The sequence below is a fragment of the Psychrobacter sp. genome (genome assembly GCF_030454045.1).
Taxonomy (GTDB): domain Bacteria; phylum Pseudomonadota; class Gammaproteobacteria; order Pseudomonadales; family Moraxellaceae; genus Psychrobacter.
In genome coordinates this window covers 1-55,659 of sequence record NZ_JAKDJE010000007.1, presented here as the reverse complement: position 1 = coordinate 55,659, position 55,659 = coordinate 1, and the positions used below count along the sequence as shown (strand labels likewise).

Genomic DNA, 55,659 nt, shown 5'->3' with positions numbered 1-55,659 from the left:
GGTTGGGTTCAAGTGTAAAGCCCAAAAATTTACAAGATTATTCTGCTAGCAGTTGATGCCATTCAATTGGCCCTTATTTCTGTTTATTGATCGTCTATTGCTGGCTTTACAGCACGTTACCTTTGATCGAGCTCTCAATGCTCATAGCAACATTTGCTACAGGCATTACACAGAGTAGTCGATGGTTACCCTTGAAAATGTAACAGAGTATGACCATTATGAGCGTTGTAACCATAATAAGAACGACAGATGCTGCTCTATCAGCATCGTATTAATAAAGAGGTATTTATGAGTTTTCTGCCAACGAATCAATCATCACTAAAAGATGGTTCTAATAACACGAACCGCAAACCGTCCAAGTTTTTGTCTGCACTGATCACAGGTGTCAGCATCTCTACCATTGGAGCTTTGAGTATGACCGCACCTACCCTTGCTAACGCCAAAACTGTTCAACCGTCAACGGCCAGTTATAGCTTTACTGTTGAAGACAAATATAAAGGTACGGCGACTCGCACGCTCAGCAAGTCTGGCAACACATGGAAATATAACGTCAAAGCTCGCGTCGCTGGCGTGGCTAGTGCCTCACAACACAGCACTTTTACGATCAGTGGCAACAATGTCGTCCCAACCCAAGCCAGTACCACGTACAAGCTATTAGGTATGGGCCGCACGCACAAGCTAGACTTTAACCCAAGTGCCAATAAAGTCACCAGTAACTATAAGGGCAAGAGTACGACCATGAATATGTCGCAGCAAGCCTTTGATGACTTGAGCCTTGAGGTGCAAATTCGCCAAGACCTATTAAATGGCAAATTCTCTGGTAATTACTACATGGCGAAGAAAGGCAAAATCGAAAAGACCCCATTTAAAAAATCTGGCAGCACCAAGATTACGGTACCAGCTGGGACATTTGATACCGTGCGTGTAGACCGAGTCCATGACGATAACAGTCGCTCTACCAGCTTTTGGTTGGCACCAAGCTTGGACTATCTGCCAATCAAAGTCAGTCAGATCAATGATGGCAAAAAAATGGATTTAGAATTGACCAAAGTCAACTAATCTAAGTATATGGACAGAAGCGTTGAAAGTAATATTGCAATAAAAAAGCGGCGTCCTATTTGGAGCGCCGCTTTTTTATGTTTGAAGTTTAAGAGTAGAAGCTATCGATATAAACCGTTTCTTTCATACTATAAAAATACTAGCGAGAACGTGGGGTTTTTACAACATTATTCATTGATGGCAGGCGTTTTAGCAAAATAAAGAGCCAGACATTAATGGCAAGTAGCCACACAAAGTCGATAAGGTATACGGCGATCTCAGCCCAGCTACTGCCATATATACGAGTAAATAGCACCACGCCACTTGCGCCCAGATATACCAGCGTAAACATACTACTGATTAAGAGAGCATAAGGTGAGCGTCCACGTAATATCCACGGTGTCAATATAAGTGCTGGCACCAACCATAACGCTTGCCAAACGATCCCGCCGATGATGTCTGGGCTACTTGGGTTAAAGATGCTAATAAAAATAGGCAGTCCAAGCAATCTATAAACGAGCCAAATCAGCCACGTGACCGCCAAGCGCTTGGCTATAGGCGCAACCGGCTTAATAGCTTTGGGGAATTTACTATCGGAGCGGTTTTTAGCCATTAGATATCTGTGTTTCCTAAATGATTAGCCTGACATTCAGCTATCAGCACGTCATTATCAATATGTAAGTGCAAAAGTGGTGAGGTATATCGTTCGAGCGATAGCATCCGTTATCTATGAATGGCTTAGCGGTCCCAGTTTGCTTGTGCTAAGGCTGTAGCAGTAATTGCCAGACGGCGTCCTTGTGCAATACCTAAGTCACGCTCGTCTGCCGATACTGGCTGATCATGCGCCGCACCACTGACATGACTGGCACCATAAGGCGTACCACCGCGGTGCGTACGATTCAATGCAGGCTCTGCGTAGGGCACACCCACGATGACCATACCGTGATGCATCAATGGCAACATCATGGTCAGCAAGGTAGTTTCTTGCCCGCCATGCATCGAGCCTGTCGCCGTAAATACCGAAGCTGGTTTGTTCTGTAAATTACCCGCCAGCCAAAGCGTCACGGTATTGTCCCAAAAATACTTCATGGGCGCAGACATATTGCCAAAATGCGTCGGACTACCGAGCGCCAGACCACTACAGTCTTTTAGGTCATCCATCGTACAGTACAAGTCGCCCTCATCAGGTATCGCAGGTTTGCTTGATGTCGTTTCAGGCGCAACGGTCGGCACGGTTCGGATACGTGCATTCATGCCCGCCTCTTCAATTCCTTGAGCGATAGCATATGCCAATGTCTTAGTCGTACCGTAGTTAGAATAATAGAGCACCAATACATAAGGGGCGGTCTGACTCATTAGCAAAGCTTCCTTATAAAATCGTTAATGTTATCTTTTATGGCAGACGCTATAGTCTAGTCTCATACTACCGAAATATAACCTATAACTGCATTGTAAAATATGTGCACATTATGCCCGAGTCATTCACTGACATGCAAATAACCGCGGTATATAACATAGTTTATATTATATCGGTTTTCACTCTACACTGCTGTGCGCTGTGCATTTTGACACAATTAAACCGCAGATGTGAGCAGCGCATGTTTGTTACACTATTGTCACTCTTACTTTTGCTAACTGGTCGACATGGAAAAATTCTCACAAAAACTGCCATTTCTACAACAACGCTGGTTTCAATTCTTGCGATTTTTGGTTCGACATTTTTTTGAAGACAACTGTCAGCAAAAAGCAGCATCGCTCACCTACACGACCATGTTGTCGATCGTGCCTGTGCTAACAGTATTATTGATGATTTTATCTTCGGTACCAGCGCTCGCCTCTGTAAGAGCACAGATATATGAGGTCATTTATAGCAACTTGTTACCCCAATCGAGTCTACAAGTAAGTGAGTATATCAATGACTTCGCCGAAAAATCCTCCAATCTAACCATTATCGGTGCCATCATTTTATTTTTGACGACCATCATGACACTGACAACCATTGAGCGCGCCTTCAACCAAATCTGGCGGGTAGAGAATCGTTCAGGTGGCCTTAAAAGCATGATGCGCTATTGGACGATTGTGACCTTGGGGCCATTGGTCTTAGGCACCGCTTTTATTGCCTCAAGTACGGTTCAAAGCTTGAGCTTTTTAAATCGACAAATTGCAGGTTATGGTATCGATTGGGGCTTTTGGGTACAGGCTGTATCGATTGGTATCACCATGGCCGGCTTTATAGGGATGTATTGGTTCATTCCTAAGGCGCGTGTACCGCTAAAAAACGCAGCCATCGCAGGCGTGTTTGTCGCTATCCTGTTTGAGCTGATGAAGCATCTGTTTGGTACCGTCATGGCCAACTTTACCAGTTACGAAGCGATCTACGGGGCTTTTGCCGCGCTTCCTATATTTTTGCTATGGATTTTCTTGTCATGGAACCTTATTCTACTGGGCGTTGAGATCAGCTATACCTTGACTATTTTTGAGACAGAAGAAGTCTACCCTCGTCATCCTTTGTTAAGTCTATTGGACATGCTCAACTTGATACATACCCATCACCTAAAGGGTGAAGCCGTCAGCGAGCAGGCACTTCGTAATGTATTGGGACGCAAGGAGTTGCCAAAATGGTATACCTATATTAATTACCTACAAGACAGCAATCTCATCACCATGACCGAAGACGATGACTATGTACTCAAAAAAGACTTGAGTAGAATGACGCTATGGGATTTTTATCGCACATTGCCTTATCCCTTGCCGATCAAAGATGAGCTTGATGAGATGAAGCTAGAAGATCAAAAACCTTGGCTCAGCTTATTGGTAGACCGTTTTGAACATACAGAAGCCTATGCGAAGCAACAATTAAACCTGCCATTGAGTGCTATATTCGCCAATAGTGAACCGCGCAAAAAATCGGCTTCTAATAGAAAAAATGGTCATGACAAGTTGTTCAGAAAAACGGCAGCGGCTGATGCGTCTTTGACAGGTCACGACCTAGATAATGGTCGCCATGAGATAAGCCATGCAGATATCGAGTCATCACCACATTTTGACCCTATCGCCTATGACAAAGACAGCCATATTGAGTACGATGATCATCATAATGAGGCCATTATTCCTCTCGGCTCTGGCGAGACGTCAACTGAGCGTGAGTCAAGCAGGCGTGATGATAAAAGCGCCATTATTACTGAGGCTGACAATCCAAAAGCGGGTGGCTGACACAGTAGCAAAAAGATCTTACCTAAAAAATGCTTCACTTAATAGTTTGTAAAGCATCAAGCTGTCGAGTAGCTTTACTATTATTTTGGATATCTTGAGTATATGACAACGCACAAAAACGATAAAACAAGCGTGTGGATCCGTACGGTTAATACTGCCCAGAGTAAGCTTAAGCAGTTTACTCAATTGTGGTCACTGCAAACGCTGACTGACTTACCTGATCGCCTAAGAGCTTTATGGCAGCAGCTTATTGGATCTTATTGGTTTATCCCAACGGCTTGCGTGATTGCTGGTATTTTACTTGCGCCTTTGCTGGTGACGGTTGATCAGCATTTTGATCGTAAAACGATACGCAATATCTCTTTTGCCTTTACTGGTGATGATGATGCAGCACGCGCGATTATGACCGCTATTGCTGGTGCCGTATTGGGTGTGGCAGGTACAACGTTTTCGATCACGATTGCCGTGCTCTCTATGGCATCGTCACAATTTGGTCCACGGTTATTGCGCAACTTTTTGACAGATACGCCCAATCAATTTGTACTTGGCGCTTTCATTGGTACCTTTAGTTATAGCCTACTCGTCTTAAAATCTATCCACAAATACGATGTGTCCTTTGGCGTACCGCAACTAGCCGTCACTTTCGCCATCATCATGGCCATTATTTGTGCCCTTTTATTGGTATATTTTGTACAGCATATGGTACATGCCATTCAAGCCTCTCATGTTATCCAGAATGCCAGTAATGATGCGATTAATAATATTTATTATTGGTACAGCGATCAGTGCGATATTCAGCATCAGCGAGATGCTGAGCATCATGACGTTGAGGTATTTCACCACTGGCCTGCCATGCCTATTTATTCACCAAACTCAGGCTATCTACAACAGATCTATTTTGAGTCATTGATTGCCCTGTCACAAGATTATGGTGGGGTGATAAAGCTACATGTCAATCTTGGTGGGTATATTACCGATAAAAACGTCATTGGATATTTTTATCAACGACCAGCAGAGCACCCAAACAATCGGCAAAAAACAGCGTCACCGCATCTTGCCATCATACCGCGGTCACCTGATGGCATGTTTTGGCAGCGCTTTACCGGCTGCGTGCGTATCGAACAACGATTGGCGCATTCTGATGACATTGCCTACAGCTTGGGACAAATGACCGAAATTGCGATACGAGCTCTGTCTCCTGGTATTAATGACCCAAAGACAGCCGTCAATTGCATACAGTCTTTGACAAGTTGCTTGAGTATTATGTTGCGGCGTCAACCGCCAAGCCCTTATCATTTTTATATACCAAAATCAGAAGAGACCAGCTCTGACGATGAGGTGGAGCAAAAACGACTGGCCATCTTAGCGTTGGTCACTCACACACCAAAAATATCTGATTTTATCAACCTATCACTTGGCGAGATACGTCGCTATGCAGCCGCTGATTTGATGGTACTAAAAGCCTTATGTTATGCCATGGTCAATTTAAATTATGCACGGGTCAACAGCGCACAGCAGCAAACACTGTTGCACGAGCTCAATCTAATCAAGCGCGCTGGAGAAGAAAACTTAAGCTACCAAGAGTTGATAGACGATCTAGTCGCCATGTGCGATCAAGCCAAGCAGTTTATTTTAGATGAGGATGCACAGCATCAGCACTTTACCTATGTTAGCGAATTTACCGCCAATATCCGTCAAGCCCTGCAATCGCAGTCGAGCTGATGACAGGTTAAGCCAATCACTCAGTATATTGGTAGCTTTGATACCGCTATCGTCAGTTTTTATAGTCAAAAAATATTTACGCAATCCTCATAAGTCTCAGGCTTAGGATTCATCTTATATTCATACGAGATCTGCTTTATGGCATCTGCAACCAGCCTAACCATACTTGAAATCAGCGCCATATTTTTATCGATTACCGCGTCTTTAACCTATGTCAATCACCGCTTTATAGGCTTACCCACCACCATTGGCGCCATGGTGATTTCTATATTGCTGTCTATTGGGGCCATCTTCTTAGGCTTTTTAGGGTTTGATCAACTGATTGATTACGAAGTCAGTCTGCTAGAGCAGCTTGATTTTACCGAAGTGCTCTTAGATGGCATGCTGTCGATGCTGCTATTTGCAGGGGCATTGCATGTCAATATTGGTGATTTGAGACGCTATAAACTGCCTATTGGCATCCTCGCTGGGCTTGGTACGATCGTATCCGCCATGCTCATTGCCACCGCTGTTTATTTTATGCTTCCCCTATTCGGCTTTGGTTTACCGTTTCTGTGGTGTCTGCTATTTGGCGCTCTGATCTCCCCCACTGATCCTATTGCCGTTATGGGCATTCTCTCCTCGGCAGGTGCGCCAAAGAGTATTGAGACCGTCATCGCTGGCGAGTCATTGTTCAATGATGGCATCGGAGTGGTGATTTTCGTGCTACTGCTGGGAATTTTATCCAGCGGTGATATTCCAACGATCAACTATGTGGCTCATACCTTGGCAGTCGAGGCGGGTGGCGGTGTGATATTTGGTTTAGTATTGGGTGCAATTTTGTACTATCTACTCAAGAGCATCGATAGTTATCAAGAGGAGGTACTATTGACACTAGCAGGCGTTATTGGTGGCTATGCGCTTGCCAGCCATTGGCATTTGTCAGGGCCGCTTGCGATGGTGATGATGGGACTGATGGTGGGTAATCGCGGACGCGAGCTTGCGATGAGCGATCAGACGCGTCATTATATTGATCTATTTTGGGAGTTGATTGATGAGATATTAAACGCCATTTTATTTGTACTCATCGGTCTAGAGGTGGTGATGATTGCGTATTCAGGCAATCTATTTATCGCAGGTGGCCTAACAATCGTGATTGCCTTAGTGGCTCGTTTCATCGTTGTTGGAATGACGACCAAAACCTTCCACCGTCAGCTTGATTTGCCCATTGGTGCTTGGAAAGTACTCACTTGGGGCGGGTTACGTGGCGGTATCTCAGTGGCATTGGTACTACAACTTCCAATCGGCACCGAGCGCGATATCTTGCTGGCGCTCACGTATGCAGTCGTAATATTTTCTATTTTGGTACAAGGCCTGAGTGTTGGTAAAGTGGCCAAGAGTATTCGCCCATCACATAAAAACAATTAGGTAGTTAATTGGGTCAGTAGACATCAAAAAACCGCCGTCAGCATCATGGTAAATAAATGCTAACGGCGGTTTTTTTGGTCCAATCTATATAGCGGTCAATGTCAATTATTCACTAAATCAACCCTTTGCGCTTCATATTGCGATAGACCACCACGACGATCAAAATATTTAAGATTAGAATACCAAGCTTAAACCAATCAAAAGGGCTGATGACTAGGTAATAAACCTCTATAGGAATAAAGACACCATAGCCCAAAACGCCGAACCAATATGCCCACGTTTTGTCGCGCCACAAACCATAAGCTTCTAAAAAACGTAAACTGGCATAAGCGAATATCAATAATAAAAATACTGACCAGTTTTTGCTGGCTTGTTGAGCAATCAGTACCGCACTATCGATCTGCGGCGCAAGCAGTTGCCCAAAGGTATGTTGCCAAGATTTTGTGGCAGTGGTTAACCAATGCTCAAGATTCGTGTGCCACCACCATAAGGCCACTGCTCCTAATAACGCACCGATGCCTTTAATAGCCTCATAAATAGCCACTGCCTTGATAGATTCACTGGCTGTGCTGTGCGTTTTTTCTAGAGGGTCAATCATTTTTACCCCTTTTATCCTTCGAGGATAGCGGCAAGCTATCGTCCTGTCGGGGCAAATTAGCCAAAGAATGTCTCTACAACACGCCCTTGCAGCTGCTGATTGAAAAACGGTGTATTTTTACCATTCGATAGCATAGACTGTGCAGTTACTTGCCATTCAAGATTGGGGTCAATCAATACAGCCCCACCAATGGCTTCATAATGCTCACTAATACCAGCAATCTTTGCAGGATTGAGACAGATCTTATCAACCAGTTGCGCGAGTGTTAATACCCCATCCCCAACCAACTGACACGCCAGCGCCATAAAGGTATCAAAGTTTGAAATACCGGGTGTGCTCTCCGCAAACGGTGCTTTCTTCGCTGTGCTGTTCAGTGGTTCATGATGACTACAGATGGCATCAATCGTCCCATCGGCAAGACCGCGACGCAGTGCTTGCTGATCGGTATTACTACGCAGCGGCGGTAATACGTAAGCCTGCGCGTTAAAACCTTCTAGATTATCATCGGTCAGATATAGCTGATGCATGGCCACATCACAGGTCACAGGCAGCCCTTTGTCTTTGGCCCAGCGCATCAGCTCAACCGATGATTTACAAGTGAGTTGGCTAAAGTGCGCCGCAACGCCTGTCTCTTCGACCATCAAAAGCTGGGTAGATAAGGCAACCGTTTCAGCGATCCAAGGGATGCCCTGCAAACCATGATAAGAGGCAATATAACCCTCATGCGCCACGCCATCTCCAGACAGACTTGGCTCATCAGGATAAAAGAATACTTTCATACCAAAAGTCGCCGCGTACTCTAGTGTTCTTAGCAATACTAAGTCATTGCGAAAAGGTCTACGCGCATTGGATACTGCGATACAGCCGCCCTTTTTAAGCCCTGCAATATTAGACGGTCGTTCGCCCTCTAACCCTGTGGTCAATGCGCCCAAAATATGCAAGTAAATACCGCCATCACTCAAGGCGCGCTCACGCAAGCCCTTTAAGAGTGAGCCATTTTCTAAAATAGGATTGGTGTCAGGTGGCGTGACTACATGCAAGAACCCGTTACCACGAGCTGCCCTACCTTCTGATTCCAGCGTACCGTGTTGCTGTTGGCCCGGCTCACGCAAGCGCGCGCATAGATCTACTAATGGTGGTAGTAACCATATTTCACGGCCAGAATCGAGTGTAGACAGTTTTTCTGTTACAGTTTGCGGCAATGCATCTTTAAATGCTTTTGGTAAATGGTCAAAGATGGGTGCATCCGTATTAAGCATGGTAGACATAACGTTATTACCGTATCAATAAAATGAAATAAATGAGAATAAGTCGCGCGGCAAGCTGTTACTTGCCAGCCGCTTGATGAGCACGTTGGCCTTCCATCGCAAGCGACAAGACCGCCATTCGTATGGCAATACCGTTATTTACCTGCTTTAAGATCACCGATTGCGCGCCATCAGCCACACTAGAAGCAATCTCAACACCACGGTTCATTGGCCCTGGATGCATAACTAGCGCATCGGGCTTGGCCAATGCCACTCGCTCTGGCGTGATCCCATAATGCTTATAGTATTCACTTGACGATGCCAATAGCGGCGAACCGATACGCTCATTTTGTATTCTTAATCCCATAATCACATCACAATCAGTGACACACTCATCCATATTTTCATATACTTTTACGCCAAAGCGCTCAATACCTTTCGGCAATAAAGTACGCGGCGCACACACACGGATATCTGTCACACCTAGGGTTTGCAAGGCGCTAATATCAGAACGGGCGACGCGTGAGTGCTTAATATCACCAACGATTGCGATAGACAGCTCTTCAAATGGGCGCGGTGCCTCACGGTAAATGGTCAACATGTCGAGCATTCCCTGAGTAGGATGCGCATGCCAGCCATCACCACCATTAATGATAGCAATATCAGGGGTCACTTCTGTCGCCATAAAATGCGCGGCACCTGATGCTGAATGTCGAACTACAAAAATATCTGCGGTCATTGCCTGTAGATTCCACAAGGTATCGCGTAGACTCTCGCCTTTTTTGGTACTAGAGCGTTCGATATCGATATTGAGTACATTAGCACCCAAGCGTTTTTCTGCTACTTCAAAAGTCGTCCGGGTACGAGTCGATGGTTCAAAGAACAAATTCATGACCGTATAGCCATCTAACTCAGGACGATTGATGAGCTGCCCGTTTTCATCAAAGAAAGTCTCTGCTTTTGCGATAATAGCTTTGAGCTGTGCTTTATTAAGACCTTCAACACCCAAGAAATGCCTGATACTGCCATCGGTGTTGAGCTGCGGACGACTCAGTGAGGTATTGAGTCTTTGATGAATTGTATTGGGATCAAATTTTGCATAATCAGTCGGTGAGACTGGTTGTGTAGCGCTACTATCGAGAGAATTTGACATAATGGCGAGTCTTTATTGTGGGTTTATATGAGTCTGTCGTAATCGCTTATTCATCTTTGTTCAATCATTTAGCACCGATAGGCACAGAGACGAGGACATTTTGACGCTTATTTGCTACAATTTACCGTAATCAAATTCGACCAAAAACCGCCTCAGCAGACAATCAGAAAGCGTAAATAGACATGCTATATTCTCATAGAGAATAATTCTGACAAATCTATAAATGAATAACAATAGATATAGTGTAGCCGATTTTGTGGTCAGGACAAAGATACCGTATAGGCTATTTAAAAATTCACCCATTTAAGGTGTGCCAAATGCCGCCTATGGCCTGACTCTAAGACCATCCATTTTTTACTTTCCATACCCTCTATTAGGAAGCTTTATGACGACCTTAGCAGATTATCTAAACCAACATGCCTCTAGTCCTGCACTCAACGACGTAATTACCACGGTCACTAATGTTGGTAAAACCATCTCACAACTACTTAGAAAAGGTGCTCTGGCAGATATTTTAGGCGAGGCTGGCAATCAAAACGTCCAAGGCGAAGATCAGAAAAAACTAGACGTACTGGCCAATGACTTACTGCTAGATGCATTGGCAAAGAATACCCATTGTGCCGGCGTTGCATCAGAAGAGCTTGATGATGCCACCCCTGCTAATGACGATGGCAGTCTATTGGTTTTGTTTGACCCACTAGATGGCTCATCAAATATTGATATCAATATGGCAGTAGGTACGATTTTTTCTGTTCTGCCGTACGAGCGTCAAGGTCAAACCAGTGAAAACAGCGACTATCTACAGGCAGGTAACAAACAGCTAGCAGCAGGGTACTTGTTATATGGCACCTCTACGGTACTGGCGTTGACCATCGCAGATAAGGTCGTGATGTTTAGCCTAGATCCAGAAACTGAAGACTATGTGCTGATAGAAGACAACGTGCAAATCGATGCCGATACGAGCGAATATGCGATCAATAGCTCAAATTATCGCTACTGGCGCGCACCGATGCAACAGTACATCGATGAGTTAATCGCTGGCGAGACAGGCGTACGTGGACGCGATTTCAATACGCGTTGGGTCGCCGCTATGGTTGGTGACGTCCATCGTATCTTATGCCGCGGTGGTCTCTTCACTTATCCGTTTGATACCAAATACGCTCATAAAGCAGGTAAACTACGCTTGATGTATGAAGCCAATCCAATGAGCTTATTGATTGAACGCGCGGGTGGCGGTGCGACAGACGCTGTCAATCGTATCTTAGATATCGAGCCCACTGACATTCATCAGCGTGTTCCTGTGGTGCTCGGTAGCAAAAACGAAGTCAATTATGTGAAAGACTTACACGTCAATTATTCTGAGCAGTAATTGATATAAGTACTTTCTAAAAATAACCAGCTTACAGCGAGATTATAAGCTTGATGCTGGTTATTCACCCTCCTACTCTTCTCTAAGCGATCCACTATGGTATTAAATCCCACCGAGCTGATTACCTCAGATAAGAACACCACCGTCAAGCTTGTAAAAGCCCTATTGGTACAAGCACGCCAGCGTAAAAAGAACGGCCAAACAGTCATAGAAGGCGTCCATCTGATAGATGCTGCACTTCGTAGTGACTATCCATTTGTTCAAATACTACTGTCCGAATCAGCACGTAGTCATCCTGAAGTTCAGCAAATACTCACTCGTCTGCCGACTTATACGCCTATTCTTATTTTATCCACTTCACTGTACGAGAGTATTCGCAGCTTAGGTACTGGTATCGATATCATGGCGATTATCAACGTACCAGCGCCTAGCTTGCCAGTGATTGATGAAGATTGCTTGATCTTAAATGATGTACAGGACAGCGGGAATGTCGGCACACTCCTGCGTACAGCAGCAGCCGTTGGTATTCGCAATATCCTATGTACTAGCGCAACTGCTCAGGCTTGGTCTCCAAAGACGTTACGAGCCGGTATGGGTGCACAGTTTGCGCTGACTATTTATGAAGGCTTGAGTACGCAAGATATTTTAGATCACGTAAAAGTGCCGCTTCTGGCGACTAGCTCACATACCGATACTTTGATTTATGATCACAATCTATCGGCACCTGTCGCTTGGATTATGGGTCATGAAGGTCAAGGCGTCAGCGATGATTTGATGCAATGTGCCACCCCTATCGCTTTACCGCAGCCAAATGGTCAAGAGAGCTTAAATGTAGCGATTGCAGGCTCTTTATGTCTGTATGAGACCTTACGTCAAAGACAATACTCTTAGCCTCCATTCATAACTACTATCAAAACTCAATCTATCAAGCATAAAAAAACCCACTACCAATTGATAGTGGGGTTTTATTATCTGTCTACTACTAATATAGTCAAAGAAGTCTAAAACGAATACAAGGCAGCCGACTGCAGATTGTACAAGTAGTACATCTAATGAGAATAACGCCGTAGCCGTTTAGTAACTCTGTGACTATCCATTAAACCTTGCTAGTAAGCTCAGGAAGCGCTTCAAACAAATCTGCTTCTAAGAAGTAATCAGCAACGCTAGCGATTGGCGCTTCTGGGTCATTATTGATCGCTACGATGACTTTAGAGTCTTTCATACCGGCCAAATGCTGAATTGCACCTGAGATACCAGCTGCGATATATAGCTGCGGCGCAACGATCTTACCGGTTTGACCGACCTGCATATCGTTTGGTACATAGCCTGCATCCACAGCGGCACGTGATGCGCCAACCGCAGCGCCTAGCTTGTCAGCTAATGGCTCGATGTACTTGGTGAAGTTTTCACCGTTTGCCAATGCACGACCACCAGAGACAACGATACCAGCTGATGTCAATTCTGGACGGTCAGATTGCGCCATCTCTTCATTGACAAAGCTTGCTTTCCCCGTCTCTTGCACACTGTCAATAGTCTCAACCGTCGCCGAGCCACCTTCGCTTGCTACTGGATCAAACGCGGTCGTACGTACGGTTAGCACAACTTTATCTTCAGACGTTTTAACGGTTGCCGTTGCATTGCCTGCATAAATTGGACGCTCAAACGTTTGCGCATCTACTACGCCTGAGATCTCTGACAGCATACTGACGTCAAGTAATGCGGCAACGCGTGGCATAAAGTTTTTACCAGTCGTAGTCGCAGCTGCTAGGATATGGCTATAATCACCAGCGACATCAGCAACCAATAGTGCAACGTTGCCTGCCAATTGATGCTCATAGGCCGCGTTATCAGCCAAGAGTACTTTTGTCACGCCTTCTACTTTTGCTGCTTCATCAGCAACGGCCTGCGCGCCACTACCAGCAACCAATACATGGATGTCATCACCGATTTGCTTAGCAGCAGCGATGGTGTTCAAAGTTGCCTTTTTTAGACTGGCATTGTCATGTTCTGCATATACCAAAATTGCCATGGTTTTAATCCTTTATTTATTCGTATTATCAATTCATGCGATCGTGTGTGTACAAAGCTATTCGAGCGAGTTTTTTTCAAAATATTAAACTATCTACTGCTAGAGCTTTATACAAGATATGCCGTAACGAAGCGTCAAATAATTAAATGACTTTTGCTTCATTTTTTAGCTTATCGACCAACTCATCAACTGAGGCTACTGTAATACCAGCTTTGCGCTCAGCAGGTGGCATGACTTTAATAATTTCTTGCTTAGAGGTCATGTCAACACCAAAATCGGCTGGCGTTTTCTCATCAAGTGGTTTTTTCCTCGCTTTCATAATGTTAGGCAATTTTGCATAACGTGGCTCATTCAAACGTAGGTCAGTTGTAATAACAGCTGGCAAGTCAAGCGCAACGGTTTGCAGACCGCCATCGATTTCACGCGTGACGTTGACTTTATCGCCTTCAACCTTCACTTCTGATGCAAACGTACCCTGACCGATACCCATCAATGCCGCTAACATCTGACCCGTTTGGTTATTGTCATCATCAATCGCCTGTTTACCCAGCAAGATAATATCAGTGCTTTCAGTTTCAGCGATATTTTTTAGAATTTTGGCAACTTGCAATGGATATGGTTTTTCATCGCTGACAACCAAAAGACCGCGATCAGCACCCAGTGCTAGGGCTGCACGAATTTGCTCTTGTGACTCTTTTGGACCAATTGATGCCACAATAATCTCATCAATCACACCAGCTTCTTTTAGACGAACCGCTTCTTCTACTGCAATCTCATCAAAAGGGTTGATTGACATTTTAGTGTTTGATAGATCAACGCCAGAGTTATCAGCTTTTACACGAACTTTCACGTTATAATCAATGACACGCTTGACCGCTACTAATGCTTTCATACGTTCCTCGTTTATTAATGTTATGAGTTAAAAAATATCAGTTAAGAACCAAATTTTCTTTGTGGTTCAAATTGTCGTTCAAAATACTGCTCAAGGTTATTACTATATCAACAGATGTATGATTAATTAAGAAAAATAAGCAAATACTCAAAATAGTATTGCCGCGTCCTAATGACTAATAAAATCTGCTAAAGCTAAGCCAACCGTTATTATCAGACCTATGTATCTTGCGTCAGCATGCTAATAAGGTCAAGACAACGCCGTGAATAATGCGTCATAAATTTGTCACTATTCTATAATAAATAGTTTATAAACACGTGATCTGGTGATTTTCCTTTGATAATAGCCTTAAGAGCCCTCCTCTTTATAGCACTCTCAATGGTATGTTTATTTAATATTTTGTTATTATTTATTTCCTAGGGTTCAACTGATAGTAGTCGCGAAGAACCCAACAGCTATATGTCGCTGTCTTTGCTAGAGCTCATTAACAACTCACTGTCACGTATGTCATCAAACAACGCCCAGTCAGGAGTTACATCATTGTTTTTGATGACACTCATATCTCCTGTGGTCTCCATAATGACCGCAAATATTTCAGTTTTGGCTTTGATGCCATTTTTGCGCAGCACTTCTTGAACATCGCTGGTCGTAAGATTCGCTTCTTTTAAGTTGTCTGAGAAGTATTCGCCATGTGCCATGAGTATGATGGCACGATTGTCTATCAGCGCTTTTAGAGGTTTAATCTTGCGCCTCAATATTGAGATAGCACCTTGAATCAAAAACAATACCGCAACCGCAAACAGTCCTTGGAGTAACGATGGTTTATCCGCCAATACAGTCGATGCCAATATACTACCAATACCAACTGTCATGGCAAAATCATGACTTGATAGTTTGGAAAAGCTGCGCAGACCCATCAGTCGGGTAAAAAGCATCAAACCTATATAGAAACCCACCGCAGACAATGAAATGCCTAACAGCTGTTGCCAGTCAATTGAAAACCAAGTATCCCATTTCATAATTGAACCTTATTTATTGTTGTTTTAGCATAAAGTGATGAGTATAAAAGATAGGAAGAAGCATTTGATCGTAGATACCGGAACATAAAAAAAGCAACCTGATAAGAGGTTGCCTTTTTTTAAAGTCGATACAATATTTTTATTGTTCTAACAAACAAAGTAGTCGATGCTTATTTGTATTCTCTTTATCAAGCCAGCTGATAGTCAACCAACTCAATAATAGATGAAATTAAAGAGCTTCGATTTGCTCAGCTTGTGGGCCTTTCTTGCCCTCACCTAAGATGAAAGACACTTTTTGGCCTTCGGCTAGCGTTTTGAAACCGTTACCTTGGATAGCGCTGTAGTGAGCGAATACGTCTTGTCCGCCGTTGTCTTGAGCGATAAAACCAAAACCTTTAGCTTCATTAAACCACTTTACAGTGCCTTCAACTTTATCTGACATAAATTTTCCTGACTCTTTAACTGTTGGCGAGACTTTCGTCATCACCGATTAATTGATATATACCCATGCATTTTTAGACAAATGCCGCAGCGAAACTCCAAAATAATCTAATAGAAAATTCGAATTTTTCGCCTCAAACTCTCTGAGTACATCTTGATTATAACAGTTTTCTATGCAGGTAACAGTCTTAATTGATGATTTTTGTAAATAAATTCAAATTATTATTGCATATCAAAATGATCACTGAAAAATATCATATCCTATTGATATTAAATAAATTCCATACGTTTCAACAATCATCTTGATGAGATGCAAAACTGTTAGATTAAGAAAAATTATAACGATAAAAGAAAATATTTGTCATCGCCTATTGCAATATTGGCAACCATGATGAACTCAGTACAAGCAGGCATAATCCAAAAAATATCAGTGAAAACGATTGGCTATAAGCAATATATTTGGCTGGTATGACCAAGTCTTTTGGAGAATCAGGAACGCCTCGACGCTTCAACAATCGCGTGCCATAGACCCAACCAAACGTCGTGTAAATGCCATAGGCAGCAGGAACGGCAATCGCAAGCGGCGCCAAATCGATCACATAAAGAACAATGACAGAGATGAAAAACCAGACTGTATCTAGCAGTGAGCTGATTTGAAAAAACTTAGACTTGGGTAGTTTACCCTCAGTTTTTTTGAGCATCTCTCCTTCTATCCAAATTAAAACTGCTACCACAGCACTAAGAGTAATATATACGAATTGCGGCGTTAGCCAGTCTGGATAAGATATTTGCACAGCATACAACCTGTAATCTATAAAAAATAAGAAGAGGATCCGTCTCTTTGATGATCCAAGGATAAGCGAGCACCCTAAAAGCCTGTTGGCTAATGTAGAGATGCCTGCTTATATTGGGCAGTCGCTATCGATTTTCAACCAGTATCTATAAGGGTGTTAATACTATTAAGCGCAATGCATAAAAAACCCGTGCTATCTGGTGATAACACGGGTAACTTAACACTCTATAAAACGCTTTATCTGGCCAGTATCGAATTAGTTTTTGTCTTTATCGATGATTTTGTTGCCACCAATCCAAGGCATCATAGCGCGCAATTTGGCACCTGTGGTTTCGATCTCATGCGCTGCATTGTTACGACGACGAGCTGTCATTGATGGATAGTTGGTCGCACCTTCAGAGATGAACATTTTTGCGTATTCACCAGACTGGATGCGTTTTAGTGCATTACGCATGGCTTCACGAGACTGCTCATTGATAACTTCAGGACCAGTCACATATTCGCCGTATTCAGCGTTGTTACTGATTGAATAGTTCATGTCAGCGATGCCGCCTTCATACATTAAGTCAACGATAAGCTTTAGCTCATGTAAACACTCAAAGTAAGCCATTTCTGGCGCGTAGCCTGCTTCAGTAAGGGTTTCAAAGCCCATTTTTACCAATTCAACCGCACCGCCACAAAGAACCGCTTGCTCACCGAATAGATCGGTTTCAGTCTCGTCTTTGAACGTGGTTTCGATGATACCTGAACGACCACCACCAACGCCAGCAGCGTAAGATAATGCTAATTGCTTAGCTTGACCTGAAGCATCTTGGTAGATGGCGATTAAGTCAGGAATACCGCCACCTTTGGTGAACTCTGAACGTACGGTGTGACCTGGTGCTTTTGGTGCTACCATGATCACGTCAAGGTCGCTACGTGGCACTACTTGGTTATAATGGATAGCAAAACCGTGGGCAAATGCAAGGGTCGCGCCTTCTGTGATGTTTGGCTCAATGACATCGTTGTAAAGCTCTTTTTGGAACTCATCAGGTGTCAAAATCATGATAACGTCAGCAGCTTTTACCGCTTCTTCGACTTCAGCAACTTTTAGGCCCGCATTTTCAGCTTTTTTCCATGAGCCTGAATTAGCACGTAGACCAACCGTTACATCAACGTCTGAGTCTTGTAAGTTAAGCGCGTGCGCATGGCCTTGTGAACCATAACCGATAATGGCCACTTTTTTACCTTGGATAATTGATAGATCACAATCTTTGTCATAAAAAACGTTCATAAATAGAGTCCTTGTCCTCAATCATGGCTTACCATGGATAGTAGACGCTTATACTGTAATCAAGATAGTGATTAAGATAAGCGCTTTGTTGATTTAGATAAATAGTTCTTCAATAAAATAGGATATTTGGGCATTAAGTCTAGGTGCTAAGGGTTTTCTCACCGCGGGCAATACCAATCACACCCGAGCGAACCACTTCCATAATACGCTCACGTCCAAGCACATCGATAAAACCGTCAAGCTTGGCTTTGTCACCAACGATTTGAATCGTATATAAGTTGGCATTCACATCGACAATCTGCGCACGGAAGATATCTGCACTGCGTTTTACTTCTTCGCGTATGCTACCAGTTGCTCGTACTTTGATGAGCATCAATTCACGCTCGACGTGTACGTTCTCTGTCAGATTATGCACTTTAACCACTTCAATCAATTTATGCAATTGTTTGGTGATTTGTTCAATTCTTTCTGGTGACGTAATGGTCGTTAAGGTCAAGCGTGAAATGCTTGGGTCATCAGTAGGCGCGACGTTGAGCGTTTCGATATTGTAGCCACGTTGTGAGAACAAACCGACTAGACGCGACAACGAACCCGCTTCGTTTTCCATCAATACCGAAATCAGATGTTGTTGTTGCATTAGGTGCGCTCCCCTTTTGTTAACCACATATCACGCATGGCTTGTCCAGCGATTTGCATCGGATATACATGCTCATTACGATCGACATAAACATCGATAAATACCAACTTGTCCTTCATGGCCATCGCTTCAGCCAACTGCTCTTCCATCGTTGCAGGGTCAGTAATCTTGATACCGACATGACCATAACTTTCAGCCAATTTGACAAAATCTGGCAAGGAGTTCATATAAGACTGTGCATGGCGACCTTCATACAGCATGTCCTGCCACTGCTTCACCATACCTAGCTGTGCGTTATTTAAATTTAGAATTTTAACTGGCAAGTTATACTGCAAGCAGGTTGATAGCTCTTGGATATTCATTTGAATAGAGCCTTCGCCTGTGATACACACCACATCACGCTCTGGATTGGCAAGCTTGGCTGCCATGGCATATGGCAAACCAACACCCATCGTACCTAGGCCACCTGAATTCAACCATTGACGAGGCTCATTGTAAGTATAGTAAAGGGCTGCAAACATTTGGTGCTGACCGACATCACTGGTGATAATCGCATTGCCATCTGTGACTTTGCATAGTGCCTGTATTGCGCCTTGTGGCTTGATACCATTATCTGTACTGGTATCATAACGTAGACCATGACGCTTGCGCCATTCATTGATCTGTGACCACCAATCTAGCAGTGCGTGTTGCTCTAGCTGCTTTTCTTCTCCAACGATCTCTAGCATATCGGTTAAGACAGATTTTACATCACCAACGATAGGAATGTGCGCAAGGATGGTCTTTGAAATCGACGCAGGATCGATATCGATATGGATAATCGTCGCGTTCGGACAGAATTTTTTGACATTATTGGTGACGCGATCATCGAAACGCGCACCCACTGCCAAAATAACATCGGCATGATGCATAGTCATGTTGGCTTCATAAGTACCATGCATACCAAGCATACCTAGGAACTGACGATCAGAGCCAGGAAATGCACCAAGACCCATCAATGTATTGGTCACTGGTAAATTAAGGCGATGAGCCAGATCAGTCAACTCTTCGTGAGCATTGCTCCAAATAACGCCGCCACCTGCATAAACCACTGGACGCTGGGCAGATAGTAGTGTCTCGACCGCTTTTTTGATCTGACCACTATGGCCTTTGAGTGAAGGTTGGTATGAGCGTATAAACACCTCTTCTGGATACTCATACGCGTATTTTTCGCTAGGCGCAGTCATGTCTTTTGGCACATCAATAACGACAGGACCTGGTCGGCCAGACTGTGCAATATAAAAGGCCTTTTTGACAATCATCGGAATTTCGCTAGCATGGCGCACTTGGAAGCTATGCTTAACGATCGGACGCGATACCCCCACCATATCCGTTTCTTGGAAAGCGTCTTCACCGATTAGACTACTTGGCACCTGACCTGAAATCACGACCATCGGTACTGAATCCATAAAGGCGGTCGCAATAGCAGTAACCGTATTGGTGGCACCAGGGCCTGAGGTTGCCAATACAACACCCGTCTCACCAGTGACTCGTGAATAAGCATCTGCCATGTGTCCTGCCGCTTGCTCATGACGCACCAAGATATGCTCAATGGCTTCTTGCTGAAATAGCGCATCATAAATGTGTAGAACGGCACCGCCTGGATAACCAAAGATATATTTGACACCTTCGTCTGTCAGCGCTTGTACCAGCATTTCAGCGCCCGATAGCATCACAGGCTGAGCGCTGCCTTCTGCAAGACGTTGTTGCTTTTCTTCAAAATTTTTGGCGGCATTACCCGTTTGGGTATGTCCCGTCATATTCGGACTTTGCGTGGTTTGCGTCACTGTCATCACCTTTTTTTGCGGCGAGGATTTGCGTTATTCTATGATAAGAGATAACCCCATATAGCTATTACTTCAAAACTCATAAAATGATCGCTAATCCTTGTCCATATCAAGAATATTTGCCTATCATATTTAAGTAACGTTGTTTTTTAAGACAGCAAATTACTCAAATACAGCAATGTATGTAAGGTCAGTTTTGCGAAGGAGGATTATCGATATACAGTGACAAGATGCGAGCGCACCTATGAAAGAAGCTTATTATTGAGTCTTTCTATAAATAAGTACTGATAATAAATTCATGAGTGCAAAGACGTAGAGATAACAGGATATTTATACCCAAATACTATGCATAAGTTACTAAAACTTATAATAGAGGCTTTGGCGCACTTTATAACCAGTACTGTATCGTATTTTGCACAATTACCAGAATTACATTTAGCACAGTTCAAATAATAAGTTTATCTTAGTCATTGTAGACAGATAAGTCCGGAGACAATGTATAGTTATGAGTAGTCAATGCTACGTGTGCTATATCATCATCACAAAGAAAATAACACTGCATAAACTACCGATAAGTAGCTCGTAGTGATCATTTTCAAGTGCCACGGCAATATCATAGAAGCCGTTCACTGACCAATCAACTTCTATTATATTCGATGGTTTGCCCGCTATTGTCAAGAAAAACTTCTAAAGCCCATACCTAACTATTAGTTATTAAATAATACACATTGATAAGTATTATTTGCTAGAATCGAAAGTCAGTATATTACTACTGCCAATCAACCATTCAAATGTTATATTTATACGAATCTGCTTTTATCAAACAAAAGGATTGCTGCTATGGCATATGCGTCTAAAATAGCGACTGCTACTAAATGGCTAACGAGTACCACCTGTATGCTAATGCTATCCATGAATGCCAGTCAGGCTATTCAAGTTTATAAATCCATTGGCGCACATGGCGAAGTTAAATATAGTCAGCACGCGCCGCAAAATGGTAAAAACGTTGAGTTGATTGAATTTCGTAGTGACGGTAGACAAAATAACGCCGGACAAATGGCTGGCAAAACAGACCCCAGCCAAAGCAATAATACTCAAACGGCAGAAGAACAGCGCGTAGCCGCACTTGAAGCGCGTATCAAAGAGCAAGAAGCGCAAGCCAATGCTCAGCGCTGCCAATCGCTACGTAACAATTTAACGAATCTAAACGTTGGCGGACGTATCTATGAGATGGATGCAGATGGTAAGCGTCAATATCTAGATGGCCGTGAGATTGAGCTAAAGCGTGAACGCGTACAGCAGGCAATCGACCAATATTGTAGTGGCTCTACAACCTAGTCGACCCAATAGTGAGGGTTAGTCGACCATCACTAGCTGCATAACATAGCGAATGGCTGCTGGCATATCTTGCGCTTGCAGCCCTCGTTGTCCAATCATAAGTCTGTTTTCACTATGACAACCACTATTTTGGTTGACCAATACATCTCCTGCAAATCCATGTATAAGTACCGCCTGATGTAAGCTTTGTGACGCTGCCGCTAAATCTTGCTGTGCCAATAAGCCAGTAATCACACCAGATAAGACATCACCCATGCCAGCGGTTGCCATGCCAGCATTGCCAACACTACAAACATATACCTGCTGACCTCCTAGGCCTTGCTCCAGAACTAGTGACCCTGCCCCCTTAAGCACCCAATCACCGCCATAGAGTGTCGCGCATTTTTTTATCGTTTGCAATCTATTGCTTTCCACCTCACCTATGCTTTGGTCAAGCAGTCTTGCCACCTCGCCGCTATGCGGTGTTAAGCAAACCTGATGGCTCATGCTATATTCACGCAGCGCTGTCACCAATTGGTGATTGTTCGCTTGTAACGATGCCAAATGGTAAAGTCCATCTGCATCAATAACGATTGATTTCTCATGAGCTATGGCAGCCTGTATATAGTCGATAAATAACATTTTTGCTTTTTCGTCACGGCCCAAACCCATACCAATCGCGATAACACTGGCTTGTTTGATAAGTGCCTTTACGCCATCTGTATCGTGCAGATTGATAGTCATCGCATCAGGCAATGACGTTAATAATGCCACATGAAAGGCTTCATGACAGGCAACCGTCATTTTTCCAGATCCTGTTGCCATCGTACTAGAAGCAGATAGTATCGCAGCACCGCCCATACCTTGAGAGCCATCTATACGGTTGCCACCGATAATAAGCGCGTGACCATAGCTACCTTTGTAGCTGTTTTGACGACGAGGTTTCATACTATGGGCCGCTAACAACAGCGTGGCAACTGGTTCAGATGCGTGTTCGGCGTTTTTATCAGACGTTTTATGATTATCAGCTGATTGCTCAGGGGCAACTTGATAAGGTATCAGCGGTATATCAATTATATGGCCGCTATAATCTGTACCGTCTTTGGTATGCAAACCGAATTTGCGCGCAATCAGACATAAGGTGACATCAGCTTGTACGGCTATACGATCGAACACCGCACCAGTAGACGCCACCAACCCACTTGGAATATCAACGGCGACCGCTATTGATTTTTGTTGCTGAATAGTGCGATTAAAAGCGCTAATAGCCTCTTTATAGATGCCTTCTGGAGCGCGATCCAGTCCAATCCCAAACAGTGCGTCAACATAAACGTCAGCTGGCAAAACCTTCTCTTTTGCACTATCTTGATCAACAATCTCTTCAAAACGTTGATAATGACAATTGGCAGATATTGCTATCTGTCGCGCTTTGTCAGCATCAGTTATATGGTCATTATTGTGGTCTTTCTTATTAGAGATGGCCGACTGAGTACGAGTATCAAAATCATTGACATCAAAACCGACAGTGACCACTTCTACTTGCCAGCCTGCTTGCTGCAAGTAATAAGCAATAAGCCAGCCATCACCGCCATTATTGCCCCTACCTACCCAGATACTTGCTTGGCGCGAACGAGTAGCACGATGATAAACGCAAGTGTTATTAGTATTGCTAGTATTATCAGCCTCGTAACACTGCTCTATTTGTTGTGCCATTTGCCAAGCGGCTTGCTGCATTAATCCAAAACTGTCATATCCTTGTGCAAACCACGCTTGTTCCATGGCATAAATCTGCTCGCCGCTATAAAGCGCGATTGGTTTTGTATTTGTTAGCATTGATAACGGGGTCCGATATGTCATTTTTTATCCTCGACTATTTGTTACGGTGTGACAGTATGGGTGGCAATCTTGCGTATCAGCTTAGCAAAAGCTTATGCTCACTTATGTATCAATATGAATGTAAGTTTATTGTCTTTTATACTTGCGCTCTATGCTCACTGTCTTATCATAATGGTGCTCACACTGCCACTGATTGTGAGAAAATACCATTCTAAAAATAGACCGCCAATAAGCACCTATCTCTATGCCTACCGATAACAATAGTATTGCCGTTAGTAACTCACCTACATTTGCGACAACAGCAGACGTAAAGCAATGGATCAAAGTGCAAGCGCAAACGTTAGGGTTTGCTGATTGTGGGTTTTTGTCTGTTCACCACCCATTGTTCAGCAAACAAATTGAGCAGCTTCAAAAATGGCTCGATAAAGGCTATGAGGGACAGCTGCAGTTCATGCACAATAACCATCACCTGCGCGCTCATCCTGAGCAGTTGGTAGAGGGTGCAAAAACCATTATCAGTGTGCGAATGGATTATCTCACTCAGGCACCAACGCCGCGCACCGTCACAGACAATGACCATCCCAATCAAGGCATCATTGCGCGTTATGCTAGAGGGCGCGATTATCACAAAACGATGCGTAGCCGTTTAAAGCAACTGGCGTTAGTCATTGAAGACATGCTCCCTGAATGGCAACATCTCGATATTGGGTCAGACAAAGAGTTTATCTTTAGGCCTTTTAGTGATTCTGCGCCTATCTTCGAGCGACCTATTGCTGATGCCGTAGGCCTTGGTTGGACAGGTAAGCATACGTTATTAATCAACAAACAAGCTGGCTCATTTTTTGTGCTAGGTGAGCTGTTTTTAAGCTTAGAGCTGCCCGATGACCAGCCTGTTAAAGAGCATTGTGGCAGTTGTAGCGCTTGCATTGATGTGTGCCCTACCCAAGCAATTGTAGCGCCTTATGAGCTCAATGCCTCTGCCTGTATTTCTTACTTGACGATTGAACACGATGGTATTATTGATACCAAGTATCGACGCGCGATTGGCAATCGGGTGTTTGGCTGCGATGACTGTCAGCTGATCTGTCCATGGAATCGTTATGCCAATCTGACTACCGTTGAGGACTTCGCACCAAGGCATGGTCTCGATAACAGCAGTTTGCTTGAATTATGGCAATGGCAAGAAGCGGATTTTTTGAACAACACACAAGGAAGCCCGCTCAGACGCACAGGCTATGTGAATTTTTTACGTAATATTGCTATTGGTTTGGGTAACGCTAATGCTAGTCCACATGTCATTGAGCAGTTGAAGTCTAAGTTGACGCTACATAACGCCATGCTTGATGAACACATTGAATGGGCAATAGCTGAACAGGGCAGAAAACTAGACGCTAGTAGTAAGCCAACGACTTGATGTACATCATAACGGAGCAAGTCATTATTTGCTTTGATAGATGTTCATAAAAAAAGCCTCTTAACGATAAGAGGCTTTTTCATATTAAATACTTTTTAGAATCTGAGAATTATGGCTTGGGGATGCGTAGTACTTGGCCTGGATAAATCTTATCTGGATCAGAAAGCATTGGCTTATTGGCTTCAAATATTTTCATATAATCACCAGACTCACCATAGACGTCTTTTGCAATCTTAGACAGACTGTCACCAGATTTTACCGTATACATCGTTGATTCAGGGGCATCTTCTTCGATATCGATATTATCAATAACCTTTGCAACATTCTGTACGTTACCGATAGCAATAATTGCTTTTTCGCGATCAGCTTGAGTTTTCGCATTACCGCTGATTTCTGCTGTATCTGTAGAGCCGTTATATTTGATTTTTAAATTACTGATGTTTAGATTCTGTTGTTGTATACGGCGTAACAAAATATTAGCAACGGATTGTGCTGAAGGTTCGCTACTTTGTACTGGTGTATTGGCATCTGCCTTGGTCTCTGATTTGGCATCATGTTTTTCGTCATCACGATTAAAAATTTTATCACCAATATCTTTTGCAAAACTGAACATACCCATGTAGTTACTCCTTTAAATGATATTATTTATTATTTGAATTTATTTTTGATAAGGTGTTATTAAATATTACTACTCTTAGTAGTGTTTACCCTGATGAGTATAATCAAAGGTATACAATGTGAATAGTAAGAATATGTTAAGTAATGTTGATTTGACGTAGCTTATGTTAATGAGTTCACGATACAAATCACATATCCATAAAAAAACCGCCTATCGATAAGATAAGCGGTCTTCTATAAGTGACTAGATAGCTAGCGAATTATAGCTGAGCCTGTACATAGTCAATTGCTTTTTGAACAGTAGTCAATTCTGCAGAATCTTCATCAGGAATAGTGATACCAAAATCACTTTCAAAAGACATCACCAATTCAACTAGGTCCAATGAGTCCGCACCTAGGTCTTCCATGAATGAAGCATCGTTATTGATGTCTTCAACGTTCATACCTAGTTGCTCAGCAACTGCTGATTTTACTCTTAGCTCGATATCATTACTCATATAGATTACTCCGTTATCATCTATTATTTTTAATAAACTGCTATTGTGCCTTATTTAAGCTCTATAGCATGATATATAAAATGTATTTGCCAGATCAGCATTGCTGTCTGATTGCGCTATAACATATTACACAGTCTGTCTGATGTCTAATAAAGCCCTGTCATCATACAGGGCTTTGACTCAAAAGTATCCGTAATTATAGCACCCTTTATTATAGTTTACACTCGTTCACACAGTTTTTTATTATAACTGTGTAACGTCCGTGTATTGACTACATATACATGCCACCGTTGACAGGAATCACAGCGCCTGTGATGTAGCTGGCCTCATCGCTGGCCAAGAAATGCACGGCTGCAGCGATATCTTCTGGCTGACCTAGTCGACTGATAGGCACTGCATCTAGCATGGAATTTAACAAGCGCTCATCAAGCTCATCCGTCATATCTGTTTCGATCAACCCTGGTGCTACGCAGTTGATTGTTACTTGTCTTGAGCCGATTTCACGCGCAAGTGTGCGACTAAACCCCTCTACACCAGCTTTGGTCGCAGCATAGTTGGACTGTCCTGCATTGCCCATTTGTGCAACGACAGATGTGATATTAATGATGCGACCACGGCGTGCTTTCATCATACCGCGTACGGCACGTTTGCTCATACGATAGACTGACGTTAAGTTGGTATCAATAACATTTTCCCAATCATCGTCTTTCATACGCATTAGCAGACCGTCTTGCGTGATACCTGCATTGTTAACCAATACTTGTACCGCTCCATAGACGCTTTCGATCTCTTCAAATAATTTATCAATTTGGGCAGTATCACGTACATCTAAAACACGACCAATACCACCTTTATCATGAAGATAGTCATCAATAAGTTCAGCACCTTTTTCGGTGGTCGCGGTGCCAATCACAAAGTGTCCTTCTTTAGCAAAGCGTTTGGCGACTGCCTTTCCGATACCGCGACTAGCGCCAGTTACTAATGTAATCGTACGGCTCATGATAACACCTCCAATAGTTTTTCTAGACGGGCAGGCTTGTCTGTAGGATAGCTTGCGATTGGCTGCGCTTGACGCTTAGCCAAATTGCTTAATACGTTGCCACTGCCACATTCGATTAATAGATTAATTTGCTTATCGGCCAGTTCCTGCATGGTTTTTGACCACAATACAGGTTCACTCAATTGTTCAGTCAATGCTTGTTTGATACCGGCGGCGCTGGTCTCAACGCGTGCATAGCGATTTTGGATAACAGGGATTGCTGCTTGATCAAACTGAATGCCTGCTAGTATCTCAGCTAAAGCATTGCTTGCCGGCTCCATTAGCGCACAATGAGACGGTACACTCACCTTCAGAGGAACAGATTTTTTGCCCGTGTTTTTCACTTTATCAACAACTGCAATGACACCCACAGCATTGCCTGAGATAACCACCTGTCCTGGGCTATTGAAGTTAGCAGCGCCAACAATGGCACCCTCGACATGCTCTGTTGCCTGCTCACACAAGTTTTCTACTCGGTTGTCTTCAAGTCCCAATACAGCAGCCATCGCCGTATCGATACCGACAACGGCCTCTTGCATTAATTGGCCGCGCTTATGTACCAAAGTGACGGCATCACCAAGTGATATCACATTGGCAGCACATAGCGCACTGTATTCACCCAATGAGTGACCTGCTAAGTAACAAGGCGTTTCATCTATTTTTTGTTGTAAAACGCGCCAGATGGCAATGCTAGCTGTTAGGAGTGCAGGTTGAGTATACTCAGTTTGATTGAGTTTTTCTTCGTCTTGACAGATTGCCCATAAATCCTCACCAAGTGCTTCACTCGCTTCGATAAAGGTATCACGTATTTCTGGATAAATTTCAGCAAGCTCGCTTGTCATTGCGACTGCTTGAGATCCTTGTCCAGGAAAAATAACCGCGATACGAGCGGATTGCTTTTTCACCATATCGGGTACAGAAGCCATAACCAATATTCCTTATCTGATTAGAAATATCCCTAAAATAATGGGGTGTATTATATTATTAGATGTTTTACAAAGCCGCTCATACAATTGCTTGTCTGAGGAAACGGATTATCAGTAAACTATACACTGACATATACTATTATCATAGCGCTTGCCAATGAAACACTCATAGAAAATCATCGCTCAAGCCAAAAGCAGAAATGATGACTGTGTGCTTTTTAATGATTAAAAAAGCAGCATTAGGCAATGACTGTCGTCATAAATGACAAAAAGCCAAGTTATCTAGCCACATAATATATGATAGCGAAATAACTTGGCTTGTCTTGACTCAAAGCTCATCAACAAATGATAGCTGGACAAACATAATAACAGCCACTTGCACAGTCATTAATTTGCTTAAACTAACATAACGTCAATGTCTTAGGCATCTTGACTAACTTTGAATAGCTGACGGCCACGGTAGAAACCATCTTTAGTCATATGATGACGACGATGTTTTTCACCAGTAGTAGCATCTACGCTTAGTTCAGCAATTTCCATACGGTGATGTGAACGGCGCATGTCACGACGAGAACGGCTTTTACGACTTTTTTGAACAGCCATGATATAGCTCCTATACTTAAAAGGGATAAGCTTGAAATTCAGCTTTAGTCGATACTAACAGAGGCTATATAATCACAACAACCTAAGTCTTAAGCATCATTAGTTAAATAGATTGTTACTTGCATAAAACGCAAACTATGTCTGAAATTTATAAAAAATTTACCTAGTTAGCTTCTATTAGCACGCAACAGGTTGCTCGAATGCAATAAACCGGACATTATACGCATGTTTATTAAATTAATAAAGCCCTGCCTTGCACTCTTCTGAACAAAGTGGATAAAAGGCTCTTTGTACCTATTGAATCGATGGCACTGCTTCTTAGAGTTTGCCTTTTAGCGAAGCTAAAGCAGCAAAAGGATTCTCACCTTCTTCTTCCTCTGGTATCTCACCAAATTGCTCTACCGACATTTCACAATCATCATGCTTTGGTGCCAGTGGAGTTTTGAGTAAAACCTCATCTTCCACCAACTTTTTGAAAGGTAGCAATCGCTCTGGAGATTGTACGGCCACAATTTCATCGAGTAACAAGTAGTCTTGCTCTTCATCAATCAAGCGTACTTGGCTATCATTCTCTAGTAAGGCAATATTATAATCATCGGATAAATCTACGGCAACGGGCTGTAAACAGCGTTGGCATGTTAGCCAGATATCGCCTTTTAATGTAAACGCCAAATGCAAAACATTATTGCGGCGGTACAGCTCAGCACTCAAATGAAGGTTTGATTGATCGTGTTCGGTGCTAAGCATCGCAACAAGACGCTCAAAATCGTTTGGATCGACTTCGCCTGACCACTCAAAGCCTGTGTCTGCCCACTTGTCTAAAGAAATATGCTCAGGCATGCTAGTAGATACAGGCGCTTTTTTACTGTCAGTGTGAAATGCTGACGAATTAGTTTCTGGAGTGCTTGACATGCGCGGCCTCATTCATAAAAACGGTGTATAATATTGCCTGCCATACTAACGGAAAGTGCCATGCTGCGCTAGCGCTAGTATGTTAAGATTTTTTGATAGCGAATTGTTTAAACGCCTCTAATTTTCCTTTTTTAGTTAAAGATTTTTCTGTCTTTAACATTTATTGAGTCACTGTTTTGTCTATGGACTTGTCTAATAATAAGATCGATTTTTCCACTCTTACCTCCTCACTTCAGTCCGATGTGCTGCTACAGCGCTTGACTCAACTAAATGATAATGCAGACAGACACTCTCTTGCTACTTTGTATTTTGGTAGTATTGAGTGCTTAGAGAAATGGAGCAACCAGTGGCATGAACTTTCTACTATCGATGATACGATTCAAACAGAATCCGTACGCGAACGCTTAGCTACTGAATGGCTCATACAGCTGTTCAATACTTTATTCTACAATCAGCGTGTCGTATTGGCTCGTAGCGAAAGTGAGCCGGAGTATTTTCCTGCCAAAGGGAACAAACCTGCTAGAATCGAATTTGCCCATGGCTTTTTTGCCAGCGCATTGCACGAAATCAGTCACTGGTGCCTGGCTGGTGACGCTCGTAGACGTTTGCCTGACTTTGGCTACTGGTATGCCCCAGATGGTCGAACGGCAGCTCAGCAGCAAGCATTTGAGCGCGTAGAGATCAAACCGCAAGCATTAGAATGTCTGTTTACTCTAGCGTGTAATAGACGCTTTCAAGTATCACAAGACAATCTGTTTGCTGATTTTGATACCAGTGGCAGCACCTTTGCTCATGATGTCTATCAGCAGGTAGAAAGCTATATCGCAAAACCACAGACCCTACCACGCGATGCTAAAACGTTACTTGGTGCACTGCTTAGTATTTGCATAAAAGCATAATTGTTATTTAAAGAAAAACATAAGTATCAATATATTCATTTTTTCTCTTGTTAACGATTTTCTACGGTTGGTAACGCCTTGCCACTAAACCTGTATTTGCTTTGAGATATACTGATGATTCAAACGATATCGTTATTTGAGTAATATCGGCTACATTTTAACTTGCTCTTATTCATCTCCATATCGATTAGAATCGTTTAGATAAACAATAAAACCAATAATTACAAAATAAGGAAACTATTATGGACGTATTTTATATTCATCCAGACAATCCACAACCGCGTCTGATCGAGCAAGCAGCTGACTTACTGCGCAAAGATCAGTTGATCATTTATCCAACAGACACCAGCTACGCTTTTGGTTGTCGGTTAGGAGCAAAAGACGCTTTAACCAAGCTTAAGCAAATTCGTGAGCTTGACGACAAGCATCAATTCACTTTGCTGTGCCGTGACCTAAGTGAAATTGCTAACTATGCAACCGTAGATAACGTGCAATTTAAGCAGCTGAAAGCACACACACCTGCCCCAATTACTTTTATTCTTACTGCCACCAAAGACGTACCAAAAAAGTTGGCGCATGCAAAGAAAAAAACTATTGGTATTCGTGTACCTAGTAACTCCATTGCTCAAGCATTGTTAGAAGCGATGGATGGGCCTATTCTAACCAGCTCATTAATCCTTCCCAATCGTGATGACATATTGGACGATCCATTTGAGATTGAGGATTTATTAGGCAATCAAATAGACGGCTTGATCAATGCAGGCATAAAAACAACGAAGCTGACTACCATTATAGATATGACCAGTAGTAGACCTGAGCTGGTCAGACAGGGTGCTGGTGATGTCGAGTCATTACTCCTGTGACCAGTCAACAATATTGATAGCCAAATTTTAGACAAAAAAAGCTCCAATTCAATTGGAGCTTTTTTAAAATATGTCTTTATTGCAAAATTAGTCACGATCAACCAATTCTACATAAGCCATTGGCGCGTTGTCACCATCACGGTAACCGCATTTTACGATACGCAAGTAACCACCTGGACGCGTCTGGTAACGAGGACCTAACGTGCCAAATAATTTGCCTACCATAGCTTTGCTACGCATACGGCTGAATGCTAAACGACGGTTAGCAACGCTGTCTTCTTTAGCCATAGTGATCAATGGCTCGGCAACGCGACGTAGTTCTTTAGCTTTTGGTAAAGTTGTTTTGATCAGTTCATGCTCAAATAATGAGTTGGTCATGTTCTGAAACATTGCCTTACGATGACTGCCGGTACGACCCAGCTTGACTCCACTCTTACGATGGCGCATAGTCAAAAATCCTTAAAGTTTAACGGCTACGATAAGAAAAGCGATCATCAACACGTAAATCAGCTGGTGGCCAGTTATCTAGGCGCATACCGAGCTCTAAATCTTTAGACGCTAGTACGTCTTTGATTTCTGTTAATGATTTCTTACCAAGATTTGGGGTTTTTAGAAGTTCAGTCTCTGAACGCTGTACCAAATCACCGATATAGTAAATGTTTTCAGCTTTCAAGCAGTTGGCTGAGCGAACCGTTAGTTCAAGATCGTCCACAGGGCGTAATAGCACCGGATCAACCTCTTCTTTTTCTTTCACAGGCTCAGGCGCTTCTTCAGCTTCTAGGTCAACAAAGATTGAAATCTGTTGCTGTAAAATAGTTGCTGCTTTACGAATTGCTTCTTCTGGATCTATAGTGCCATTAGTTTCAAGCTCAACGATAAGACGATCAAGATCAGTACGCTGCTCAACACGAGCGTTCTCAACCTGATAAGCAACACGTAGCACAGGGCTAAAACTTGCATCAAGCTTTAAGCGTCCAATTGCTCTAGTATCACCATCTTCACGGCGTTGATTTGCTGGCTCATATCCACGACCCATCACTACACGCAAACGCATCTTAAGATGACCACGATCGCTCAATGTACCCAAAACCAATTCTGGATTGATAATGTCAACATTGTGCGGCAACGAGATATCTGCAGCAGTGATAGTGCCTGGACCTTGTTTATCCAAGGTCAAGAATACTTCATTTTGGTCATGAAGCGTAATTGCCAAGCCTTTTAGGTTCAAAAGCAAGTCAAGTACATCTTCTTGTAGCCCTTCAAGCGTTGAATATTCATGGTCAACACCATCAATTTCAGCTTCAATGACTGCAGCACCAGGTAATGAAGATAACAAGATACGACGTAGAGCATTACCTAGGGTATGCCCAAAGCCGCGTTCTAACGGTTCGAGCGTGACTTTCGCAATCGTTTCATTAACCGTATCCACATTAATGGCATTCGGCGTTAGAAACTCAGTTGCATTTAGCATCATGATGTCACCTCGATTTATTAAACTGGTTTAATTAACGTGAGTTGCTCAATGCTATTTCTATAACATTGAGCATTACGTTATTACTTAGAGTATAGCTCAACGATCAAGCTTTCGTTAATTTCAGCAGGTAGATCAATACGATCAGGTGCTTTCTTGAAAGTACCTTGTAATTTGCTGTGATCAACGTCAAGCCATTCTGGAATACCACGTTGTGACGCTAGTTCGATAGCGTTCTTGATACGTAGCTGTTCGCGAGACTTCTCTTGAATAGCGATGACATCACCGTCTTGCAACTGGATTGATGGGATGTTCACACGAACAAACTCATCACGGCCAGCTTTTTTAACCATAACGGTACGATGGCTAACTAGCTGACGTGCTTCGGCGCGAGTTGAGCCAAAGCCCATGCGGTATACTACGTTATCTAAACGACTCTCAAGCATTGCTAACAAGTTTTCACCAGTAGCACCGCGCTTACGAGCAGCTTCTTTATAGTAGTTAGCAAACTGACGCTCTAATACACCATAAATACGCTTAACTTTTTGCTTTTCGCGCAGCTGTAAAGCATATTCTGAGGTCTTATTACGGCTTACGCCATGTTGACCTGGTGGACGACCAGCTTTCTTCGTTTTTACGTCATATGGTTTAACGCCAGACTTAAGACCTAGATCTGTGCCTTCACGACGTGATAATTTTAGTTTTGGTCCAATATAGCGGGCCATTGTTATGTCTCCTATAAGCTTTTGATATAAAAAGCTTCGTCTTTAATATTAGACGCGGCGCTTTTTCGGCGCACGGCAACCATTGTGTGGGATTGGGGTTACATCAGAGATGCTGTTAACTTTATAACCCAATGCACCTAGTGCTCTTACCGCAGACTCACGACCCGGTCCTGGTCCTTTGACCAAAACGTCGATATTCTTAACACCATATTCTTGAGCGGCTTTACCAGCAACTTCAGCTGCAACCTGAGCTGCAAATGGTGTAGATTTACGTGAACCACGGAAGCCTTGTCCACCTGAAGTGGCCCAAGCCAATGCATTACCTTGACGATCGGTAATCGTAACAATGGTGTTATTAAAAGACGCATGGATATGGGCTATGCCCTCCGATACTGAACGACGAGTCACCTTCTTGCGACTACGAGTGTCTTTTGCCATCTTTTAGCTTCCTAAGTTAATTATCTTTTGAGAGGACGTGTCGGACCCTTGCGAGTACGAGCGTTGTTCTTGGTGTTCTGACCTCTAACTGGTAGGTTACGACGATGGCGGATGCCACGGTAACAACCAAGATCAACTAAACGTTTGATATTCATTGAAACTTCACGACGAAGGTCACCTTCAGTCATGTAATTTGCAACTTGTGCACGGATAGCATCCAACTGTGTATCATCTAACTGGCTAACTTTAGTATTAGGGGCAATGCCAACTGCTTCTAAAATTTTCTGAGCAGTGGTACGACCGATACCAAAGATGTAAGTTAATGAAATAACAGCATGCTTATTATCCGGAATGTTTACGCCGGCAATACGAGCCATTGATTTCTCTCCATTAAAGAAAAATAAGCGTTATTTATCAATAAGGCGTTATTTTTCAGATTTGTTGCTGTTAATACTAGAGCTTTCATAGTCACTATCGATGTTTTGACTATAAGTCTGCTCATCGATTTTATTATAAAAGATTTTGTATAAACACGGCAAGTGGCGGATGATATACCATCCGCCGTTATTTATCAAGTATTAATTTATTTAATAGCAAAAGTTAAAGAACTTTTAATATCAAATATTAACCTTGACGTTGCTTGTGGCGTGGTTCTGCTGTACAAATAACATGTACACGGCCTTTACGGCGCACAACTTTACAGCTACCACAAATCTTCTTAACTGATGCTTGAACTTTCATAGCATGCTCCTTGAAATATCGTACCGCTCATTAAGATTGAGTGGGCGATTGAATTAACGTCTGATCATGATATTGATGGGTCATCAAATGTGCTTGAATCTGTGAGATGAAATCCATTACCACAACCACCATAATCAGTAGCGACGTACCACCAAGATGGAACGGTACACCAAACGATGACTGGACGACCATTGGCATTAAACAAATAACCGTCATATACATCGCGCCAATAAAGGTCAGTCGGTTTAATACATGATCTAGGTAACGCTGAGTTTGTTGTCCTGGGCGAATACCTGGGATATACGCACCACTACGTTTAAGGTTTTCTGCTACTTCGCGTGGGCTAAATACTAAAGCCGTGTAGAAATAACAGAAGAAAATAATCATTGCGCCAAACAGTACTAAATATAGTGGTTGCCCTGGAGACAATACCAATGCCATATTCTGTAATATTTTTTGTATAAAGGTAGGATCTGTTGATTGACCAACCCACTGCCCTAAGCTTGCAGGAAATAACAATAAAGAGCTTGCAAAAATAGCTGGGATAACCCCTGCCATATTAAGCTTTAGCGGCAGATGTGACTGCTGCTGAGCATAAATTTTGCGGCCTTGTTGCTGCTTCTGTGCATAGTTGACAGGAACACGGCGCTGAGCACGTTCGATATAGACGATACCAGCAGTGACCGCGATGCCTAACAATACAAAAATAAATAGTACAATCAAGTTCATCTGACCTTGATTGACCTGTTCAATCGACTGCGAAATCATACTTGGCGTACCAGCCACAATACTCGCAAAAATGAGCATTGAGATACCATTACCAACGCCACGTTCTGTAATCTGCTCACCAAGCCACATCAAGAACATTGCGCCCGCTACTAGTGACGTGACGGCTGGAATATAGAAGGTAAGACCAGAGGATAACGTAAGATTTTGACTGATTAAGCCAGCACACATCCCTAATGACTGTACTAGTGCTAAAGCAAGTGTCCCTTGACGAGTATACTTATTTAGCTTGCGCCGTCCTGCCTCACCCTCTTTTTTGAGGGCTTCAAGCGATGGCAATACCGCAGACATCATCTGTACAATAATCGATGCTGAAATATATGGCATAATACCAAGTGCCATGATGGACATACGCTCTAGCGCACCACCTGAGAACATATTAAACATGCTCAAGATGGTGTTTTCGTTGCGCGAAAACAGATCAGCCAAGTTGACCGGATTGATACCCGGTACTGGAATGTGTGACCCTAAACGATAAACAATCAATGCGCCGATTAAGAATAATAAACGCGACCATAATTCATCATACTTACGTATAAATGTGAATGGATTAAGCGGTATACCACTTGAGGTCATTGATTGTTTTGACACGTTACTACTCCTCGATGCTACCACCAGCAGCTTCGATTGCTTGCTTAGCACCTTTAGTCACTTTGATACCTTTAAAGGTATAAGCTTTAGTAACTTCGCCTGATAGCATAACACGAGCACGCTTCATATCATGACGGATAAGATTAGCGGCTTTAAGTGTTTCGATGCTAACTACATCGCCTTCAATTTTATTCAGTTCAGAAAGACGTACTTCAGCAGTCTTCATAGCCAGTTTACTGGTAAAACCAAATTTTGGTAGACGACGATATAAAGGCATTTGACCACCTTCAAATCCTGAGCGAATGCTAGAACCTGAACGAGATTTTTGACCTTTTACACCACGACCACCAGTCTTACCAAGACCTGAACCGATACCACGACCACGACGTTGGGCAGTTTTCTTTGCGCCAACACCTGGTGATAATTCATTTAATCTAAGACCCATTACGCTTCCTCCACTTTTACCATGTAGTTAACGCGATTGACCATACCACGTGTTGAAGGAGTATCTTCTACTTCAACAGTATGATTAATGCGGCGTAAACCCAATCCTTTCAAGCTCGCTTTGTGGCTCTTTAGGCGATGGGCACCCGATTTAAATTGAGTGACTTTCATTTTTTTCATCGTAACTCACCTAGTCTAAGTTAACCCAAGATTTCGTCTACAGATTTACCACGTTTAGCTGCCATCTTCTCTGGAGTTGACATATCACGTAAACCGTTAAACGTTGCACGAACAACGTTAGCAGTATTGGTAGAACCATAACATTTAGTCAAAACGTCTTTGACACCAGCAACTTCTAATACAGCACGCATTGCGCCACCAGCGATTACGCCAGTACCTTCAGATGCAGGCTGCATGTAAACTTTACTAGCACCATGACTTGCTTTGATCGGATGATACAAAGTTGCATCATTTAATTCAACAGTAATCATATTGCGTTTGGCAGCTTCTAGTGCTTTTTGGATAGCAGCTGGCACTTCACGAGCTTTACCACGACCAAAGCCAACACGGCCATTTCCATCACCCACTACAGTCAATGCAGTGAAAGAGAAAATACGACCACCTTTAACAACTTTTGCAACGCGATCAACGGTAACTAAGCGTTCTACTAAACCGTCAGTCTGTTCATTTTTTTCATTTTTATCATTTCTAGCCATGATTAAAACTCCAATCCGTTTTCGCGAGCAGCTTCTGCTAAAGCTTTAACTCGACCATGATATTTAAAACCACTACGGTCAAAGGCAACTTTAGTAATGCCAGCTGCTTTTGCGCGTTCTGCGATCATTTGGCCTACAGACGTTGCTGAATCAGCATTACCAGTCGCGCCTGAACGCAAGCTGCTGTCTAAGGTAGATGCCTGAGCAATCACTTCACCACCATTTGGAGAGATAATCTGGGCATAAATATGTTTTGACGTGCGGTTAACCGTTAAGCGATGAACGCCTAGATGACGGATATGCGCGCGTGTTTTCTTAGCTCGACGCAGACGAGCTGCTTTTTTATCAAACATTTCAACTCACCTTATTTTTTCTTAGCTTCTTTGCGAATCACATGCTCGTCACTATAACGAATACCTTTGCCTTTATAAGGCTCAGGTGGGCGGAAACCACGGATATTAGCCGCTGCTTGACCAAGCTGCTGTTTATTGTTTGATTTCAAAACAATTTCAGTTTGCGTTGGGGTTTCAGCCGATACACCTTCAGGTAGTGTGTACTCTACTGGATGAGAGTAGCCAACGTTCAAGGTTACTTTGTTACCAGCAACTTGTGCGCGATAACCAACACCAATTAGCTGAAGACGTTTTTCAAAGCCTTCGCTCACGCCTGTTACATAGTTGTTTAACAGTGCGCGCATGGTGCCTGTGTGCATCATAGCTTCTTGTGAATCGACTGCAGGTGAGAAAATGATAGCATCATCTTCCTGTTTCAGCTCGACCAATTCATGCAGGTGTAAAGACATAGTACCGTTCTTGCCTTTAACTTCGACCTGCCGATCGTTCAAAGTAACGCTTACGCCACTTGGCAGCGTTACTGGGGCTTTAGCCACACGAGACATAGGAATATTCCTTAAAAAATTTAACTTGCTTTTATTAGCGAAAAAACTAACAGGCTAAAAAGCGTGTTAGTTTAGCATAGTTGACCGTGTTAGACACCTATCAATTTGAAATAATTTAATATTACTCAATCAATAGAAGTCTAACCACCATCAAATAGACTTCATCGTCGTATAGCTTACGCTACAAATGCAACGATTTCACCACCGATACCAGCAGCGCGTGCAGCACGATCGCTCATGATACCTTGGCTTGTAGATACGATAGCAACACCCATACCTTGCTTAACAGTAGGGATATCATCTTTACCGCGGAACTGGCGAAGACCAGGACGGCTATAACGTTGAATTGTTTCGATGACAGCACGGCCTTCGAAATATTTTAATTCAATAGTAAGGGTTGCTTTGTTGTTTTCTTCTTCAGTAACAACAGCACTTGCCACATAACCTTCGCTAACTAGCAAATCAGCAATTGATTTACGTAATTTAGAGCTCGGCATTGTTACCGATACTTTGTTAGCCATTTGTGCGTTACGGATACGGGTTAGCATATCCCCAACGGTATCTTGCATACTCATATAGTTACTCCTTACCAGCTTGCTTTACGAACACCAGGCACATCGCCTTGCATGACACGTTCACGCAGCATATTGCGTGATAAGCCAAACTTGCGGAAGTAACCGTGAGGACGACCGGTGATAGCACAACGATTACGGAGACGTACTGGTGAGGCGTTGCGTGGTAGTGCTTGTAGCTCTAACATCGCGTCCATACGCTCTTCGTCTGATGCGTTGATATCACTGATAGTTTGTTTTAGCTTGATACGCTTTTCAGCATATTTAGCAACCATTTTTTCGCGTTTTAATTCGCGGTTAATCATGCTCTTCTTTGCCATAACGTCTTTACCTTATTTAAATGGGAAGCCGAATGCTTTAAGCAACGCACGACCTTCTTCATCAGATTGAGCTGACGTGGTGATTGTCACATCCATACCACGGATACGATCAATTTTGTCAAAATCTACTTCTGGGAATACGATCTGTTCTTTGATACCCAATGAGTAGTTACCACGTCCGTCAAAGGCTTTAGGTGAAAAACCGCGGAAATCACGAATACGAGGAATTGCAATGGCAACGAGACGATCTAAAAATTCGTACATTTGCTCACCGCGTAGCGTTACTTTACAGCCAATTGGCCATTCTTCACGAATCTTAAAACCAGCAACTGATTTACGCGCTTTAGTGACAATAGGTTTTTGACCAGCAATCGCAGTCATATCAGCTACAGCACCTTCAAGTAATTTCTTATCTTGAGACGCACCGCCTACACCCATGTTAAGTGTGATTTTAGTGATTTTAGGCACTTGCATCACATTGTCTAAACCAAGCTCTTCTTTGATTTGCTGCTTTAGTTTATCGTTATATAAAGATTTTAATCTTGCCATTACCATTACACCCTTAGTGTCTTACGCAGTCGCCACTACTTCACCGTTTGAACGATAGACGCGTTGTTTCTTGCCATCTTCGCCAAACTGATAAGTAATACGGTCTGCTTTTTGGGTTTGCGCATTTAAGATTGCGACATTTGAGATATGCATAAAAGCTTCTTGCTTAAGAATGCCACCTTCAACGCCAGTCGCCTGATTTGGCTTCTGATGTTTAGTAACAATATTAACGCCTTCAACTTTAATACGATCGTTTTTTACAGCTTGTACAGTGCCTTGCTTGCCTTTGTCTTTCCCAGCAATCACGATAACTGTATCGCCTTTACGTAATTTTGACATGGATTACCTCACAATACTTCTGGTGCTAGTGATACAATTTTCATAAACTGATCACCACGTAGTTCACGAGTTACCGGTCCAAAAATACGAGTTGCAATTGGCGCTTTGTTTTGGTTCAACAATACCGCAGCATTGTCATCAAAACGTAACACAGAACCATCTGGACGACGAACGCCTTTTTTGGTACGTACAACTACTGCATTCATCACGTCGCCTTTTTTGACACGACCACGAGGAATGGCTTCTTTAACCGTTACTTTAATAATGTCGCCAACTGATGCATAACGACGATGAGAACCACCCAGTACTTTAATGCACTGAACTCGCCTTGCACCGCTATTGTCTGCAACTTCCAGCATTGACTCAACCTGAATCATAGCGTTACTCCACACGTATGAGCAATAAAAACCAGTTGCTGCCGCTAGCACAGAATGAGCAAGGCGGCATTTTAATATAAATAACCGCAACTTACTCTTAATGTGAGTGATATACGCTCGGCGCAATCAGCATCCTTAAAAAGGCGGCTATTTTAACAGCTTCTGGCTTTCAATGCAATTTACTTAGATTTTTTCTACTTTTTCAACCACATCAACTAGAGTCCAAGACTTAGTTTTTGAGATTGGACGCGTTTCTTTGATGCGGACAAGGTCGCCTTGTTGACAAACATTGTTCTCATCATGTGCTTTGATTTTAGTAGAACGACGAAGCTGCTTGCCATACAAAGGATGACGAACCAGACGCTCAATCAAAACTGTGATGGACTTGTCCATCTTGTCGCTGACAACTCGTCCTGTCAATACGCTAGCATTGGTAGCTGTTTGATTGTTATCGCTCATGAGTCGCCTCGTTGTTTCTCGTTAATCAAAGTCTGAAGCTGAGCAATCGTACGACGATTTGCTCTGACTTCATGGGTATTACCCAACTGACCAGTTGCTTTAGCCATACGAATACGGAAAGCATCAAGTTGCTTTTCATCAAGTAACTGGGTCAGTTCTTCTAATGATTTATCACGTAATTCACTGATCTTCATTACATTATCGTCCGCTTAACAATGGTAGTTTTAAAGGGCAGTTTTGCTGCAGCAAGCGTTAATGCATCGCGAGCAAGCTCTTCAGATACCCCTTCAATTTCATATAGCACTTTACCAGGCTTGATTTCGCATACCCAGTACTCAACTGGACCTTTACCTTTACCCATACGTACTTCTAATGGCTTGTTGGTAATTGGCTTGTCTGGGAATACACGAATCCAAATCTTACCACCACGCTTGATTTTACGAGTAATGGTACGACGTGCTGCTTCGATTTGACGGGCTGTCATACGACCACGCGTCAATGATTTTAGACCAATTTGTCCGAATGCAACGGTGCTTCCACGATGAGCTAGCCCAGTGTTACGACCTTTATGCATTTTACGAAACTTGGTACGTTTTGGCTGTAACATAGTTTAACCTCTGTCTGAGTTTCGACGGTTTCCACGACCACGGCGTTTTGGCGCACGAGTCTGCTCTTCTTTAACGGGATTATAAACGCTGTTCATACCGTCAAGGATTTCGCCGCGGAAAATCCAAACTTTAACACCGATGGTGCCGTAAGTTGTCTCTGCACGAATTGACGAGTAGTCAATATCTGCACGGAGTGTATGCAATGGCACACGGCCTTCACGATACCATTCGCTACGAGCAATCTCAGCACCGCCAAGACGGCCAGACAGCTCAACTTTAATACCTTTAGCACCAGAACGCATGCTGTTCTGTACAGCGCGCTTCATCGCACGGCGGAACATAACACGACGCTCAAGCTGGCTTGCGATACCGTCTGCTACCAAACGTGCATCAAGATCAGGTGACGTGATTTCTTCAATGTTGACCTGAGCAGGTACGCCCATAATTTTGGTCAATTCTTTTTGAAGTCTTTCGATATCTTCGCCTTTCTTACCGATAACGATACCAGGGCGCGCAGTGGCGATAGTAATCTTAGCAGCGCCAGTAGGACGCTCGATCATGATGTTGCTGATCATTGCGTTATCTAGCTTTTTGCGTAGATATTCACGAACTTGAATATCGTTGATTAGGTATTCTGAGTATTGTTTAGGATCAGCATACCAGTTTGCGTTATGCTTTTTTACAACACCAAGACGAATTCCAATTGGATGTACCTTTTGACCCATAACTTATTCTCCTACCTTTATAGTGATGTGACAAGTACGCTTGCTGATACGATCAGCGCGACCTTTGGCACGTGGTAGGATACGTTTTAGCGTAATGCCTTCATCAACATAGATAGTAGCGACTTTTAGGTCGTCAATATCTAGGCCGTGATTATGTTCGGCATTGGCGATGGCTGAGTTAAGACATTTCTTAACAAAGATAGCGCCTTTTTTATTGCTATACGTTAGGATATCCAAAGCACGCTCAATAGATTTGCCACGAACTTCATCAGCAACGAGTCTAACTTTTTGTGCCGATATGGCGGCACCGCGTAATTTTGCAGTTACTTCCATGGTAAGCACCTTATCTCTTAGCTTTTTTGTCAATGCCATGACCACGATACGTACGAGTCGGGGCAAATTCACCTAGTTTATGACCAACCATCTGCTCACTTACGATAACCGGTACGTGAGTACGGCCGTTGTGGACAGATAAAGTTAAGCCAACCATTTGTGGTAGGATCATCGAGCGGCGCGACCAAGTTTTAATTGGCTTGCGTGAGTTGGTGTCTAATGCATTCTCAACTTTAGCAAATAAGTGCGCGTCTATGAATGGACCTTTTTTCAATGAACGAGGCATGAAATTCTTCCTTTATTTCTTCTTGGCGCGGCGGCGGATGATCATGTTGTCAGTACGCTTATTATGACGCGTTTTAAGTCCTTTAGACTTCTGACCCCAAGGGCTAGTTGGATGGCGACCTTTGTTACGACCTTCACCACCACCATGTGGGTGATCAACCGGGTTCATCGCGACACCACGAACTGAAGGACGAACACCACGCCAACGTGAAGCACCAGCTTTACCAAGTGATTTCAAGTTGTTTTCAGTGTTAGAAACTTCGCCAATAACAGCACGGCAGTTTACGTGTACACGGCGAGTTTCGCCTGAACGTAGACGTAGAATAGCGTAGATACCGTCACGGCCTAATAACTGAACGCTAGCACCCGCAGAACGAGCCATCTGTGCACCTTTACCGATTTTAAGTTCGATATTATGGATCACAGTACCCAATGGGATGTTTTTTAGCGGTAGGCAGTTACCTGGACGTATTGGAGATGTTTCGCCTGACATTACTGTATCGCCAACTGCTTGTTTTTTAGCAGCGATGATGTAACGACGTTCGCCATCAGCATACTTAAGTAATGCAATATGTGCAGTACGGTTAGGATCGTATTCAATACGCTCTACCACAGCTGGGATATTGTCTTTAGTACGTTTGAAATCGATAATGCGATAATGTTGCTTATGACCACCGCCAATGTGACGAGTAGTGATACGACCATTATTGTTACGACCACCTGACTTACTTTTTGATTCTAGAAGCGCTGCATAAGGACGACCTTTGTAAAGGTGTGGATGCACCACTTTTTCAACAAAACGACGGCCTGGTGATGTTGGCTTTGCTCTTACGATAGGCATGAGTGTAATCCTTATTCGTTATTCGCTGTTTCACTAGTAGAGGCAGTCGTGTTTGCGACTTCTTCACCAGCATCAGCCATTTGTACATCTTGACCAGCTTTTAAGGTAACATAGGCTTTTTTATAGTCGTTACGACAGCCGATACTTTTACCAAAACGCTTTGTCTTACCTTTAACATTCAAAGTGTTTACTTTAGTAACTTCAACACCTTCAAACATCAACTCAACTGCTTTTTTGACTTCAAGCTTAGTAGCGTTAGAGTCAACTTTAAATACCTGCACACCAAGTGAGTCGCCAAGCATTTGAGATTTTTCTGAGAATACAGGCCCTCTTAAGACCTGATAAAGTCTTGCGTTGTTCATGCTAGTGCTTCCTCAAATTGTTTCGCAGCTTCAACTGACATGATCACTTTATCAAATGCGATCAAGCTCACTGGATCCACTTCATTTGTACCAAGTACATTGACGTGCGGAATGTTGCGAGCAGCTAAGTATAAGTTTTCGTCAACTTCTTTGGTGACGATCAATGCACGTGGTGCATCAAGCTCATTTAGCTTTGCAATCAGTTCTTTAGTTTTCGGCCCAGAAACGCTCAACTCTTCTACCAAAATCAAACGCTCTTGACGAATCAATTCTGCTAGGATGCACTGCATCGCACCGCGATACATTTTACGGTTTACTTTCTGTGACCAATCTTGTGGTTTTGCAGCGAATGCACGACCACCTGAACGCCAGATTGGGCTACGAATAGAGCCCGCACGAGCGCGACCAGTACCTTTTTGGCGCCATGGCTTGATACCACCGCCAGAGACTTCGGCACGGGTTTTTTGAGCGCGTGTACCTTGGCGAGCACCAGCTAAATAAGCGGTGACGACTTGGTGCACTAATGCTTCATTGAATTCACGACCAAAAGCCGTATCAGAAAGCTCAACCGCCGCACCTGTAACTGTTTTTAAATCCACGTTAATCCCCTTGCTTAGGCTTTGACTGACGGACGTACGATAACATCGCCACCGGTGGCACCTGGGATAGCACCCTTGATGACAAGCAACCCTTTTTCGGCGTCAACCGAAATCACTTCTAGGCCTTGAACAGTAACACGTTTGTTACCCATCTGACCCGCCATCTTTTTGCCTTTGAATACTTTACCTGGTGACTGGTTTTGACCAGTTGAACCATGTGCACGATGAGACACTGAGTTACCATGAGTAGCATCTTGCATACTAAAGTTGTGACGCTTCACGCCGCCTTGGAAGCCTTTACCTTTGCTTTGTCCTGTCACATCAACTATCTGACCTTGTTCAAACAAGTCAGCTAGAATCTCACCGCCAATCTCACGACCTTCAAGATCGCTATCGTTGACACGAAATTCCCAAACACCACGACCAGCTTTAACGCCAGCTTTCGCGAAGTGACCTTTTTGTGCAGCAGTTACGCGGCTGTCACGACGGGTACCTGTGGTGACTTGGATGGCTTGATAACCATCTACATCAGTATTTTTTACTTGAGTAATGCGGTTTGCATCGACCTCAACCACTGTTACAGGGATAGATGCGCCTGCTTCAGTGAAGACACGGGTCATGCCGCATTTTTTACCGACTAAACCGATCGCCATTTTAGACCTCTTTATATCTTATATTAATGGGTTGGGTGTGTAATGTGCATTAACCCAAAGCAATTTGGACGTCAACACCCGCCGCTAAATCTAATTTCATTAGCGCATCCACAGTTTTATCAGTAGGCTGAACGATATCAACCATACGCTTGTGAGTACGGATTTCGTACTGGTCACGAGCATCTTTGTTAACGTGTGGTGAGGTTAGAACGTTGAAGCGCTCAATGCGAGTCGGCAACGGTACAGGACCACAAACTTGCGCACCGGTGCGCTTTGCAGTATCAACAATCTCTTGTGCAGATTGATCAATCAGACGATGATCAAAAGACTTAAGACGGATACGGATTCTCTGGTTAGCCATGCCAGCAAGCTCCTAATATGTGCTTTCGTCATTCTTGGTTTGCAAGACTATGATCAAAAGCAGTTTGGTTAAATATTCACTTAAAGCGGCCTTCTGTTCTTAACCAGAATGAGTTCTTTATCCGAACTTATAGCGTGCCAAAAGTAAAATAGTTTAAAGCCCCGCCAACTCTCCTATAATGGATGTCAGCAAAGGCATAATGAAATAGTGCTAGAAACGATGCTCTAGCTGTCATAGCGCCAGCTTTTTTAGTCAGCCGCGCATATATAATTCAGTGGTGTGTATTATACAGAGTATTTTAGGTATTGCAAGGGCAATCTCTAGCGTGATTGAAGACCTACATTTTTCAGAAAACTGTTTTATTGGTCAAAATACTTGTAGCAAGTCTCTGGCAGTAGGCTCAGTAATATCAGTCCAAAACAATATCGTACTGCTCTTGGGTATATAGATTTTCTACGTCAAATGTAATCACTCGACCCAATAGATACTCTAAATCTGCTACTGTATCTGACTCTGAGGTCAGTAGTAAATCAATGACCGCCGCATGAGCTACAACGGTGAATTTTTTGGGTGAGTTGTAAGTACGAGCGCAGCGCATGATCTCGCGAAATATCTCAAAGCAAACTGTCTCTGCCGTTTTGACAAACCCGCGGCCTTGGCAGGTCGAGCAAGGCTCACACAGCTGCTGCCCCAAGGATTCACGCGTGCGCTTACGGGTCATCTCTACCAATCCAAGCTCACTAACCTGTGTGATTTTGGTTTTGGCATAATCTTGAGTCAGCTGTGCTTGCAGACTCTCTAACACATCATCTTTGTGCTGCTGCTCTAGCATATCAATAAAATCAAGTATGATAATGCCGCCCAAATTACGCAAGCGTAGCTGACGAGCGATGGCATGCGTGGCCTCTAAGTTAGTTTTGTAGACAGTGTCTTCTAGTGAGCGACCACCTACAAAAGAGCCAGTATTCACATCAATAGTAGTCATAGCCTCTGTTTGATCGATGATCAAATAGCCACCAGATTTTAGATCAACACGGCGTTTTAAGGCGTCACGCAAGTCATCCTCGACACGGTGTACGTCAAACAGTGACTGCTCTGCTGTATAGTGTACGATTCGATCATACACAAAAGGCACAAACTCCTTGGCAAAGTATCTGATTTGCTCATAGGTTTGGGTATTATCGATGATCACTTTTTCGGTATCGGCATGAACCAGATCACGGATAGAGCGTAGTGGTAGCGATAGCTCTTGGTAAATCAGCTCCGAGCTTTGATGATGATTGATCTCTTGGCGACGAGCACAGATGGTACGCCACAGCTGCAACAGGTAATAAATATCCTCTTCTAGCTTGTTTACAGGAACACGCTCGGCGGCAGTACGAGCGATGAGTCCACCTTTTAGATTGACCGTTTGCATTAAGCTACTAAGCTCAGTTTTTAGACGCGTGCGCTCTTCTTCACCATCAATACGCTGTGATATACCGATATGATCGCTTGATGGTAGATAAACCAGATAGCGAGATGGCAACGATATATTGGTCGTTAAGCGAGCACCCTTACTGCCTAATTGGTCTTTAGTGACTTGTACCAAAATACGCTGGCTCTCATGCAAACGATGTTGAATCAGTGTCTTGGAGACAGGCACAATCTCTGTACTTCGCGCACTGACAACAGGTGGCGTCATGGCTAACCCATCGTCGGAGGTTTCTATGATAGAGCCATTATCATTATGTTCTTTTTTGGCATTTGTCGCGGCTTTGCTTTTACTTTCAGAGACAGCCCGAGGCTCACGCTGCATGTCGTTCACATGTAAAAAAGCTGTCCGCGATTGACCGATATCGACAAAAGCGGCCTGCATACCTGGCAGGACACGTACAACTGTACCCAGATAGATATTGCCGACCAGACCCAGCTTATGATGTCGCTCAATATAAATTTCACCCAAGATACCATTGTCTAAAACCGCAACCCGGGATTCCATTGGACTAATATTAATCAGCAGCTCTTCAGACATAGTTTTTTCTCTTATCTCTTAGCTTTCTTGTCAGACGTTCATCGTCTATTGGTTTTATAGTGTAACAAATGCGCCTTGCTCTTGCCCATTGCCCTACCGTGTCATTATGTGCATCTCTAACTGTCATCAAGTGACTGTTCTTGCATCATGCCAAATAGTCACATTACCTATCTGTTTTCACTGCACTTATATGTTCACTGGGCTCTGTCATCGTTTTTATTAATGCCAATGTTTGGGCGAGTGGTAGTCCGACAACATTGGTATAACTGCCATTGATGCGGCTGACCCAGGCGGCACCTAGGCCCTGAATGCCATAACCGCCCGCTTTGTCCGCTGGCTCTCCACTCTCCCAGTAATCACTCATCATCTTGATGGTTAATGGTACAAAAGCTACTTCTGTACGCTCAGTGATTTGCTGTTGGTCGATGAGGTGAAACGCTCTGGTAGACCCTAATGTATGGTGCTCTGCTGCTTTGGGTAATAATTGCAGTTTGGTTGCTTGTACGGCAGTCCACACTTCATGGACATTGTCTGACATCTGCTGCCACATGCTATAAGCGTGATCACGACCGGTTGGTTTGACCAATACCGTTTTGCCATCTAGTAGCACACCGATGGTATCAGAAGTCAGTATGATGATTGACTCGTTGGCATCGCTTGCGACGATTTTATCAAGTTCTAACGCGTCGTTTAATTGCTCTATAGCGGTAGCGGCTTTGGTGGCAACCATACGTTCGATATAGTCTTTTGGCGCTTCGTTGTCTTGCAAAGATTCATCAATATCTACGCTCAACACCCGAAAGTCCAACTGTGCTCTTGCTAATAATTCACGGCGGCGCGGTGAACCAGATGCTAAAATGATATTCATCGCTCTTCTCTTTCTTAATGCATGGATAGGATATGTGTGTTTATAGTGTCTAGAGGCAGGGATAGACTCGCCATCAACGAGCAAACTTGCGTAATGCCAATAACACGAGTGGCCAACTGATGATGCTCATCATAAGTGACAAGGCGGACTTTGCGACAAAAATGTTTTGTATGAACATCTGTAGTATCCACAAATTGAACTGAAAAACAACCAATCCTAGGCTGGCTATCAGCCATGCGCTGATGGTGTTTAATTGCTTAACATAAATGCTTGTGATTTTAATCACCAACGCGACCACAACAGCGGCAAAAGCCTGCTGCCCCAGATGGGTATCCATTAAAAGATCTGCGATAAGTCCAATGGTAAATGCGGTAAAAATACCGACATAGCGCGGTTGAAACAATAGCCAATATATCAGCACCATAATCATAACCATGGGCCGTAGTGTTGCCATATTGGGACTTAGGGGATAAACATTAAGCGAGGAGGCAATGATAAAGCTTAGAACAATGACCACAATCAACAGTGCCGTTGAATTCTCAGAATCAGGATACGACATGAGTACTTACCTTCGATTGTGTAGCGACCGCTGTTATAGGATGCATTGGGTAATAATGAGATAGTACGATAGGCAAAATTTTGATAAAAAAGGCAGCTGGCATTGTTGGTTAAAACGTTATGACATCAGAACTCATTGACTAATGCTCTTACTCTTAGCGAGCATTTTGTCTTGTAATATCAAGACATAAGCGTTGTCAATAAAGTTTGCAGCTGGCGTGACCTCAATGCTTCTAAAGTTATCAGCCTGCTCATCTTTGATATGAGCGATACGGCCAACACGGTAACCCGCTGGGATACGCCCGCCCAATCCCGATGACACCAGCTCATCACCCACACGGACATCTGAGGTTTTAAAGACATAGTTTAGACTCAGTGCAGATGGGATGCCCTGACCTGTCACAATAGCCCGTTGACCTGTCCGCTTGACGGTGACAGCCACTGATTGCTGCTCATCTGTAATCAATAACAAACGGCTCGTATTTGGATAAACATTGATAATCTGCCCCAAAATACCATTTTCATCAATGACCGTTTGTCCAACTTGCACGCCGTCTTGCTTGCCTTTGTTGAGTACGACAATCTGTCTAAGCAAGTTGGTATCTGTACCAATGACTTGCGCCAAATTCAAATCAAACTGCTCAGGCTTTGTGGTGGATAAAATCCCTTGCAAGCGCGCATTTTGTGCCAAGATATAATCTTGCTGCTGCAGTTTGGCATGTGCATGAATAAGTTGTGATTTTAGCTGCATGTTTTCGCGGCGTAGGGCTTCTTTTGACTGGATGCTGCCACTCGCCCAATGCGTGGCATAGCTTGGCAATAAAGACAGCTCATAAATAGGCTGCATAGCGGCGTGGCTGGTACTGCGCACTGGATTGAACCACTCCGAATTTTTGCTATCAAACCACATCAGAATTAAGGCCGCTATCAACACGATAGCAGTCTTACGAAGTGATAGTGCTTGGCGCGCAAAAATACTTGGAGTCATAAGTCGTCTAATTTAAGAATTCTAAAATGAACAATCACACTTATTGAGGGTATACGTGTTTATCGGTAGCATTGAGTTACAGCATGGATTAATGCAATTAAAGGCAGCGCAGTCGGCTACCTTTAATTTATATAATTGTGATCGCATCGGCTACATCAATGATTGATGCATAAATCATGAGGCATTATAGGTATCCTAACCAGGAGACCATGCTCATGAGCAAAAGCTATTTAGACAAAAATCATGTTCAAGCTTTTGTTATTGATGAAATCAAGGGCGATACCACCACCACGACTGACACAAGTTAAAGGGTCTTCTGCTACTGTCACTGGCAAGCCTGTCTCTTGTGAGATCAGTTTATCTAAATCGCGCAATAACGCCCCACCACCTGTCAGCACAATACCACGCTCTGCGATATCTGATGACAACTCTGGTGGAGTCTGCTCAAGGGCTACTTTTACCGCGCTGATGATACCGCTTAGTGGATCAGTCAGGGCTTTTTGTATTTCTTCTGAGTTTACGATAAAGGTCTTTGGTACGCCTTCTGCCATGCTACGACCACGAACCTCTACTTCTAGCTGGCTATTTTCATTCAATGCAGAGCCAACTTCTTTTTTGATGCGCTCAGCGGTCGTCTCACCAATCACACAACCATGCGTACGGCGCACATGTGTAATAATCGCCTCATCAAACATATCACCGCCAATGCGAATAGACTCAGCATAGACACAACCAGATAGCGCGATAACAGCAATCTCAGTTGTACCACCACCGATATCGACGACCATAGAACCACTGGCTTCATGAACAGGCATGCCAGCACCGATAGCCGCAGCCATTGGCTCTTCTAGTAATAAGACTTTGCTCGCGCCCGCTGATGATACCGCCTCGCGAATCGCCTTACGCTCAACCAAGGTCGACTTACATGGCACACAAACCACCACGTTAGGCTGTGCCAAAAAACGCTTGGCTTTTACCTTAGTGATGAAGTGTTTTAGCATTTTTTGCGTCACTTCAAAATCAGCAATCACGCCGTCTTTGAGCGGGCGAATCGCTGTGATATTGGCAGGCGTACGACCCAGCATTTGCTTGGCATCGATACCGACAGCCGCGACAGTCGGGTTTTGAGTACGATTGCTTCGTAATGCGACCACCGTAGGCTCGTCAAGTACGACGCCTTTATTAGGAATAAAAATAAGGGTGTTCGCAGTACCGAGGTCGATAGCGATATTATTTGATAAAAATCCAAACAGGTTCATGACTAATATATCCAGCGTCTTACGAATGAGGCGAATGAGATTGACTGAGGTGTTACTCGTCAGTGTTGAGCAGGTCGTCGTTAGACATTAACGGGAGCGAAAGTGAATCATCGCAACCAGTCAAACCTAAGCAATAATGATGATATGAAAAACTGAGCTAAATTATACCGATTTAGCTCAAAAAAAACATAGCTATTTGCATCAGTAAGCAAGGATTTTTGTCTGAGACGCTAAAAGTTGTTACAAAGTTTGAAATAGTAGTGACTATCATTCCACTCAATGGAACAGTATTTAATTCGATAACTAACAAGGCTCTACAGGCAGATAGTTGTTTTGCTTAGTAGTAGGTGCATACTGTAACGCATTTTAGAACCTAATTGGGAAGCAATTGAAAATCAATCATGAATTAGGGGGTCAATTTTATAAATGGGAGTGTATTTTTATACCATCAAACCTTCTTGATTGATGCTAGTTAGTGACTGACCTAGCCTATTGATTGATATTGTGGCCCAATCAAGCCTCATGCTCTGTAAACTTGAGTCAGATGCTTTATAATAAGCCAACTTTGTAACCTATTTTATTTTAGCGCTTACGTATTCTGACTTGCTCTGACTTGCGTAGTCACCTACTCTAACAAAAACTGTCCTTAACTGGAGAAACTATGTCTCAGCAACCAACAACGTCTGACAACACTGTCAGCCGTGAAGAAATCTTAGAAGTTGCCAACCTTGCGCGCTTGGGTGTCGATGAAAGCACTGCCGATAGTTATGCCGATGATATCAGTAAAGTATTAAAGCTGATGGACACGCTATCTAATGTTGATACGACAGACATCAAGCCATTAGCCAATATCCATGAAGCCTGCCAAGAGTTGCGTGCTGACGTGGCCAAACACGATATCAATCGCGAGCGTAATCAGTCCGTCGCGCCTGCTGTCGAAGAAGGCTTGTATCTTGTGCCACAAGTCATCGAATGATCGAGGCTGACTAATATTTTGGCTAACTGATATCGTTACGCCCTCTTCATGACCCCATTTTATTTTATGTTATTCACACTTTGACGGACGACACCTTATGTCTGAACTTCATCTATTAAGTACCGAGCAGCTGATTGCAGGCTTGCAAGACAAGCAATTTAGCAGCGCAGAATTAACCGAGCACTATATCAAGCGTATCGACGCGCTAGATGGCAAAATCAATAGTTTTATCACGCATACCTCTGAGACAGCACGTGCACAAGCAAAGGCGGCAGACGAGATGCGCGCACAAGGCGATCAGCGTCCGCTGCTTGGCGTACCGATGGCACACAAAGACATCTTTTGCACCCAAGGTGTCCTGACCACTTGTGGTTCAAAGATGCTACATAACTTTGTCTCGCCATATGACGCGACTATCGTATCTAACATCGACAAAGCTGGCATGATTAGCTTAGGTAAGCTCAATATGGATGAGTTCGCCATGGGCTCAGACAATAGTAGCTCTTACTACGGCACCGTACAGAACCCTTGGAACCTAGAGCGCGTCCCTGGCGGCTCATCAGGTGGTAGTGCTGCCGCGGTTGCTGCAGGTTTTGTCCCTGTTGCGACTGGTAGTGATACGGGCGGCTCTATTCGCCAGCCTGCTTCATTCTGTGGCCTAACGGGTATCAAACCGACTTATGGCCGTGTGTCACGTTTTGGTATGATTGCCTACGCCTCAAGTCTAGACCAAGCGGGTAGCATGGGACGCAGCGCCAAAGATTGTGCTTATTTGCTACAGCCAATGATTGGTCACGATACGCGCGATGCCACTTCTATCAAATACGATATGCCTAACTACGTACAAGACATCAATGATGCAGAGGCTGCGGCTGGTGATAAGCCATTTGACGGTTTGCGTATTGGTGTGGCCAAAGAATACTTTGGCACAGGGCTTGATAGCGAAGTCGAACAAGCAGCACGTGCCGCGCTCAAGAAATACGAAGAGCTGGGCGCAACAATTGTAGAAGTGAACATCACTGACCCTGAAATCACGCTTGCCACTTACTACATGCTAGCACCTGCCGAAGCATCATCGAACCTATCACGCTTCGATGGCGTACGTTTTGGCTATCGCTGTGAAAACCCAACGGATCTGATCGATCTATACACGCGCTCACGTTCTGAAGGCTTTGGCCCTGAAGTACAGCGCCGTATCCTGACGGGGACTTATGCGCTATCGGCTGGCTACTTCGATGCTTACTATACTAAAGCACAAAAAATCCGCCGCCTAATCGTCAAAGACTTCGATGAAGCCTTTGCTAGCTGTGATGTGATCGCGAGCCCAACGGCACCGACCGCGGCTTACAAGCTTAGTGAAGATCTTGATCCTGCAACGATGTACTTAGGTGATGTCTATACCATCGCGGTCAACTTGGCAGGTCTACCTGCACTCAGTCAGCCAGTAGGTCTAACCGCAGCTGGCCTCCCAATTGGCCTACAATTGATCGGTAAGCACTGGCAAGAGAGTCAACTGCTTACAACTGCCCATCTGTTCCAGCAGCATACAGATCACCATTTACAACACTCAGCCATCGCAAAGGAGACGGTATAATGAGTACAGCAACTACTGATAACAATACCGTGCGTAAAGAGCTATTCGTTGATGGTTATGAAGTGGTCATCGGCATCGAGATTCACTGCCAGCTAAATACAGAAAGTAAGATATTCTCTAGTGCGCCAACTGACTTTGGTCATGAGCCAAACAGCCAAGCCAGTATCGTCGATTTGGGCCTGCCTGGCGTATTGCCAGTGCTAAATGCGGGCGTAGTCGAACGTGCCCTAAAGTTTGGTATCGGTGTCAACGCTGAGCTGGGTCTGTTTAATACGTTTGATCGTAAGAACTACTTTTACCCTGACTTGCCTAAAGGCTATCAAATCACTCAGATGGCTAATCCTATCGTAGGCGTTGGCTATATCGATGTCGTGGTCAACGAAGGCGAGAAAAACGAATATCCAAAACGTATGGGTATTACCCGCGCCCATCTAGAAGAAGATGCGGGCAAATCGGTACATGATGCCGTCGATGGTATGACAGGTGTGGATTTGAACCGTGCGGGTACGCCGCTGATCGAAATCGTCTCTGAGCCAGACATGCGCTCTGCTCACGAAGCGCTTGCCTACATCAAAGCCATTCATCAGCTAGTCACTTGGCTCGGTATTTCAGACGCTGTGATGGCTGAAGGCTCATTCCGCTGTGACTGTAACGTCTCTGTACGCAAGCCAGGCGCTGATCTCGGTACCCGTACTGAGCTTAAAAACCTAAACTCTTTCCGCTTTATCGAACGTGCTATCAATCGTGAAATCGAGCGTCAAATCGACATCCTAGAAGATGGTGGCAAAGTCGTACAAGCAACGATGCTATATGATCCAGAGCGCGATGAAACACGCACCATGCGTACCAAAGAAGACGCCAACGACTATCGCTACTTTCCTGATCCTGACCTACTGCCAGTCCGTATCGAGCAGCATACGGTCGATGAGATCAAAGCAGCCATGCCAGAGCTACCAGTCGCTCGTCGTGCACGCTTTGAAGAAGCACTGGGTCTGTCAGAATATGACGCTCGTATCTTAACGGCCAGTCGTCAGATTGCTGATTACTTCGAAGATGTGGTGGCTGAAATCGGTCAGTCAGATGCCAAAATGGCTGGCAACTGGGTCATGGGCGACTTGCTCGGCGCACTGAACAAAGATGATAAAGACATCGTCGACTCTACTATCAGCGCCAAACAGTTGGCTGGTATGCTAAAACGTATCAAAGATGACACGCTATCTGGCAAACTGGCTAAGAAAGTCTTTAGTGCGCTATACGAGCGTGAAGGCGGCACTGGTGATGATGCAGCAGACAAAATCATCAAAGACAAAGGCCTCAAGCAAGAGACTGACACGGGCGCTATCAAAGCCATGGTCGAAGACGTCATTGCAAAAAATGAAGCCATGGTCGAAGAATATCGCGGTGGTAAAGAAAAAGCCTTTAACGGTTTGGTCGGGCAAGTGATGAAAGCCAGCCGCGGTAGTGCGAACCCGCAGCAAGTGAACCAAATTCTAAAAGAATTGTTGGGTTAATTGTATTAAGGAAAAAGGATGGCTAATTCAGACCCAAGTACACATAAGAAATTTGCTTACTCTTATTTTTGGTGGTGTTCTAAAAAGTATGCTGGCATCAGACATAGCCATAATTGA

General features: G+C 43.6%; 66 protein-coding genes. 13 read left to right on the top strand and 53 right to left on the bottom strand.

From position 1 onward, the window contains the following. Nucleotides 1-288: 288 nt before the first annotated feature. The gene (locus L0G63_RS02585; RefSeq protein ID WP_301449252.1) at nt 289-1,059 is read left to right on the top strand and encodes a DUF3108 domain-containing protein; all 771 of its coding nucleotides are present in this window, start codon (nt 289-291) and stop codon (nt 1,057-1,059) included. A 139-nt stretch (nt 1,060-1,198) separates the two neighbouring features. On the opposite strand, the gene L0G63_RS02580 is transcribed toward L0G63_RS02585, so the two are convergent. Together L0G63_RS02580 and wrbA are read right to left on the bottom strand one after the other, a co-directional pair. Beyond that, nucleotides 1,199-1,651, bottom strand: a complete 453-nt coding sequence (locus tag L0G63_RS02580) for a hypothetical protein (RefSeq protein ID WP_301449251.1) — start codon at nt 1,649-1,651, stop codon at nt 1,199-1,201. A gap of 125 nt (nt 1,652-1,776) precedes the next feature. Further along, on the bottom strand, nt 1,777-2,394 hold the full coding sequence (gene wrbA, locus L0G63_RS02575; RefSeq protein WP_301449250.1) for an NAD(P)H:quinone oxidoreductase: 618 nt from the start codon (nt 2,392-2,394) through the stop codon (nt 1,777-1,779). Between the two features lie 288 nt (nt 2,395-2,682). Here wrbA and L0G63_RS02570 point away from each other — a divergent pair, with 288 nt between their 5' ends. The 3 genes from L0G63_RS02570 (at nt 2,683) to L0G63_RS02560 (ending at nt 7,380) form a co-directional block, all read left to right on the top strand. Continuing rightward, the gene (locus L0G63_RS02570; protein WP_301449249.1) at nt 2,683-4,251 is read left to right on the top strand and encodes a YihY/virulence factor BrkB family protein; all 1,569 of its coding nucleotides are present in this window, start codon (nt 2,683-2,685) and stop codon (nt 4,249-4,251) included. A 102-nt stretch (nt 4,252-4,353) separates the two neighbouring features. Next, nucleotides 4,354-5,973, top strand: a complete 1,620-nt coding sequence (locus tag L0G63_RS02565; protein ID WP_301449248.1) for a DUF2254 domain-containing protein — start codon at nt 4,354-4,356, stop codon at nt 5,971-5,973. Between the two features lie 138 nt (nt 5,974-6,111). Beyond that, nucleotides 6,112-7,380 carry a sodium:proton antiporter gene (locus tag L0G63_RS02560; RefSeq protein ID WP_301449247.1) on the top strand — a complete coding sequence of 423 codons (1,269 nt, stop codon included), beginning with the start codon at nt 6,112-6,114 and terminating at the stop codon, nt 7,378-7,380. Between the two features lie 112 nt (nt 7,381-7,492). Here L0G63_RS02560 and L0G63_RS02555 read toward each other — a convergent pair whose 3' ends face one another. Genes L0G63_RS02555 through L0G63_RS02545 form a run of 3 tightly spaced genes read right to left on the bottom strand, consistent with a single transcriptional unit; the run spans nt 7,493 to nt 10,378 of the window. Next, nucleotides 7,493-7,978, bottom strand: coding sequence for a DUF2127 domain-containing protein (locus tag L0G63_RS02555; protein ID WP_301449246.1), 486 nt, complete (start codon nt 7,976-7,978; stop codon nt 7,493-7,495). Nucleotides 7,979-8,034: 56 nt separating this feature from the next. Continuing rightward, complete coding sequence (locus L0G63_RS02550) at nt 8,035-9,246, bottom strand: dihydroorotase (RefSeq protein ID WP_301449245.1); 1,212 nt, start codon at nt 9,244-9,246, stop codon at nt 8,035-8,037. 58 nt (nt 9,247-9,304) lie between these two features. Beyond that, nucleotides 9,305-10,378, bottom strand: a complete 1,074-nt coding sequence (locus L0G63_RS02545) for an aspartate carbamoyltransferase catalytic subunit (RefSeq protein ID WP_223334788.1) — start codon at nt 10,376-10,378, stop codon at nt 9,305-9,307. 385 nt (nt 10,379-10,763) lie between these two features. Here L0G63_RS02545 and L0G63_RS02540 point away from each other — a divergent pair, with 385 nt between their 5' ends. Beyond that, nucleotides 10,764-11,747 carry a class 1 fructose-bisphosphatase gene (locus tag L0G63_RS02540; RefSeq protein WP_301449244.1) on the top strand — a complete coding sequence of 328 codons (984 nt, stop codon included), beginning with the start codon at nt 10,764-10,766 and terminating at the stop codon, nt 11,745-11,747. A gap of 96 nt (nt 11,748-11,843) precedes the next feature. Next, entirely contained in the window at nt 11,844-12,638 is a 795-nt protein-coding gene (locus tag L0G63_RS02535) for an RNA methyltransferase (protein WP_301449243.1), read from the top strand. Between the two features lie 205 nt (nt 12,639-12,843). Here the strand turns inward: L0G63_RS02535 and L0G63_RS02530 are convergent, their stop codons facing one another. The 8 genes from L0G63_RS02530 to L0G63_RS02495 all read right to left on the bottom strand — a co-directional run bounded on the left by L0G63_RS02530 (nt 12,844) and on the right by L0G63_RS02495 (nt 20,543). Next, nucleotides 12,844-13,776, bottom strand: coding sequence for an electron transfer flavoprotein subunit alpha/FixB family protein (locus L0G63_RS02530; protein ID WP_301449242.1), 933 nt, complete (start codon nt 13,774-13,776; stop codon nt 12,844-12,846). Nucleotides 13,777-13,918: 142 nt separating this feature from the next. Beyond that, nucleotides 13,919-14,668, bottom strand: a complete 750-nt coding sequence (locus tag L0G63_RS02525) for an electron transfer flavoprotein subunit beta/FixA family protein (protein WP_301449241.1) — start codon at nt 14,666-14,668, stop codon at nt 13,919-13,921. A gap of 455 nt (nt 14,669-15,123) precedes the next feature. Next, nucleotides 15,124-15,687 (bottom strand): DUF421 domain-containing protein, encoded by a 564-nt coding sequence (locus L0G63_RS02520; protein ID WP_301449240.1) that lies wholly within the window; start codon nt 15,685-15,687, stop codon nt 15,124-15,126. Between the two features lie 229 nt (nt 15,688-15,916). Next, nucleotides 15,917-16,129 carry a cold-shock protein gene (locus L0G63_RS02515; protein ID WP_058025376.1) on the bottom strand — a complete coding sequence of 71 codons (213 nt, stop codon included), beginning with the start codon at nt 16,127-16,129 and terminating at the stop codon, nt 15,917-15,919. Nucleotides 16,130-16,496: 367 nt separating this feature from the next. Continuing rightward, nucleotides 16,497-16,829 (bottom strand): hypothetical protein, encoded by a 333-nt coding sequence (locus tag L0G63_RS02510; RefSeq protein ID WP_301449239.1) that lies wholly within the window; start codon nt 16,827-16,829, stop codon nt 16,497-16,499. A gap of 348 nt (nt 16,830-17,177) precedes the next feature. Beyond that, the gene (gene ilvC, locus L0G63_RS02505) at nt 17,178-18,194 is read right to left on the bottom strand and encodes a ketol-acid reductoisomerase (protein ID WP_301449238.1); all 1,017 of its coding nucleotides are present in this window, start codon (nt 18,192-18,194) and stop codon (nt 17,178-17,180) included. 139 nt (nt 18,195-18,333) lie between these two features. Beyond that, entirely contained in the window at nt 18,334-18,831 is a 498-nt protein-coding gene (gene ilvN / locus L0G63_RS02500; protein WP_058025374.1) for an acetolactate synthase small subunit, read from the bottom strand. Next, nucleotides 18,831-20,543 (bottom strand): acetolactate synthase 3 large subunit, encoded by a 1,713-nt coding sequence (locus L0G63_RS02495; protein ID WP_301449266.1) that lies wholly within the window; start codon nt 20,541-20,543, stop codon nt 18,831-18,833. The genes ilvN and L0G63_RS02495 overlap by 1 nt, the downstream gene beginning before the upstream one ends. 954 nt (nt 20,544-21,497) lie before the next feature. Between L0G63_RS02495 and L0G63_RS02490 the strand changes: the two genes are divergently transcribed. Further along, a complete protein-coding gene (locus L0G63_RS02490) occupies nt 21,498-21,995 on the top strand; it encodes a DUF4124 domain-containing protein (RefSeq protein WP_301449237.1) in 498 nt (165 codons plus the stop codon). 18 nt (nt 21,996-22,013) lie between these two features. Here the strand turns inward: L0G63_RS02490 and L0G63_RS02485 are convergent, their stop codons facing one another. Continuing rightward, nucleotides 22,014-23,807, bottom strand: coding sequence for an NAD(P)H-hydrate dehydratase (locus L0G63_RS02485; RefSeq protein WP_301449236.1), 1,794 nt, complete (start codon nt 23,805-23,807; stop codon nt 22,014-22,016). A gap of 247 nt (nt 23,808-24,054) precedes the next feature. Between L0G63_RS02485 and queG the strand changes: the two genes are divergently transcribed. Further along, on the top strand, nt 24,055-25,224 hold the full coding sequence (gene queG / locus L0G63_RS02480) for a tRNA epoxyqueuosine(34) reductase QueG (protein WP_301449235.1): 1,170 nt from the start codon (nt 24,055-24,057) through the stop codon (nt 25,222-25,224). Between the two features lie 109 nt (nt 25,225-25,333). On the opposite strand, the gene lysM is transcribed toward queG, so the two are convergent. From lysM to L0G63_RS02450, 6 genes are all read right to left on the bottom strand, one after another. Next, a complete protein-coding gene (gene lysM, locus L0G63_RS02475; protein ID WP_071003170.1) occupies nt 25,334-25,843 on the bottom strand; it encodes a peptidoglycan-binding protein LysM in 510 nt (169 codons plus the stop codon). A 259-nt stretch (nt 25,844-26,102) separates the two neighbouring features. Further along, complete coding sequence (acpP, locus tag L0G63_RS02470; RefSeq protein ID WP_071003168.1) at nt 26,103-26,339, bottom strand: acyl carrier protein; 237 nt, start codon at nt 26,337-26,339, stop codon at nt 26,103-26,105. 271 nt (nt 26,340-26,610) lie between these two features. Further along, on the bottom strand, nt 26,611-27,339 hold the full coding sequence (fabG, locus tag L0G63_RS02465) for a 3-oxoacyl-ACP reductase FabG (protein ID WP_301449234.1): 729 nt from the start codon (nt 27,337-27,339) through the stop codon (nt 26,611-26,613). Continuing rightward, nucleotides 27,336-28,304 carry an ACP S-malonyltransferase gene (gene fabD / locus L0G63_RS02460; protein WP_301449233.1) on the bottom strand — a complete coding sequence of 323 codons (969 nt, stop codon included), beginning with the start codon at nt 28,302-28,304 and terminating at the stop codon, nt 27,336-27,338. Before fabD ends, fabG begins: the two co-directional genes overlap by 4 nt. A 420-nt stretch (nt 28,305-28,724) precedes the next feature. Beyond that, nucleotides 28,725-28,907, bottom strand: a complete 183-nt coding sequence (gene rpmF / locus L0G63_RS02455) for a 50S ribosomal protein L32 (RefSeq protein ID WP_057758809.1) — start codon at nt 28,905-28,907, stop codon at nt 28,725-28,727. A gap of 318 nt (nt 28,908-29,225) precedes the next feature. After that, entirely contained in the window at nt 29,226-29,819 is a 594-nt protein-coding gene (locus L0G63_RS02450; protein ID WP_301449232.1) for a DUF177 domain-containing protein, read from the bottom strand. 182 nt (nt 29,820-30,001) lie between these two features. On the opposite strand from L0G63_RS02450, the gene L0G63_RS02445 reads away from it, so the two are divergent. Beyond that, entirely contained in the window at nt 30,002-30,718 is a 717-nt protein-coding gene (locus tag L0G63_RS02445; protein WP_301449231.1) for an elongation factor P hydroxylase, read from the top strand. Nucleotides 30,719-30,960: 242 nt separating this feature from the next. Further along, a complete protein-coding gene (locus L0G63_RS02440) occupies nt 30,961-31,581 on the top strand; it encodes an L-threonylcarbamoyladenylate synthase (RefSeq protein ID WP_301449230.1) in 621 nt (206 codons plus the stop codon). A gap of 87 nt (nt 31,582-31,668) precedes the next feature. Here L0G63_RS02440 and rplQ read toward each other — a convergent pair whose 3' ends face one another. The 33 genes from rplQ to L0G63_RS02275 form a co-directional block, all read right to left on the bottom strand. Next, complete coding sequence (gene rplQ / locus L0G63_RS02435; protein ID WP_021813387.1) at nt 31,669-32,028, bottom strand: 50S ribosomal protein L17; 360 nt, start codon at nt 32,026-32,028, stop codon at nt 31,669-31,671. Between the two features lie 19 nt (nt 32,029-32,047). Then, nucleotides 32,048-33,055, bottom strand: coding sequence for a DNA-directed RNA polymerase subunit alpha (gene rpoA / locus L0G63_RS02430; protein ID WP_301449229.1), 1,008 nt, complete (start codon nt 33,053-33,055; stop codon nt 32,048-32,050). A gap of 80 nt (nt 33,056-33,135) precedes the next feature. Beyond that, nucleotides 33,136-33,777 carry a 30S ribosomal protein S4 gene (gene rpsD, locus L0G63_RS02425; protein WP_301449228.1) on the bottom strand — a complete coding sequence of 214 codons (642 nt, stop codon included), beginning with the start codon at nt 33,775-33,777 and terminating at the stop codon, nt 33,136-33,138. A 48-nt stretch (nt 33,778-33,825) separates the two neighbouring features. Beyond that, nucleotides 33,826-34,215, bottom strand: coding sequence for a 30S ribosomal protein S11 (rpsK, locus tag L0G63_RS02420; protein ID WP_045454458.1), 390 nt, complete (start codon nt 34,213-34,215; stop codon nt 33,826-33,828). 20 nt (nt 34,216-34,235) lie between these two features. Continuing rightward, the gene (gene rpsM, locus L0G63_RS02415; protein WP_301449227.1) at nt 34,236-34,592 is read right to left on the bottom strand and encodes a 30S ribosomal protein S13; all 357 of its coding nucleotides are present in this window, start codon (nt 34,590-34,592) and stop codon (nt 34,236-34,238) included. Nucleotides 34,593-34,839: 247 nt separating this feature from the next. Continuing rightward, nucleotides 34,840-34,956, bottom strand: coding sequence for a 50S ribosomal protein L36 (gene rpmJ / locus L0G63_RS02410; protein ID WP_011279805.1), 117 nt, complete (start codon nt 34,954-34,956; stop codon nt 34,840-34,842). A 30-nt stretch (nt 34,957-34,986) separates the two neighbouring features. Beyond that, nucleotides 34,987-36,318, bottom strand: coding sequence for a preprotein translocase subunit SecY (gene secY, locus L0G63_RS02405; RefSeq protein ID WP_301449265.1), 1,332 nt, complete (start codon nt 36,316-36,318; stop codon nt 34,987-34,989). 19 nt (nt 36,319-36,337) lie between these two features. After that, complete coding sequence (gene rplO, locus L0G63_RS02400) at nt 36,338-36,778, bottom strand: 50S ribosomal protein L15 (RefSeq protein ID WP_062843946.1); 441 nt, start codon at nt 36,776-36,778, stop codon at nt 36,338-36,340. Beyond that, nucleotides 36,778-36,957, bottom strand: a complete 180-nt coding sequence (rpmD, locus tag L0G63_RS02395; protein WP_010196714.1) for a 50S ribosomal protein L30 — start codon at nt 36,955-36,957, stop codon at nt 36,778-36,780. The genes rplO and rpmD overlap by 1 nt, the downstream gene beginning before the upstream one ends. A 20-nt stretch (nt 36,958-36,977) precedes the next feature. Further along, nucleotides 36,978-37,493: a 30S ribosomal protein S5 gene (gene rpsE, locus L0G63_RS02390; RefSeq protein ID WP_301449226.1), complete on the bottom strand. Its 516-nt coding sequence runs from the start codon at nt 37,491-37,493 to the stop codon at nt 36,978-36,980. A 2-nt stretch (nt 37,494-37,495) separates the two neighbouring features. After that, nucleotides 37,496-37,846, bottom strand: a complete 351-nt coding sequence (gene rplR, locus L0G63_RS02385; protein ID WP_058025568.1) for a 50S ribosomal protein L18 — start codon at nt 37,844-37,846, stop codon at nt 37,496-37,498. Between the two features lie 11 nt (nt 37,847-37,857). Beyond that, nucleotides 37,858-38,391, bottom strand: coding sequence for a 50S ribosomal protein L6 (rplF, locus tag L0G63_RS02380; RefSeq protein WP_301449225.1), 534 nt, complete (start codon nt 38,389-38,391; stop codon nt 37,858-37,860). Between the two features lie 176 nt (nt 38,392-38,567). Then, nucleotides 38,568-38,966 carry a 30S ribosomal protein S8 gene (gene rpsH / locus L0G63_RS02375; RefSeq protein WP_301449224.1) on the bottom strand — a complete coding sequence of 133 codons (399 nt, stop codon included), beginning with the start codon at nt 38,964-38,966 and terminating at the stop codon, nt 38,568-38,570. Nucleotides 38,967-38,977: 11 nt separating this feature from the next. Continuing rightward, complete coding sequence (gene rpsN, locus L0G63_RS02370; RefSeq protein ID WP_075102277.1) at nt 38,978-39,283, bottom strand: 30S ribosomal protein S14; 306 nt, start codon at nt 39,281-39,283, stop codon at nt 38,978-38,980. 12 nt (nt 39,284-39,295) lie between these two features. Next, nucleotides 39,296-39,832 carry a 50S ribosomal protein L5 gene (gene rplE, locus L0G63_RS02365; protein ID WP_301449223.1) on the bottom strand — a complete coding sequence of 179 codons (537 nt, stop codon included), beginning with the start codon at nt 39,830-39,832 and terminating at the stop codon, nt 39,296-39,298. A 21-nt stretch (nt 39,833-39,853) separates the two neighbouring features. Then, nucleotides 39,854-40,171, bottom strand: coding sequence for a 50S ribosomal protein L24 (rplX, locus tag L0G63_RS02360; RefSeq protein WP_058025572.1), 318 nt, complete (start codon nt 40,169-40,171; stop codon nt 39,854-39,856). Nucleotides 40,172-40,179: 8 nt separating this feature from the next. Beyond that, nucleotides 40,180-40,548 carry a 50S ribosomal protein L14 gene (gene rplN / locus L0G63_RS02355; protein WP_010196702.1) on the bottom strand — a complete coding sequence of 123 codons (369 nt, stop codon included), beginning with the start codon at nt 40,546-40,548 and terminating at the stop codon, nt 40,180-40,182. A 183-nt stretch (nt 40,549-40,731) separates the two neighbouring features. Next, a complete protein-coding gene (gene rpsQ / locus L0G63_RS02350) occupies nt 40,732-41,007 on the bottom strand; it encodes a 30S ribosomal protein S17 (protein WP_021813375.1) in 276 nt (91 codons plus the stop codon). Continuing rightward, nucleotides 41,004-41,201 (bottom strand): 50S ribosomal protein L29, encoded by a 198-nt coding sequence (rpmC, locus tag L0G63_RS02345; RefSeq protein WP_025644397.1) that lies wholly within the window; start codon nt 41,199-41,201, stop codon nt 41,004-41,006. Before rpmC ends, rpsQ begins: the two co-directional genes overlap by 4 nt. After that, nucleotides 41,201-41,614: a 50S ribosomal protein L16 gene (gene rplP, locus L0G63_RS02340; RefSeq protein ID WP_025644399.1), complete on the bottom strand. Its 414-nt coding sequence runs from the start codon at nt 41,612-41,614 to the stop codon at nt 41,201-41,203. Before rplP ends, rpmC begins: the two co-directional genes overlap by 1 nt. Nucleotides 41,615-41,617: 3 nt before the next feature. Beyond that, the gene (rpsC, locus tag L0G63_RS02335; protein ID WP_301449222.1) at nt 41,618-42,340 is read right to left on the bottom strand and encodes a 30S ribosomal protein S3; all 723 of its coding nucleotides are present in this window, start codon (nt 42,338-42,340) and stop codon (nt 41,618-41,620) included. A gap of 3 nt (nt 42,341-42,343) precedes the next feature. Beyond that, nucleotides 42,344-42,673: a 50S ribosomal protein L22 gene (gene rplV, locus L0G63_RS02330; RefSeq protein ID WP_058025574.1), complete on the bottom strand. Its 330-nt coding sequence runs from the start codon at nt 42,671-42,673 to the stop codon at nt 42,344-42,346. A gap of 10 nt (nt 42,674-42,683) precedes the next feature. Then, entirely contained in the window at nt 42,684-42,959 is a 276-nt protein-coding gene (rpsS, locus tag L0G63_RS02325; RefSeq protein ID WP_010196682.1) for a 30S ribosomal protein S19, read from the bottom strand. A gap of 12 nt (nt 42,960-42,971) precedes the next feature. Beyond that, nucleotides 42,972-43,799 carry a 50S ribosomal protein L2 gene (gene rplB, locus L0G63_RS02320; RefSeq protein WP_058025575.1) on the bottom strand — a complete coding sequence of 276 codons (828 nt, stop codon included), beginning with the start codon at nt 43,797-43,799 and terminating at the stop codon, nt 42,972-42,974. 11 nt (nt 43,800-43,810) lie between these two features. Then, complete coding sequence (rplW, locus tag L0G63_RS02315) at nt 43,811-44,161, bottom strand: 50S ribosomal protein L23 (protein ID WP_301449221.1); 351 nt, start codon at nt 44,159-44,161, stop codon at nt 43,811-43,813. Beyond that, the gene (rplD, locus tag L0G63_RS02310; protein ID WP_058025577.1) at nt 44,158-44,760 is read right to left on the bottom strand and encodes a 50S ribosomal protein L4; all 603 of its coding nucleotides are present in this window, start codon (nt 44,758-44,760) and stop codon (nt 44,158-44,160) included. The genes rplW and rplD overlap by 4 nt, the downstream gene beginning before the upstream one ends. 14 nt (nt 44,761-44,774) lie before the next feature. Then, on the bottom strand, nt 44,775-45,413 hold the full coding sequence (rplC, locus tag L0G63_RS02305) for a 50S ribosomal protein L3 (RefSeq protein WP_301449220.1): 639 nt from the start codon (nt 45,411-45,413) through the stop codon (nt 44,775-44,777). Nucleotides 45,414-45,462: 49 nt separating this feature from the next. Beyond that, nucleotides 45,463-45,774, bottom strand: a complete 312-nt coding sequence (rpsJ, locus tag L0G63_RS02300; RefSeq protein ID WP_010196670.1) for a 30S ribosomal protein S10 — start codon at nt 45,772-45,774, stop codon at nt 45,463-45,465. A 409-nt stretch (nt 45,775-46,183) separates the two neighbouring features. Next, entirely contained in the window at nt 46,184-47,788 is a 1,605-nt protein-coding gene (locus L0G63_RS02295; RefSeq protein ID WP_301449219.1) for an Rne/Rng family ribonuclease, read from the bottom strand. Between the two features lie 163 nt (nt 47,789-47,951). Next, on the bottom strand, nt 47,952-48,656 hold the full coding sequence (locus tag L0G63_RS02290; protein WP_301449218.1) for a nucleoside triphosphate pyrophosphatase: 705 nt from the start codon (nt 48,654-48,656) through the stop codon (nt 47,952-47,954). Nucleotides 48,657-48,729: 73 nt separating this feature from the next. Then, nucleotides 48,730-49,215, bottom strand: a complete 486-nt coding sequence (gene mreD / locus L0G63_RS02285; protein ID WP_301449217.1) for a rod shape-determining protein MreD — start codon at nt 49,213-49,215, stop codon at nt 48,730-48,732. A 132-nt stretch (nt 49,216-49,347) separates the two neighbouring features. Then, nucleotides 49,348-50,202, bottom strand: a complete 855-nt coding sequence (mreC, locus tag L0G63_RS02280; RefSeq protein WP_301449216.1) for a rod shape-determining protein MreC — start codon at nt 50,200-50,202, stop codon at nt 49,348-49,350. 230 nt (nt 50,203-50,432) lie between these two features. Beyond that, entirely contained in the window at nt 50,433-51,461 is a 1,029-nt protein-coding gene (locus L0G63_RS02275) for a rod shape-determining protein (protein WP_367618351.1), read from the bottom strand. Nucleotides 51,462-52,122: 661 nt separating this feature from the next. On the opposite strand from L0G63_RS02275, the gene gatC reads away from it, so the two are divergent. The 3 genes from gatC to gatB all read left to right on the top strand — a co-directional run bounded on the left by gatC (nt 52,123) and on the right by gatB (nt 55,542). Further along, nucleotides 52,123-52,437, top strand: coding sequence for an Asp-tRNA(Asn)/Glu-tRNA(Gln) amidotransferase subunit GatC (gene gatC, locus L0G63_RS02270; protein ID WP_301449215.1), 315 nt, complete (start codon nt 52,123-52,125; stop codon nt 52,435-52,437). A gap of 97 nt (nt 52,438-52,534) precedes the next feature. Continuing rightward, the gene (gene gatA, locus L0G63_RS02265) at nt 52,535-54,031 is read left to right on the top strand and encodes an Asp-tRNA(Asn)/Glu-tRNA(Gln) amidotransferase subunit GatA (protein ID WP_301449214.1); all 1,497 of its coding nucleotides are present in this window, start codon (nt 52,535-52,537) and stop codon (nt 54,029-54,031) included. Next, complete coding sequence (gatB, locus tag L0G63_RS02260) at nt 54,031-55,542, top strand: Asp-tRNA(Asn)/Glu-tRNA(Gln) amidotransferase subunit GatB (RefSeq protein WP_301449213.1); 1,512 nt, start codon at nt 54,031-54,033, stop codon at nt 55,540-55,542. The genes gatA and gatB overlap by 1 nt, the downstream gene beginning before the upstream one ends. Nucleotides 55,543-55,659 lie beyond the last annotated feature (117 nt).

Excerpts from the sequence above, each read along its gene's own strand:
- L0G63_RS02585 (WP_301449252.1), top strand. The coding sequence starts at position 289 with ATGAGTTTTCTGCCAACGAATCAATCATCACTAAAAGATGGTTCTAAT.
- L0G63_RS02580 (WP_301449251.1), bottom strand. The coding sequence starts at position 1,651 with ATGGCTAAAAACCGCTCCGATAGTAAATTCCCCAAAGCTATTAAGCCG.
- wrbA (WP_301449250.1), bottom strand. The coding sequence starts at position 2,394 with ATGAGTCAGACCGCCCCTTATGTATTGGTGCTCTATTATTCTAACTAC.
- L0G63_RS02570 (WP_301449249.1), top strand. The coding sequence starts at position 2,683 with ATGGAAAAATTCTCACAAAAACTGCCATTTCTACAACAACGCTGGTTT.
- L0G63_RS02565 (WP_301449248.1), top strand. The coding sequence starts at position 4,354 with ATGACAACGCACAAAAACGATAAAACAAGCGTGTGGATCCGTACGGTT.
- L0G63_RS02560 (WP_301449247.1), top strand. The coding sequence starts at position 6,112 with ATGGCATCTGCAACCAGCCTAACCATACTTGAAATCAGCGCCATATTT.
- L0G63_RS02555 (WP_301449246.1), bottom strand. The coding sequence starts at position 7,978 with ATGATTGACCCTCTAGAAAAAACGCACAGCACAGCCAGTGAATCTATC.
- L0G63_RS02550 (WP_301449245.1), bottom strand. The coding sequence starts at position 9,246 with ATGTCTACCATGCTTAATACGGATGCACCCATCTTTGACCATTTACCA.
- L0G63_RS02545 (WP_223334788.1), bottom strand. The coding sequence starts at position 10,378 with ATGTCAAATTCTCTCGATAGTAGCGCTACACAACCAGTCTCACCGACT.
- L0G63_RS02540 (WP_301449244.1), top strand. The coding sequence starts at position 10,764 with ATGACGACCTTAGCAGATTATCTAAACCAACATGCCTCTAGTCCTGCA.
- L0G63_RS02535 (WP_301449243.1), top strand. The coding sequence starts at position 11,844 with ATGGTATTAAATCCCACCGAGCTGATTACCTCAGATAAGAACACCACC.
- L0G63_RS02530 (WP_301449242.1), bottom strand. The coding sequence starts at position 13,776 with ATGGCAATTTTGGTATATGCAGAACATGACAATGCCAGTCTAAAAAAG.
- L0G63_RS02525 (WP_301449241.1), bottom strand. The coding sequence starts at position 14,668 with ATGAAAGCATTAGTAGCGGTCAAGCGTGTCATTGATTATAACGTGAAA.
- L0G63_RS02520 (WP_301449240.1), bottom strand. The coding sequence starts at position 15,687 with ATGAAATGGGATACTTGGTTTTCAATTGACTGGCAACAGCTGTTAGGC.
- L0G63_RS02515 (WP_058025376.1), bottom strand. The coding sequence starts at position 16,129 with ATGTCAGATAAAGTTGAAGGCACTGTAAAGTGGTTTAATGAAGCTAAA.
- L0G63_RS02510 (WP_301449239.1), bottom strand. The coding sequence starts at position 16,829 with ATGCTCAAAAAAACTGAGGGTAAACTACCCAAGTCTAAGTTTTTTCAA.
- ilvC (WP_301449238.1), bottom strand. The coding sequence starts at position 18,194 with ATGAACGTTTTTTATGACAAAGATTGTGATCTATCAATTATCCAAGGT.
- ilvN (WP_058025374.1), bottom strand. The coding sequence starts at position 18,831 with ATGCAACAACAACATCTGATTTCGGTATTGATGGAAAACGAAGCGGGT.
- L0G63_RS02495 (WP_301449266.1), bottom strand. The coding sequence starts at position 20,543 with ATGCTATCGGGCGCTGAAATGCTGGTACAAGCGCTGACAGACGAAGGT.
- L0G63_RS02490 (WP_301449237.1), top strand. The coding sequence starts at position 21,498 with ATGGCATATGCGTCTAAAATAGCGACTGCTACTAAATGGCTAACGAGT.
- L0G63_RS02485 (WP_301449236.1), bottom strand. The coding sequence starts at position 23,807 with ATGCTAACAAATACAAAACCAATCGCGCTTTATAGCGGCGAGCAGATT.
- queG (WP_301449235.1), top strand. The coding sequence starts at position 24,055 with ATGCCTACCGATAACAATAGTATTGCCGTTAGTAACTCACCTACATTT.
- lysM (WP_071003170.1), bottom strand. The coding sequence starts at position 25,843 with ATGGGTATGTTCAGTTTTGCAAAAGATATTGGTGATAAAATTTTTAAT.
- acpP (WP_071003168.1), bottom strand. The coding sequence starts at position 26,339 with ATGAGTAATGATATCGAGCTAAGAGTAAAATCAGCAGTTGCTGAGCAA.
- fabG (WP_301449234.1), bottom strand. The coding sequence starts at position 27,339 with ATGAGCCGTACGATTACATTAGTAACTGGCGCTAGTCGCGGTATCGGA.
- fabD (WP_301449233.1), bottom strand. The coding sequence starts at position 28,304 with ATGGCTTCTGTACCCGATATGGTGAAAAAGCAATCCGCTCGTATCGCG.
- rpmF (WP_057758809.1), bottom strand. The coding sequence starts at position 28,907 with ATGGCTGTTCAAAAAAGTCGTAAAAGCCGTTCTCGTCGTGACATGCGC.
- L0G63_RS02450 (WP_301449232.1), bottom strand. The coding sequence starts at position 29,819 with ATGTCAAGCACTCCAGAAACTAATTCGTCAGCATTTCACACTGACAGT.
- L0G63_RS02445 (WP_301449231.1), top strand. The coding sequence starts at position 30,002 with ATGGACTTGTCTAATAATAAGATCGATTTTTCCACTCTTACCTCCTCA.
- L0G63_RS02440 (WP_301449230.1), top strand. The coding sequence starts at position 30,961 with ATGGACGTATTTTATATTCATCCAGACAATCCACAACCGCGTCTGATC.
- rplQ (WP_021813387.1), bottom strand. The coding sequence starts at position 32,028 with ATGCGCCATCGTAAGAGTGGAGTCAAGCTGGGTCGTACCGGCAGTCAT.
- rpoA (WP_301449229.1), bottom strand. The coding sequence starts at position 33,055 with ATGATGCTAAATGCAACTGAGTTTCTAACGCCGAATGCCATTAATGTG.
- rpsD (WP_301449228.1), bottom strand. The coding sequence starts at position 33,777 with ATGGCCCGCTATATTGGACCAAAACTAAAATTATCACGTCGTGAAGGC.
- rpsK (WP_045454458.1), bottom strand. The coding sequence starts at position 34,215 with ATGGCAAAAGACACTCGTAGTCGCAAGAAGGTGACTCGTCGTTCAGTA.
- rpsM (WP_301449227.1), bottom strand. The coding sequence starts at position 34,592 with ATGGCTCGTATTGCCGGCGTAAACATTCCGGATAATAAGCATGCTGTT.
- rpmJ (WP_011279805.1), bottom strand. The coding sequence starts at position 34,956 with ATGAAAGTTCAAGCATCAGTTAAGAAGATTTGTGGTAGCTGTAAAGTT.
- secY (WP_301449265.1), bottom strand. The coding sequence starts at position 36,318 with ATGACCTCAAGTGGTATACCGCTTAATCCATTCACATTTATACGTAAG.
- rplO (WP_062843946.1), bottom strand. The coding sequence starts at position 36,778 with ATGGGTCTTAGATTAAATGAATTATCACCAGGTGTTGGCGCAAAGAAA.
- rpmD (WP_010196714.1), bottom strand. The coding sequence starts at position 36,957 with ATGAAAAAAATGAAAGTCACTCAATTTAAATCGGGTGCCCATCGCCTA.
- rpsE (WP_301449226.1), bottom strand. The coding sequence starts at position 37,493 with ATGGCTAGAAATGATAAAAATGAAAAAAATGAACAGACTGACGGTTTA.
- rplR (WP_058025568.1), bottom strand. The coding sequence starts at position 37,846 with ATGTTTGATAAAAAAGCAGCTCGTCTGCGTCGAGCTAAGAAAACACGC.
- rplF (WP_301449225.1), bottom strand. The coding sequence starts at position 38,391 with ATGTCTCGTGTGGCTAAAGCCCCAGTAACGCTGCCAAGTGGCGTAAGC.
- rpsH (WP_301449224.1), bottom strand. The coding sequence starts at position 38,966 with ATGAGTATGCAAGATACCGTTGGGGATATGCTAACCCGTATCCGTAAC.
- rpsN (WP_075102277.1), bottom strand. The coding sequence starts at position 39,283 with ATGGCAAAGAAGAGCATGATTAACCGCGAATTAAAACGCGAAAAAATG.
- rplE (WP_301449223.1), bottom strand. The coding sequence starts at position 39,832 with ATGGCAAGATTAAAATCTTTATATAACGATAAACTAAAGCAGCAAATC.
- rplX (WP_058025572.1), bottom strand. The coding sequence starts at position 40,171 with ATGTCAAAATTACGTAAAGGCGATACAGTTATCGTGATTGCTGGGAAA.
- rplN (WP_010196702.1), bottom strand. The coding sequence starts at position 40,548 with ATGATTCAGGTTGAGTCAATGCTGGAAGTTGCAGACAATAGCGGTGCA.
- rpsQ (WP_021813375.1), bottom strand. The coding sequence starts at position 41,007 with ATGAGCGATAACAATCAAACAGCTACCAATGCTAGCGTATTGACAGGA.
- rpmC (WP_025644397.1), bottom strand. The coding sequence starts at position 41,201 with ATGAAGATCAGTGAATTACGTGATAAATCATTAGAAGAACTGACCCAG.
- rplP (WP_025644399.1), bottom strand. The coding sequence starts at position 41,614 with ATGTTACAGCCAAAACGTACCAAGTTTCGTAAAATGCATAAAGGTCGT.
- rpsC (WP_301449222.1), bottom strand. The coding sequence starts at position 42,340 with ATGGGTCAAAAGGTACATCCAATTGGAATTCGTCTTGGTGTTGTAAAA.
- rplV (WP_058025574.1), bottom strand. The coding sequence starts at position 42,673 with ATGGAAGTAACTGCAAAATTACGCGGTGCCGCCATATCGGCACAAAAA.
- rpsS (WP_010196682.1), bottom strand. The coding sequence starts at position 42,959 with ATGCCTCGTTCATTGAAAAAAGGTCCATTCATAGACGCGCACTTATTT.
- rplB (WP_058025575.1), bottom strand. The coding sequence starts at position 43,799 with ATGCCTATCGTAAGAGCAAAGCCAACATCACCAGGCCGTCGTTTTGTT.
- rplW (WP_301449221.1), bottom strand. The coding sequence starts at position 44,161 with ATGAACAACGCAAGACTTTATCAGGTCTTAAGAGGGCCTGTATTCTCA.
- rplC (WP_301449220.1), bottom strand. The coding sequence starts at position 45,413 with ATGGCGATCGGTTTAGTCGGTAAAAAATGCGGCATGACCCGTGTCTTC.
- rpsJ (WP_010196670.1), bottom strand. The coding sequence starts at position 45,774 with ATGGCTAACCAGAGAATCCGTATCCGTCTTAAGTCTTTTGATCATCGT.
- L0G63_RS02295 (WP_301449219.1), bottom strand. The coding sequence starts at position 47,788 with ATGTCTGAAGAGCTGCTGATTAATATTAGTCCAATGGAATCCCGGGTT.
- L0G63_RS02290 (WP_301449218.1), bottom strand. The coding sequence starts at position 48,656 with ATGAATATCATTTTAGCATCTGGTTCACCGCGCCGCCGTGAATTATTA.
- mreD (WP_301449217.1), bottom strand. The coding sequence starts at position 49,215 with ATGTCGTATCCTGATTCTGAGAATTCAACGGCACTGTTGATTGTGGTC.
- mreC (WP_301449216.1), bottom strand. The coding sequence starts at position 50,202 with ATGACTCCAAGTATTTTTGCGCGCCAAGCACTATCACTTCGTAAGACT.
- L0G63_RS02275 (WP_367618351.1), bottom strand. The coding sequence starts at position 51,461 with ATGAACCTGTTTGGATTTTTATCAAATAATATCGCTATCGACCTCGGT.
- gatC (WP_301449215.1), top strand. The coding sequence starts at position 52,123 with ATGTCTCAGCAACCAACAACGTCTGACAACACTGTCAGCCGTGAAGAA.
- gatA (WP_301449214.1), top strand. The coding sequence starts at position 52,535 with ATGTCTGAACTTCATCTATTAAGTACCGAGCAGCTGATTGCAGGCTTG.
- gatB (WP_301449213.1), top strand. The coding sequence starts at position 54,031 with ATGAGTACAGCAACTACTGATAACAATACCGTGCGTAAAGAGCTATTC.